This window comes from Sphingosinicella microcystinivorans (assembly GCF_027941835.1).
Classification (GTDB): domain Bacteria; phylum Pseudomonadota; class Alphaproteobacteria; order Sphingomonadales; family Sphingomonadaceae; genus Sphingosinicella.
The window spans coordinates 901,508-959,178 of sequence record NZ_CP116005.1; the positions used below are offsets into that span (position 1 = coordinate 901,508).

General features: G+C 65.5%; 48 protein-coding genes and 1 riboswitch (2 of these 49 running past the window's edge). Of the genes, 15 read left to right on the plus strand and 33 right to left on the minus strand.

Annotated elements, in window-relative coordinates:
- On the plus strand, nt 1–30 hold the end of the coding sequence (locus PE061_RS04345) for a TetR/AcrR family transcriptional regulator (RefSeq protein ID WP_271257941.1). 612 nt of this gene lie to the left of the window's left edge; 30 of the gene's 642 nt are visible here — the last part of the coding sequence; the start codon falls outside the window, past its left edge; its stop codon occupies nt 28–30.
- Here the strand turns inward: PE061_RS04345 and PE061_RS04350 are convergent.
- The 5 genes from PE061_RS04350 to PE061_RS04370 are packed head-to-tail and all read right to left on the minus strand — an operon-like array spanning nt 8 to nt 6,338.
- Nucleotides 8–1,135 carry a C45 family autoproteolytic acyltransferase/hydolase gene (locus tag PE061_RS04350; protein WP_271257942.1) on the minus strand — a complete coding sequence of 376 codons (1,128 nt, stop codon included), beginning with the start codon at nt 1,133–1,135 and terminating at the stop codon, nt 8–10. The two genes, PE061_RS04345 and PE061_RS04350, sit on opposite strands and share 23 nt — an antisense overlap.
- A complete protein-coding gene (locus tag PE061_RS04355) occupies nt 1,132–2,565 on the minus strand; it encodes an amidase (protein ID WP_271257943.1) in 1,434 nt (477 codons plus the stop codon). The genes PE061_RS04350 and PE061_RS04355 overlap by 4 nt, the downstream gene beginning before the upstream one ends.
- Nucleotides 2,562–4,007, minus strand: coding sequence for an MFS transporter (locus PE061_RS04360; protein WP_271257944.1), 1,446 nt, complete (start codon nt 4,005–4,007; stop codon nt 2,562–2,564). Before PE061_RS04360 ends, PE061_RS04355 begins: the two co-directional genes overlap by 4 nt.
- Complete coding sequence (locus PE061_RS04365; protein WP_271257945.1) at nt 3,991–5,283, minus strand: aspartate aminotransferase family protein; 1,293 nt, start codon at nt 5,281–5,283, stop codon at nt 3,991–3,993. Before PE061_RS04365 ends, PE061_RS04360 begins: the two co-directional genes overlap by 17 nt.
- On the minus strand, nt 5,280–6,338 hold the full coding sequence (locus tag PE061_RS04370; protein ID WP_271257946.1) for a phosphotransferase: 1,059 nt from the start codon (nt 6,336–6,338) through the stop codon (nt 5,280–5,282). Before PE061_RS04370 ends, PE061_RS04365 begins: the two co-directional genes overlap by 4 nt.
- 270 nt (nt 6,339–6,608) lie before the next feature.
- Here PE061_RS04370 and PE061_RS04375 point away from each other — a divergent pair, with 270 nt between their 5' ends.
- From PE061_RS04375 to PE061_RS04400, 6 genes are read left to right on the plus strand one after another with little or no spacing between them, the layout of a single operon-like run.
- Entirely contained in the window at nt 6,609–7,790 is a 1,182-nt protein-coding gene (locus PE061_RS04375; protein WP_271257947.1) for a lipid-transfer protein, read from the plus strand.
- A gap of 2 nt (nt 7,791–7,792) precedes the next feature.
- Nucleotides 7,793–8,239, plus strand: coding sequence for a MaoC family dehydratase N-terminal domain-containing protein (locus PE061_RS04380; protein ID WP_271257948.1), 447 nt, complete (start codon nt 7,793–7,795; stop codon nt 8,237–8,239).
- 29 nt (nt 8,240–8,268) lie between these two features.
- On the plus strand, nt 8,269–8,655 hold the full coding sequence (locus tag PE061_RS04385) for a MaoC/PaaZ C-terminal domain-containing protein (protein WP_271257949.1): 387 nt from the start codon (nt 8,269–8,271) through the stop codon (nt 8,653–8,655).
- Nucleotides 8,656–8,657: 2 nt separating this feature from the next.
- Nucleotides 8,658–9,482 (plus strand): SDR family NAD(P)-dependent oxidoreductase, encoded by an 825-nt coding sequence (locus PE061_RS04390; protein ID WP_271257950.1) that lies wholly within the window; start codon nt 8,658–8,660, stop codon nt 9,480–9,482.
- Nucleotides 9,482–10,270: an enoyl-CoA hydratase/isomerase family protein gene (locus PE061_RS04395; RefSeq protein WP_271257951.1), complete on the plus strand. Its 789-nt coding sequence runs from the start codon at nt 9,482–9,484 to the stop codon at nt 10,268–10,270. Before PE061_RS04390 ends, PE061_RS04395 begins: the two co-directional genes overlap by 1 nt.
- Complete coding sequence (locus PE061_RS04400) at nt 10,270–11,922, plus strand: AMP-binding protein (protein ID WP_271257952.1); 1,653 nt, start codon at nt 10,270–10,272, stop codon at nt 11,920–11,922. The genes PE061_RS04395 and PE061_RS04400 overlap by 1 nt, the downstream gene beginning before the upstream one ends.
- Here PE061_RS04400 and PE061_RS04405 read toward each other — a convergent pair.
- Nucleotides 11,899–12,666: a GntR family transcriptional regulator gene (locus PE061_RS04405; protein ID WP_271257953.1), complete on the minus strand. Its 768-nt coding sequence runs from the start codon at nt 12,664–12,666 to the stop codon at nt 11,899–11,901. The genes PE061_RS04400 and PE061_RS04405 overlap by 24 nt on opposite strands.
- A gap of 250 nt (nt 12,667–12,916) precedes the next feature.
- On the opposite strand from PE061_RS04405, the gene PE061_RS04410 reads away from it, so the two are divergent.
- A complete protein-coding gene (locus PE061_RS04410) occupies nt 12,917–13,219 on the plus strand; it encodes a hypothetical protein (RefSeq protein WP_271257954.1) in 303 nt (100 codons plus the stop codon).
- Here PE061_RS04410 and metE read toward each other — a convergent pair.
- From metE to PE061_RS04435, 5 genes are all read right to left on the minus strand, one after another.
- Complete coding sequence (gene metE, locus PE061_RS04415) at nt 13,173–15,506, minus strand: 5-methyltetrahydropteroyltriglutamate--homocysteine S-methyltransferase (protein WP_271257955.1); 2,334 nt, start codon at nt 15,504–15,506, stop codon at nt 13,173–13,175. The genes PE061_RS04410 and metE overlap by 47 nt on opposite strands.
- Nucleotides 15,507–15,745: 239 nt before the next feature.
- Nucleotides 15,746–15,966, minus strand: a riboswitch (cobalamin riboswitch).
- Nucleotides 15,967–16,017: 51 nt separating this feature from the next.
- A complete protein-coding gene (gene prpB, locus PE061_RS04420) occupies nt 16,018–16,923 on the minus strand; it encodes a methylisocitrate lyase (RefSeq protein WP_271257956.1) in 906 nt (301 codons plus the stop codon).
- 9 nt (nt 16,924–16,932) lie between these two features.
- Nucleotides 16,933–18,090 carry a bifunctional 2-methylcitrate synthase/citrate synthase gene (gene prpC, locus PE061_RS04425; RefSeq protein WP_271257957.1) on the minus strand — a complete coding sequence of 386 codons (1,158 nt, stop codon included), beginning with the start codon at nt 18,088–18,090 and terminating at the stop codon, nt 16,933–16,935.
- 13 nt (nt 18,091–18,103) lie between these two features.
- Nucleotides 18,104–19,603 carry an MmgE/PrpD family protein gene (locus PE061_RS04430; RefSeq protein ID WP_271257958.1) on the minus strand — a complete coding sequence of 500 codons (1,500 nt, stop codon included), beginning with the start codon at nt 19,601–19,603 and terminating at the stop codon, nt 18,104–18,106.
- A gap of 1 nt (nt 19,604) precedes the next feature.
- Entirely contained in the window at nt 19,605–19,886 is a 282-nt protein-coding gene (locus tag PE061_RS04435) for a hypothetical protein (RefSeq protein WP_271257959.1), read from the minus strand.
- Nucleotides 19,887–19,988: 102 nt separating this feature from the next.
- Between PE061_RS04435 and PE061_RS04440 the strand changes: the two genes are divergently transcribed.
- The 4 genes from PE061_RS04440 (at nt 19,989) to PE061_RS04455 (ending at nt 24,031) form a co-directional block, all read left to right on the plus strand.
- Nucleotides 19,989–21,395: a short-chain fatty acyl-CoA regulator family protein gene (locus tag PE061_RS04440; RefSeq protein WP_271257960.1), complete on the plus strand. Its 1,407-nt coding sequence runs from the start codon at nt 19,989–19,991 to the stop codon at nt 21,393–21,395.
- 222 nt (nt 21,396–21,617) lie between these two features.
- Nucleotides 21,618–23,063: a flavin monoamine oxidase family protein gene (locus PE061_RS04445; protein WP_271257961.1), complete on the plus strand. Its 1,446-nt coding sequence runs from the start codon at nt 21,618–21,620 to the stop codon at nt 23,061–23,063.
- 12 nt (nt 23,064–23,075) lie between these two features.
- The gene (locus PE061_RS04450) at nt 23,076–23,549 is read left to right on the plus strand and encodes a c-type cytochrome (protein WP_271257962.1); all 474 of its coding nucleotides are present in this window, start codon (nt 23,076–23,078) and stop codon (nt 23,547–23,549) included.
- A complete protein-coding gene (locus PE061_RS04455; protein ID WP_271257963.1) occupies nt 23,546–24,031 on the plus strand; it encodes a hypothetical protein in 486 nt (161 codons plus the stop codon). The genes PE061_RS04450 and PE061_RS04455 overlap by 4 nt, the downstream gene beginning before the upstream one ends.
- A 37-nt stretch (nt 24,032–24,068) precedes the next feature.
- Here PE061_RS04455 and PE061_RS04460 read toward each other — a convergent pair whose 3' ends face one another.
- From PE061_RS04460 to PE061_RS04490, 7 genes are all read right to left on the minus strand, one after another.
- Nucleotides 24,069–25,292 (minus strand): MFS transporter, encoded by a 1,224-nt coding sequence (locus tag PE061_RS04460; protein WP_271257964.1) that lies wholly within the window; start codon nt 25,290–25,292, stop codon nt 24,069–24,071.
- 149 nt (nt 25,293–25,441) lie between these two features.
- Complete coding sequence (locus PE061_RS04465; RefSeq protein ID WP_271257965.1) at nt 25,442–26,377, minus strand: helix-turn-helix transcriptional regulator; 936 nt, start codon at nt 26,375–26,377, stop codon at nt 25,442–25,444.
- Nucleotides 26,378–26,552: 175 nt separating this feature from the next.
- Complete coding sequence (gene purU / locus PE061_RS04470; protein WP_271257966.1) at nt 26,553–27,437, minus strand: formyltetrahydrofolate deformylase; 885 nt, start codon at nt 27,435–27,437, stop codon at nt 26,553–26,555.
- A 113-nt stretch (nt 27,438–27,550) separates the two neighbouring features.
- Nucleotides 27,551–30,004 carry a GcvT family protein gene (locus tag PE061_RS04475; protein ID WP_271257967.1) on the minus strand — a complete coding sequence of 818 codons (2,454 nt, stop codon included), beginning with the start codon at nt 30,002–30,004 and terminating at the stop codon, nt 27,551–27,553.
- A gap of 194 nt (nt 30,005–30,198) precedes the next feature.
- Entirely contained in the window at nt 30,199–31,659 is a 1,461-nt protein-coding gene (gabT, locus tag PE061_RS04480) for a 4-aminobutyrate--2-oxoglutarate transaminase (protein ID WP_336297017.1), read from the minus strand.
- The gene (locus PE061_RS04485) at nt 31,547–33,034 is read right to left on the minus strand and encodes an aldehyde dehydrogenase family protein (protein WP_271257968.1); all 1,488 of its coding nucleotides are present in this window, start codon (nt 33,032–33,034) and stop codon (nt 31,547–31,549) included. The genes gabT and PE061_RS04485 overlap by 113 nt, the downstream gene beginning before the upstream one ends.
- Before the next feature lie 127 nt (nt 33,035–33,161).
- Entirely contained in the window at nt 33,162–34,055 is an 894-nt protein-coding gene (locus tag PE061_RS04490) for a LysR substrate-binding domain-containing protein (RefSeq protein WP_271259125.1), read from the minus strand.
- Between the two features lie 130 nt (nt 34,056–34,185).
- Between PE061_RS04490 and PE061_RS04495 the strand changes: the two genes are divergently transcribed.
- A complete protein-coding gene (locus PE061_RS04495) occupies nt 34,186–35,370 on the plus strand; it encodes an acyl-CoA dehydrogenase (protein WP_271257969.1) in 1,185 nt (394 codons plus the stop codon).
- A 75-nt stretch (nt 35,371–35,445) separates the two neighbouring features.
- Here PE061_RS04495 and PE061_RS04500 read toward each other — a convergent pair whose 3' ends face one another.
- The 9 genes from PE061_RS04500 to PE061_RS04540 form a co-directional block, all read right to left on the minus strand.
- Nucleotides 35,446–37,761, minus strand: a complete 2,316-nt coding sequence (locus PE061_RS04500) for a TonB-dependent receptor (protein WP_271257970.1) — start codon at nt 37,759–37,761, stop codon at nt 35,446–35,448.
- 197 nt (nt 37,762–37,958) lie between these two features.
- Nucleotides 37,959–41,063 carry an efflux RND transporter permease subunit gene (locus PE061_RS04505; RefSeq protein ID WP_271257971.1) on the minus strand — a complete coding sequence of 1,035 codons (3,105 nt, stop codon included), beginning with the start codon at nt 41,061–41,063 and terminating at the stop codon, nt 37,959–37,961.
- A complete protein-coding gene (locus tag PE061_RS04510) occupies nt 41,060–42,529 on the minus strand; it encodes an efflux RND transporter periplasmic adaptor subunit (protein WP_271257972.1) in 1,470 nt (489 codons plus the stop codon). The genes PE061_RS04505 and PE061_RS04510 overlap by 4 nt, the downstream gene beginning before the upstream one ends.
- Entirely contained in the window at nt 42,526–43,755 is a 1,230-nt protein-coding gene (locus PE061_RS04515; protein ID WP_271257973.1) for a TolC family protein, read from the minus strand. The genes PE061_RS04510 and PE061_RS04515 overlap by 4 nt, the downstream gene beginning before the upstream one ends.
- A gap of 304 nt (nt 43,756–44,059) precedes the next feature.
- Nucleotides 44,060–44,431 (minus strand): hypothetical protein, encoded by a 372-nt coding sequence (locus PE061_RS04520; protein ID WP_271257974.1) that lies wholly within the window; start codon nt 44,429–44,431, stop codon nt 44,060–44,062.
- Nucleotides 44,432–44,690: 259 nt separating this feature from the next.
- Nucleotides 44,691–45,329 carry a hypothetical protein gene (locus PE061_RS04525; RefSeq protein WP_271257975.1) on the minus strand — a complete coding sequence of 213 codons (639 nt, stop codon included), beginning with the start codon at nt 45,327–45,329 and terminating at the stop codon, nt 44,691–44,693.
- Nucleotides 45,326–46,027, minus strand: a complete 702-nt coding sequence (locus PE061_RS04530) for a hypothetical protein (protein WP_271257976.1) — start codon at nt 46,025–46,027, stop codon at nt 45,326–45,328. The genes PE061_RS04525 and PE061_RS04530 overlap by 4 nt, the downstream gene beginning before the upstream one ends.
- Nucleotides 46,027–46,569 (minus strand): hypothetical protein, encoded by a 543-nt coding sequence (locus tag PE061_RS04535; protein WP_271257977.1) that lies wholly within the window; start codon nt 46,567–46,569, stop codon nt 46,027–46,029. Before PE061_RS04535 ends, PE061_RS04530 begins: the two co-directional genes overlap by 1 nt.
- Before the next feature lie 9 nt (nt 46,570–46,578).
- Nucleotides 46,579–48,819 (minus strand): TonB-dependent receptor, encoded by a 2,241-nt coding sequence (locus PE061_RS04540; protein WP_271257978.1) that lies wholly within the window; start codon nt 48,817–48,819, stop codon nt 46,579–46,581.
- Between the two features lie 176 nt (nt 48,820–48,995).
- Here PE061_RS04540 and PE061_RS04545 point away from each other — a divergent pair, with 176 nt between their 5' ends.
- On the plus strand, nt 48,996–50,309 hold the full coding sequence (locus tag PE061_RS04545; RefSeq protein WP_271257979.1) for a LuxR C-terminal-related transcriptional regulator: 1,314 nt from the start codon (nt 48,996–48,998) through the stop codon (nt 50,307–50,309).
- 491 nt (nt 50,310–50,800) lie between these two features.
- Here PE061_RS04545 and PE061_RS04550 read toward each other — a convergent pair whose 3' ends face one another.
- From PE061_RS04550 to PE061_RS04575, 6 genes are all read right to left on the minus strand, one after another.
- Nucleotides 50,801–53,107: a xanthine dehydrogenase family protein molybdopterin-binding subunit gene (locus PE061_RS04550; RefSeq protein WP_271257980.1), complete on the minus strand. Its 2,307-nt coding sequence runs from the start codon at nt 53,105–53,107 to the stop codon at nt 50,801–50,803.
- Nucleotides 53,104–53,577 (minus strand): (2Fe-2S)-binding protein, encoded by a 474-nt coding sequence (locus tag PE061_RS04555; RefSeq protein ID WP_271257981.1) that lies wholly within the window; start codon nt 53,575–53,577, stop codon nt 53,104–53,106. Before PE061_RS04555 ends, PE061_RS04550 begins: the two co-directional genes overlap by 4 nt.
- Nucleotides 53,574–53,924 carry a hypothetical protein gene (locus PE061_RS04560; protein WP_271257982.1) on the minus strand — a complete coding sequence of 117 codons (351 nt, stop codon included), beginning with the start codon at nt 53,922–53,924 and terminating at the stop codon, nt 53,574–53,576. The genes PE061_RS04555 and PE061_RS04560 overlap by 4 nt, the downstream gene beginning before the upstream one ends.
- A gap of 125 nt (nt 53,925–54,049) precedes the next feature.
- Nucleotides 54,050–54,991: an ornithine cyclodeaminase family protein gene (locus tag PE061_RS04565; RefSeq protein WP_271257983.1), complete on the minus strand. Its 942-nt coding sequence runs from the start codon at nt 54,989–54,991 to the stop codon at nt 54,050–54,052.
- Nucleotides 54,988–56,247 (minus strand): spinster family MFS transporter, encoded by a 1,260-nt coding sequence (locus PE061_RS04570; RefSeq protein ID WP_271257984.1) that lies wholly within the window; start codon nt 56,245–56,247, stop codon nt 54,988–54,990. Before PE061_RS04570 ends, PE061_RS04565 begins: the two co-directional genes overlap by 4 nt.
- Nucleotides 56,248–56,375: 128 nt before the next feature.
- Nucleotides 56,376–57,539: an acyl-CoA dehydrogenase family protein gene (locus PE061_RS04575; protein ID WP_420794364.1), complete on the minus strand. Its 1,164-nt coding sequence runs from the start codon at nt 57,537–57,539 to the stop codon at nt 56,376–56,378.
- On the opposite strand from PE061_RS04575, the gene PE061_RS04580 reads away from it, so the two are divergent.
- On the plus strand, nt 57,498–57,671 hold the 5' end (the start) of the coding sequence (locus PE061_RS04580; RefSeq protein WP_271257985.1) for an LLM class flavin-dependent oxidoreductase. It continues 1,155 nt past the right edge of the window; only the first 174 of its 1,329 coding nucleotides appear in the window; its start codon is at nt 57,498–57,500; its stop codon lies off the right edge, out of view. The two genes, PE061_RS04575 and PE061_RS04580, sit on opposite strands and share 42 nt — an antisense overlap.

The window sequence follows — 57,671 nt, forward strand, 5'->3', positions numbered from 1 at the left end:
ATCGGGCCTAACCGGCCCCGGGCCGACTGAATTCGAAAACGCGCATCTCCGTGCAATGCCCCGGCCCGCTGGCGAGGTGCCAGCGCGGCCGTTCACGATCCAGTTCGAAAACGCTGCAGGCCAGCGTGAAACCGATCGCCATGTCGTCCACGGTTTGTCCGCCGCCGCGCGACACCGGATAATCGGGATCGTCGCGCGCGCTGAGCACGGCCTTCAGGTCCTGCACGCCGAGCACGGCGGCATCCGCATCGTGCAGGCGCTGATGCAGCGAGGCATATCTCAGGTAGGAGCTGCGCGCGGGCCGCGGACGCGTGCCGGTGGCCGAATCATGCCCCGCCCAGTCCGAACAGGCGAGCGGATGGTTGGTGTGATAGACCGGCCGTCCGTCGGCGCCCGGGGTCTTCGCCGTTTCGAATCCCGAGCGCTCGATCATCATCACGCCGTCCGGGTCTCCCATCACCCAGTTGAGCCCGGTCGCGGGCGGAATGCGTTCGACCAGCGCCGCGGCCTCCGCCAGCGTCCGCGACTCGAGCAGCAGCCGATAGAGCGCGTAAACGGGCAGCCCCTCCGGATTCGGCCGCAGCTGGTTGACGGTGTTGTCGCACACCGCGAAACCGTGGCTGTTCATGCCGTTGAGCGAGATCATCCCGGGCACGGAAAGCGCGAGGATTTCGCCCGATCCGTCCCCGGTCGGGCAGCGCAACAGGATCTGAAGGCCGTCGAGATACTGGGCAAGGTCGAGGTTCTGCGCGATCAGCGCCGGGCGGCCCGCGGCGGGCGGCAGGATGATCGTGCTGCACGCCTCGGCCGCGAACGCAGGGCCCAGTTCGAACTCCTCGTTGATATGCTGCGCGGCGAGGAGGTCGGCGAAGCGCACGTTCGCGCCCTCGGCGATGCCGCGCACCTCGGCGATCACGCCGGGCGCGAGCCGCTCGGTGGTCGCGGCATAGCGCGTCGCGGCGTGGAAACGCTCGACGTAGCGCGCGCGGCCGACACCGTAGAGCGCGCCGAGCCCCTCACCCCAGCGGTCGAGCATCTCGGCGACACCGGCGCGGAGCGTCTCGCCATGGGCGCGGCCCCGTGCGTGCGGGTCGCCTCCCGGCAGGTCAATGATGCGGAGACGGTCGCTGTTCATGCCGCGAAGGGCTCCGGCGGCACGCGGTCGAACCAGGGCTGCGCCGCCTCGATCTGGCCGGCAAGCCGCAGCAGCACCGCCTCGCCGCCCACGGGCGCGGCAAATTGCACGCCCACCGGCAGCCCGTCGGCGCTCCAGTGGAGCGGCACGCTCATCGCCGGCATCCCCGCGACGTTGAACGGCTGCGTATTGGGAATGAAGCGGTAGAGCCGGTCGGCATAGTCGGTCAGGTCCTCGGCATCGGGGCAGGCGTAGCCCACCGGGATCGGCGGGCTGCCGTTGTTGGCGAGCAGCAGCACATCATATTTAGTCATTTCCGCCGCGAACCTGCGCAGGATCGTGTTGATCGCCTGCTGGGCCAGCACGAATTCGTAGGCGGGCTTATCGCGCATGTCCCGGTAGATATTCCAGGTCAACCGCTCGACCTCGTGCGCCTCGACCGGGCGGCCGCGCGCGGCGCCCTCCGCCTCCAACGTGGCGACGACCGAGGTGCAGACGATCGTGTTCGCCGCCACCGCCAGCCCGACGAAATCGACATCGAGCACGGCCTCTTCGACATGGTGGCCCAGCCTTTCGCAGAGCTTCGCGGCATTCATCACACCCGCCGCGCATTCGGGATGCAGTTCGCCGTGAACCAGCGCACGCGTGGTATAGCCGATACGCAGCCTGCCGGGATCGCGCCCTGCCTCCTCGACGAACGGCCGCTCGGGCGGAGGAACGTGGTAGAGGTCGCCGGGCCGCGCGCCGCTTGCGATGTCGAGCAGGAGCGCGCTGTCGCGCACCGAACGCGTAAGCGCGTGCTGGACGGCAAGACCGCCCCAGCCGTCGCCGTCCGGGGCCATGGAAACGCGCCCGCGCGAAGGCTTGAGCCCGAACAGCGCGCAGCACGACGCGGGCGTCCGGATCGAGCCGCCGCCGTCGCTACCGTGCGCGGCCGGGACGATTCCCGCCGCCACCGCCGCCGCTGCGCCGCCGGAGGAGCCGCCGCAGGTGTGGCCGAGCGACCAGGGGTTGCGGGTGATGCCGGTCGCGACCGGCTCGGTGACGGTGGCGAGGCCGAACTCGGGCGTGTTGGTCTTGGCGAACAGGGTCATGCCGGAACGGCGGTAGGAGCGGATCAGTTCGCTCTCTTCCGCATAAATCCGGCCGGCGAACAGGCGGGACCCCGCGCCGGTCGGCACGCCCTTCATCTTCACGGTGATGTCCTTGATCGGGAAGGGCACGCCGCTCAGCGGGCCATCGGGCAGCCCGGCCCGGATCGCGGCGCGCGCCTCCCCCTCCAGATCGACGGTGAGCGCATTGAGCTGCGGGTTCACCGCAGCGGCGCGGGCCAGCGCGGCATCGAGCAGTTCGTCGGGCGAAACTTGGCGGGTGCCCACCAGACCGGCAAGGCCGATGGCATCGTATTTGCGATACTCTTCGAAATTCATTGGGCGATCTCCTGAATTGGCGTTCCGGGAAGCGGGTCCGCTCCGCCGACATGGGGGCCGAACTCGGCAAGCAGCCGCCGCTGACGGCTGTCGAGCCGTTTGCGTATGATCGCGTGGCGGCGGGCATTGATCGGGAAGCGCAGCAGCAGGAGCGCGCCGATCAGGTAAAAGGGCAGCGGTCCGAAGCAGTATGTGTAGCGCAATCCCTGAAGGGCGCTTGCATCGTTGGTCCCCGCCGGATTGAAGCCCAGCCACTCGAGGAACGGCAAGGTCACGCCGATGGCGATGGCGGGGGCGATCTGCTGGGCGAAGGCCCAGACGCCGAAGAACACGCCGCCGCGCTGTTCCCCGTTCTTCATGGCGTCATAGTCGATGACATCGCCCATGATGCCGATGGGCAAGGTCAGAAAGGCGGCGCTTGCGGCACCCAGCACCACCATCAGCGCCAGGAACCAGTAGCCGTCGCCCGGCTGCAGCATGAACGTGAAGACGCCCGACGTGACCACGCCGATCAGCAGCGAATAGGCGACCGCCTTGTGCTTGCCGGTGCGGCGGCTGATGCGCACCCATACCGGCACGAACAGCAGGACCGAGAGGAAAGAGAGGCCGAGCACCGGCCCGACCAGCGTCGGCTGCTTGAGATAGTGGGTGATGAAGAACACCAGCACCGAATTGGTGACAGAAACGCCGATCGTCAGCACGATGAAGGCGATGCACAGCAGCCGGAACGGCCGGTTGCGGAGAACCTGGACCATCATGTCCCTGAGCGGCGGTTCGGCATGGCCCTCGACCGCCGGCTGCTTCGGCTCGGGCACCCAGCGCAGCGCCGCGAAGATCGCGGGCGGCGTCAGGATCAGCACCCCCCAGCCGACGAAGCTCATCGTGAAGCGGTCGATGCCGTGTCCCCAGATCGCGGTGATCGAAGGAATGCCCGCCGCCATCAGCGTGCCGACAAGGCTCGCAACCTCGCGGAAACCCGCCAGCCGCGCGCGGCCGTGGTAGGACTGCACCACCTCCGCGCCCCAGGCCGAATAGGCGAGGCCGAGCATCGAGGCGCCGAGGTAGATGGTCATGGTCGCCATCATCAGATACCAGCCGTCCACGTTGTCGGGCGGCAGGAAGATCAGCGCCGAGCCCAGCATCATGATGGGCGCGCCGGCGATCATCCACGGGCGGCGCCGGCCCCAACGCGACCGCGTCCTGTCCGAAAGCCGGCCGAGCAGCGGGTCGATCACGAAATCGAAGATGCGCGCGAAGAACAGGAACGACCCGATCGCCGTCAGGCTGAGCCCGAGCTGCTGCGAATAAAAGGACGGGATGAGGAGCGGCAGCGGCAGATAGAGAAAGGCCACCGGCAGGGCCGGCAGCGCATAGGCGAACATCTGCCGCGGCGACAGCTCGGCCTTTTCGGCATCCGCGGCCGGTTCAGTCGGCAAGGGCATCGTGCAGCGTCTCCAGCAGCAACGCGACATGTTCGCGCGAGAATATGAGCGGCGGGCGGATTTTCAGCGTGTGCCCGTGCGGTCCGGTGGCGCTGATGAGCACGCCGGCCTCGCGCATCCGGTTGACGACGCGCGCGGCCGCGGCGCCATCGGGACAACCGGCTTCGTCGACGATGTCCGCGGCGGCGAACAGCCCGACGCAGCGTACCGCGCCGATCGCCGGGAAGCGCACTGCGATCGCCCGCAATCCCTCGTCCAGCCGCTTGCCCATCGCCCGGGCATTGGCGAGCAGGCCTTCGCCTTCGATCACGTCGAGCACCGCGGCGGCGGCGGCGCAGGAGACCGGGTTCCCGCCGAACGTGTTGAAATAGCGCACCGACGCACCGAACGGCGCGATCACTTCCGGCCGGAAGACAACCGCGGCGACGGGATGGCCGTTGCCCATCGGCTTGCCCATGGTGACGATATCGGGCGACAGGCCGTGCCGCGTGAAGCCCCACAGCGCCTCGCCGGTACGGCCGAAACCGCCTTGCACCTCGTCGGCGATCAGCACGCCGCCCGCCACCTTCACCGCCGCCACGGCCTCGGGAATGCCGTCGACGCGCACGAGCAGCCCGTCGCTCGAAAACACCGTGTCGAACAGGATCGCGGCGAGGCCGTGCCCGCTCGCCTCGAGGTCGGCAATCGCCGCGCGGACATCGGACGCGAAACGCGCGCCCGCATCGGCGCCCTCGCCGGGCGGCGCAACGGCGCGGATGCGCGCGCCCGGCGCAACCGTGGGACCGAGCGAGGGCGAAAGCTCGGCGGTCGCCTCGGTCACGCCGTGATAGGCGTTGGCGGTGACGATCACGCCCCCGCGCCCGGTGACATGGCGCGCGACGCGCAGCGCGAGGTCGTTCGCCTCGCTGCCCGTGCAAGTATACATCACCTGCTCCAGGCCGGACGGCAGGGTCGCGAGCAGCCGCTGCGAATAATCGAGGATCGTCCGGTCGAGGTAGCGGGTGTGCGTGTTGAGCACGGCGGCCTGCCGGCAGATCGCCGCCACGACGTGCGGGTGGCAGTGACCCACCGAGACGACGTTGTTGTAGGCGTCGAGCAGGCGTCGGCCCCCGGCGTCGGTCAGCCATACGCCCTCGCCGCGCACCGGATGCACGGGCCGCTCGTAGAACAGGCGATAGGCGGGACCCAGCAGCTGCGCGCGCCTCGCGATCATCGCCGCCTCGGTTTCACCGAGCGCGCCGGCCGTGGAAGCATCGAAGGCGTTGACCATCGTCATGCCGCATCCTTTCCCGTGCAGGCAGCGCGAAAGTGCGCAGCGGCGGCATCGAACCCCGCCGCCTCGAGCGCCGCGAGCCCGCGCCGCGCCGCAGGGTTGTTCCTGAGGATATAGGCCGCGTTGCCGGGATCACGGCGCGCGCGCCATTCTGTTATAACGATGGTCATCGCCAGCCGACCGGCGATCAGCGCGGGCAGGATCGTCATTTCCTCGGGGCTGAGCGGCAACACGGCATGATAGCCTGACACACAGGCCGCCGCGCCGTCGAGCGCGCCGGGGCCGCAGCCCAGATGATAGGCCGCCGCGATTGCAAGGTCGCACACCAGCGGCGCGCGCGTCATGTCGCCGAAATCGAGAACGCCGGAAACCGCACCGTGCGCGATGAGCAGGTTGTAGGGATTGAGATCGTGGTGGGTGAAGCCGGCGCGCAAGTGCGGCAGCATCGGCGCGGCGACCTGCTCGAAGGCATCGAATGCGCGGCTCACCGCGGCTTCGGACGGATCCCCGCTCATCGCGCCGAGCAGCGGACGGACATGGGATAGGCGCGTGAGATCCCACAGCAGCAGTTGGCCGGCATCCTGGTGCGCGAAGCTCGCGAGCGCGGCGTCGAGCCGCGCCGCCACGCCGCCGATCGCGCGCAGGAGCCGCGCATCCGCGGCGATCTCGTGGAGCAGCGCGCCCGGCATGTAGGAGAACAGCCGGAAGAACCGGCGCGGCGGCCCGTGCATGTCCAGCTCTCCCATCAATGCGCCCGCCCGCGTGGGCACGACGCGGGGGACAGGCAGGGACGGGTCCGCCGCCGCGACGTGCGCCAGCGCGGCGGTCTGCAGCACCGTGACCGCGGGGTCCTCCGCAGGGTGCGAAAACTTGAAGACATAGCGCGCGCCGTCGGCGGCGGTGACGCGGAAATTCTGGTCACGCTCTGAACTCAGCGGCTCCAGCACGCCGTCGATGCCGTACAGGTCGAGCAGCAGGCGCGCCGCTTCCTCGTCGGTGACGGTATGTGGCCGAACCGCAAGCAACTCTCCGACCATCTTTTCCGCGTCTCCGTTCATTCGGACCTCCGGCAGCCCGAAGCTAACTGGCATACCAATTATCAATACTGACATAACAGACGGGTGACAATCCTGCCCGTGCACCGGCGTCACCCATGCTGGAAGGACAGGAAACATGCCGGATTCCGCCACTGCTCCCGGTCCGGACGTCGGATTTCCCGTGTTTCCGGAAACGTGTCCCCAATCGCCGTCCAAGGGCGGCTTGCCGAACTTTCGACCCATTGGTAAGTATGATTACCAAATAGTCGAATCATTGCGGAGCGCAGAACAGTGGCCGAACGCGTTTTCGTCGCAGGCGTGGGGATGACGCCATTTGTAAAACCCGGGGCGTCCGCGCCCTACACCCGGCTCGGCGCCGATGCCGTCCGCGACGCCCTTGCCGATGCCGGCATCGGGTATGCCGACGTGCAGCAGGCCTTCGTCGGCTATGTCTACGGGGACTCGACGAGCGGTCAGGCCGCGCTCTACGAGGTCGGGCTCAGCGGCATTCCGATCATCAACGTCAACAACAACTGCGCCACCGGCTCATCGGCGCTCTTCCTCGCCAACCAGGCGGTCGCATCCGGCATGGCCGATTGCGTGCTCGCGCTCGGCTTCGAGCAGATGGCGCCCGGCGCGATCCAGGAGGCGTATACGGATCGGCCGACCCCGCTCGCGCGTTTCCTCGAGGTCGTCGACGATTTGCCGGGGGCGGCGGGACTGCCGCTGGCGATCAAGCTTTTCGGGGGTGCGGGCATCGAATACCAGCAGCGCTACGGCGCCAACGACGAAACATTCGCCTGCATCACCGCCAAGGCGCGGCGCCACGCCCGGCACAACGCGCGCGCCATCTTCCGCAGCCCGCTGACGGTCGACGAGGTGCTGGCCTCGCCGCGCATGTTCGGCCCGATCACGAGGCTGCAATGCTGCCCGCCCACGTGCGGCGGCGCGGCGGCCGTGCTGGTCTCGGAGCGGTTTGCCCGGAGGCACGGCATCGACACGCCGGTCGCGATCCGCGCGCAGGCGATGACCACGGACTTCGCTTCGAGCTTCGAAGCGCACAGCCCGATCAAGGCGGTCGGATACGATCTCGCGCGCGCGGCGGCCGATCGGGTCTACGCCGCGGCCGGGGTCGGCCCTGCCGACCTCGACGTCGTCGAACTCCACGACTGCTTCACCGCCAATGAAATCCTCTCCTACGAGGCGCTGCGCCTGACAGGGGAGGGAGACGCCGCGCGGTTCATCGCCGACGGCGACAACACCTATGGCGGCCGTGTCGTCACCAATCCCTCGGGCGGACTGCTGTCGAAGGGGCACCCGCTCGGCGCCACCGGGCTTGCGCAATGCGCCGAGCTGAGCTGGCAGCTGCGCGGGCAGGCAGGGCCGCGCCAGGTGGAAGGTGCGCGGCTTGCGCTCCAGCACAATCTGGGGCTCGGCGGCGCCTGCGTCGTCACGCTTTACGAGCGCATCTGAACATGGCCGCGATTGATGACCGAAAGGGCCATGTCTTCGCGCCGACCACCGCCGTGGTCGAGGCGGGACGGCTGCGTTTCTTCCACAAGGCGATCGGCGAGACCAACCCCGCCATGACCGCGGCCGATGCCGGCGGCCGCGTGCCGGTGCCGCCGACCTACCTGTTCTGCCTCGAGATGCTCGATTCGGAAAACCCGTTCGCCTTCGTCGACGAGATCGGCGTCGCGATTACCGACATCCTGCACGGCAGCCAGGAGTTCACGTACCACGCCCCCGTCCACACCGGCGACATCCTGCGCTTCGAAGGGCGGCTCGCCGACGTGTTCCACAAGAAGGGCGGGCTGCTGACCTTCCTTGTCCAGCACGTGGCGGTGACCAATCAGGACGGCGTGCGAGTAGCGGATATCGCGCGCACCCTTGTCCTCCAGAACGAGGTCGTCGCGGCCTGATCCGCGGCATTGTGCAGGAAGGGGATGGGATGAGGCTCGCGCCTGTCCGCAAGGAGTTTCCACCGATCACGCGCACCGCGCTGGCGCTCTATGCCGGGGCGTCGGGCGACCACAATCCCGTGCATATCGACAGCGACGCCGCGCGGGCGGCAGGCTTTCCGGACGTGTTCGCGCAAGGGATGCTCGGCATGGCCTATCTCGGCCGGATCCTCACCGACACGGTCCCCGTCGATCGCATCCGCAGCTTCTCGGCGCGCTTCCTCGCAGTCACACGCCTCGGCGACGTGCTCACCGGCACGGGCACGGTCGAGTCCTGCTTCGCGGAGGGCGGCGAGGACCGCGCGCGACTGAAGCTCGAACTCGTGAATCAACACGGCGAGGTGAAGCTCGCCGGTCAGGCCGTGGTGGCGCTGTAACCATGAAACTTGCGGGAAAGGTGGCGCTCGTATCCGGATCGGGGCGCGGCATCGGGCGCGCGGTGGCGCTCAAGCTGGCGTCGGACGGCGCGCGCGTGGTGGTGAACGATCTCGATGCCGATGTCGGAGAGGCGGTCGCCGCCGAAATCCGCGGCGCGGGCGGCGAGGCGATCGCGGTCAACGGCAGCGTCACCGAGCCCGATTTCGCCCCGCGTTTCGTGGGGGCCGCGGTGGACCGCTTCGCCGGGCTCGACATCATCGTCAACAACGCCGGCTACACTTGGGATTCGACGATCCAGAACACCAGCGACGCCCAGTTCCAGGCGATGCTGGACGTCCATCTGGTCGCGCCCTTTCGCATCCTGCGCGCCGCCGCTGGGCCGCTTCGCGAATATGCCCGCGCCGAAAGCGCGGCCGGGGCGCGGACGCACCGCAAGGTGGTCAACATCTCCTCGATCGCCGGGCTGTTCGGCAATGCGGGGCAGGCGGGCTATGCTTCGGGCAAGGCGGCCATCACCGGGCTCACCCGCACGCTCGCCAAGGAATGGGGCCGCCACGCCGTGAACGTCAACGCCGTCGCCTTCGGGCTCATCAACACGCGCCTCACCCAGCCGATCGAGGAGAAACAGGCGACGATCGCCGTCGGCGACAACGAGGTGAAGGTCGGTATCCAGCCTGCGATGCTGGAGGCCTGGGCGGCGATGATCCCGCTCGGCCGGGCCGGAACGGTAGAGGAGGCCGCGGGCGCGGTTTACCTGCTGTGCACCCCCGAGGCGGACTATATCTCCGGCCAGGTGATCGTCTGCGGCGGAGGGCTGCTCGTCTGATGGCCGCCGATCTCTCCTGCGCCCTGCCCCCGGTTCTGGTGGACCGGGACGGCGCCATCGCCATCGTCACGCTCAACCGGCCCGAATCGCTGAACGCGATGGATCAGGCCATGGCCGAGGCGCTCGCGCGCATCGGTGATCAGCTCGCCGCCGACGCCTCGGTTTCGGTCGTCGTCATCCGCGGCGCCGGCCAGGGATTCTGCGCGGGCGGCGACATCGAGGTGTTCGCGCGCAACCTCGACGCGATTGATCCGGCGATCCGCGGCCTGCTGAACGCGCTGCACCATTTCCTGCTTCGGCTGCGCGAGATGCCCAAGCTGGTCCTGACGAGCATTCACGGCGCCGTCGCGGGGGCGGGGTTCTCGCTCGCCTTCATGGGCGACATGTGCATCGCCGCCGACAATGTCCGGCTGCGCCCGGCCTATGCGAAGCTCGGCGTCTCGCCCGACGGCGGCGGCACCATCGGGATCGTCGATGCCGTCGGCGCGCGCTGGGCCATGAAGATATTCCTCGCCGGGGACGAGCTGTCGTGCGAGGACGCGCTGGCGTTGGGGCTGGTCACGCGGGTCGTGCCCGCCGCCGATCTGGAACGCGAGACACTGGCGGCGGCGCGCCGCCTCGCGGAAATCAATGCGGCAGCGCTCGCCGCCACCAAGGCGCTCATCTATCGACGGGCGGGCGGTGATATAGCAGGGCAGCTCGATGCCGAAATGGAGAAGCTGATCGGTTGTATGGACAGTGCCTCGTTTCGTGAACGCGTCCGCGCGTTCGTCGGGAAGTCGTCCTGATGTCGCCCTTCGATCCCGACCGGCCGCTCCCCGCCCATCTCGTGCCCTACAAACGCTCCGGCGCATGGCGCGAGACCACGCTCGCGGCACTGGCGCGCGCGCACGCGGAGGCGGCGCCGGACAGCGAGGTGATCGCGGGCTGCGCGCCGGCGATGACGGCCGGACGCGCGTCGGGCGAGGCGGAGGCGCTGGCGGCGGCGTTGCAGGAGCTGGGGCTGCGCCCCGGCGACCGGATCGCCTTTCAGCTGCCCAACTGGGAGGAAACCGTCGTCATCGCGCTGGCGCTTGCGATGGGCGGCTTCGTCGCGGTGCCGATCGTGCCCATCTACCGCGACGCGGAGATGCTGCAGATGCTCGCCGACTGCGGATGCCGCGCGCTGTTCCTGACGCCACGCTTCCGCAGCTTCGACTATGCCGCGATGGCGGAACGCATCGCGCCGCGCCTGCCCGATCTGCGCCATGTCGTCTTCGTCCGCGGCGAGGGTCCGGGACACCGCTATGACGACCTGCTTGATGCCGGGCGGGGCCGCGTGCCTGCCGACCCCGGCACATCGCCGGATGCGGCCAAGCTGCTGCTCTACACCTCCGGCACCACGGGCCGGCCCAAGGGCGTTCTGCACAGCCAGAACACGCTGAACGCCGTGCTCGACATGTGCGTGCGCCACTGGGGCATCCGCGCGGGCGAGACGATATTGATGCCGTCGCCGGTGACGCATCTGACCGGCTACGGGTTTCTCGAGCTGCCCTTCCTCGTCGGCAGCCGAACGCTGCTGATGGAAAGCTGGAACGCGGCGGAGGCGGCCCGGTTGATCGACATGCACGGCGTGGTCGGAACCGTCTCCGCAACGCCGTTTCTCGTTGAACTGACCGAGGCGGCAGAGGCAGCGGGCACGCGGCTGCCTTCGCTGCGCTTCTTCGCTTGCGGCGGCGCCGCGGTGCCGCCGGGCGTGATCCGCCGCGCCAACGCCGCCTTCGCGCGCGCCCCGGCCTTCCGCATCTTCGGCTGCACCGAGGCGCCGCTGATCTCGATGGGATTCCTCGGCACGGGCACGCAGGAGCTGGCAGCCACCACCGACGGCCGCGTCGAGGACTACGAGGTGCGCGTGCTCGACGAGCAGGACCGGCCTCTCCCGCCCGGCCGGGAGGGAGAGATCGCCGCGCGCGGGCCAGCGATGCTGCTCGGCTATCTCGATGCCGATCAGACGGCGGCGGCGCTGACCGCGGACGGCTTCTACCGCACCGGAGACCTCGGGCTGGTCACCGACGAGAACGCCGTGGTCATCACCGGGCGCAGGAAGGACCTCATCATCCGGGGCGGCGAGAACATCAGCGCCAAGGAGATCGAGGACGTGCTCCACCGCCATCCGCAAATCCTCGAGGCGGCGGTGGTGGCGATGCCGCATCCGCGCCTCGGCGAAGGCGTGTGCGCCTTTGTCGTCCCCGCATCCGGCGCAGCCCTCGACACGCAGGCGCTGCTCGGCTTCGTCGCCGAGGCCGGGCTTGCGCGGCAGAAGATCCCGGAACGCGTGGAGTTCCGGGAGGCCTTGGTGAAGACGCCCACCGGCAAGGTCCGCAAGGACCTGCTGCGCGCCGAGATCAGGGACCTGCTCGCCGGAGCCGAAACCGCTTCAGCCGCTCGCGGTAAGGCGTGAGATACCGTTCAGTTCGGCGACGACATTGACCGACAGCCTCGAATCCCGGAGCAGCCCGGTCAGCATGTGGCTGCACGACACGCTCATGTCGCCGATGATCGCCTTGAGCGCGGCGCCCGGATCGCGCGCTTTCAGCGCTTCGATGAGCCGCGTGTGATTTTCGAAGCCGGAGATCAGCACCGCGCGCTCCCGCGAATATTCCTCGGCGAGATGGACATTGAGCGACGGGCCGATCAGCAGCCACAGCCGCTCGATGTCCTCGAGGAGATAGCGTGACCGCGCGGCCCGGTAGACCGCGAAGTGAAACCGCTGGTTCTCGCGCATCGCGTCGCGGTGGCGGCCGTCGAAGGCCTGCCGCATCAGCCCTTCGTTGATGCCGATGAGCTGGTCGATCTCGCTGTCGGATATGCGCTCCGCCGCGCGCGCCGCCGCATGGCCCTCCAGCAGCCGGCGCAGATCCAGCATCTCCAGATAGGCTTCGGCGGAAATGTGCGGAACCTCGATGAACCGCTTGGGATGCACGTGCAGCGCGCCCAGCGTCGCAAGCGTCGTCACGGCCTCCCGGATCGGGGTCACGCTCACGCCCAGCGCCTCCGCCAGGGTCCGGAAGGTCAGTTGCTGCCCCGGCTGGAACTCGCCCTGCATCAGGGCCTCGCACAGCCGGTCATAGGCCTGTTGATGAAGCCGGGCCTCTCCGGCGGCAGCCTTGCGAATCGGGCTCGCGGCAAGCGTTGCAGCTGTCATGACCTTGATATGACAGACGCGGATCAAGCCCACAACCTTTCTGTTCCCAGGCGCTGCGGTGACGGATTTCGAACGGAAACCCATCGAAACACAGGGTGCCCGCACGGCCTCGATACGCCATTGACAGCATCTGTTATGTCAATAGCATTTTTGCCATAACATAAGCGGACAGGGGGATTCGTGATGATCAATTCCTATGGCGCCTCCTATTGCGCCCGGCGCGACCTAGGCGGGTCGCAACCCCGTTCGCATGGCCCGCCCGCTGGGGCCGCGCCCGAGCGATCAGGCCGACGATGCGGGCGTCGCCCTCTCCAACCCGATCAACCGCATCGACGACAAACGGCTGGGCCTGACGGCGCAGGCCAACGTCGATCCCGGTTTCGCCACGTTCACGGCGATCGGCGGCCATGTCTCATACGACTATCGCCAGCGGTTCGACCATGACGGCCCGCAGCCCGCCCTCGCTCCCGTGACCAGCCCCCTTCGGCGAGCTGAAGGCGCCGGTTTCATCCGGTTCCTGCGCGTACCGCTTTCGCAGCCTCCACCATGTTGACGAGCGCCGGTCTCACCTCGTCCCAGCCGCGGGTCTTGAGGCCGCAATCCGGATTCACCCAGAGCTGGCGCACCAACAAGCGCTCGCCCGCCGCACGGAGGAGGTGCTGCATTTCCCCGGGCGTCGGAATGCGCGGGGAATGGATGTCATAGACGCCCGGTCCGATTTCGTTCGGATAAGCGGATGTCGCGAACGCATCCAGCAGCTCCATCTTCGAGCGCGCCGTCTCGATGGAGATCACGTCCGCGTCCATCGCGCCGATCGCGGCAATGATGTCGTTGAATTCCGAATAGCACATGTGCGTGTGGATCTGGGTTTCCGACCGCACGCCCGAGGACGCGAGGCGGAAGGCGTCGACCGCCCAATCGAGATACTTCTGCCAGTCGGTGCGGCACAGTGGCAGCCCCTCGCGCAGCGCGGCCTCGTCGATCTGCACGATCTTCGCGCCCGCGGCCTCGAGGTCCAGCACCTCGTCGCGGATGGCGAGCGCGATCTGGCGGCAGGTGTCGGCGCGCGGCTGGTCGTCGCGCACGAACGACCATTGCAGGATCGTCACCGGGCCCGTCAGCATCCCCTTCACCGGCTTCTCGGTGAGCGACTGCGCATAGCGCCACCAGTCCACCGTCATCGGCTGCGGCCGCGACACGTCGCCGTAGATGATCGGCGGCCGCACGCAGCGCGAGCCGTAGCTCTGCACCCAGCCCGCCTTCGTGAAGGCGAAGCCCGAAAGCTGCTCGCCGAAATACTGCACCATGTCGTTGCGCTCGAACTCGCCGTGCACGAGCACGTCGAGCCCGATCTCCTCCTGCCAGCGGATGGCGCGCTCCGTCTCCTCGCGCAGGAAGGCGTCGTAGCCCGCGTCGTCAAGGTCGCCCTTGCCGTGCGCGGCGCGCGCCTTGCGCACCGCCGCCGTCTGCGGGAAGGAGCCGATGGTGGTCGTCGGCAGCGGCGGCAGCGCGAGAATCGCCCGCTGCGCCGCGATGCGCTCGGCGAACGGCGCCGAGCGCACGGACCAGCCCGCGTCCACCTCCGCCAGCCGCGCGCGCACTGCGGGATCGCGGACCAGCGGCGAGGCGCGCCGCGCGGCGATCGAGGCCGCGTTCGCCGCGAGCGCTTCGCCCACGCTTTCGCGCCCGCCGTTCAGCGCCTTGCCGAGCAGCGCGAGTTCCTCCAGCTTCTGCACCCCGAACGCCAGCCAGTCCTTCACCGCGGGATCGAGCTTCGTTTCGAGGTCGAGATCGACGGGGACGTGCAGCAGCGAGCACGACGGCGCGATCAGCAGCTTGGTGCGCCGCGCGGCCACCGGCGCGATGCGATCGAGCACGGCGGCGAGGTCGGTCTTCCACACGTTGCGCCCGTCGACGACGCCGAGCGACAGCGTGAGGTTCGCGGGCGCCTTTCCCACGACCGCGTCGAGTTGCTCCGGCGCGCGCACCAGATCGACATGCAGCCCGGCGACCGGCAGGCCGACCGCCGTCTCCAGATTGTCGCCGAGCCCGCCGAAATACGTCGCCAGCATCAGCTTCAGTCCCGAAACGCGCTCGGCGAATTCGGCATAGGCGGTACGGAACGCCGCGCGCGCCGCGTCGTCCAGATCGAGCACCAGCGCGGGCTCGTCGATCTGCACCCAGTCCGCACCGGCATCGCGCAGCCGCGACAGCAGCTCGACGTAGACGGGCAGCAGGTCGCCGAGCAGCGACAGGGGTTCGAATCCCTCCTGCGCGGGCTTGGCGAGCAGCAGCCACGTCACCGGGCCGATGATGACAGGACGCGTGTGGATGCCGAGCGCCTTCGCCTCGCGGAATTCGTCCACCGGCTTCGTCGTGGTCAGCGCGAAGCGTTGCAGCGGACCGAGTTCGGGCACGAGATAGTGATAGTTTGTGTCGAACCACTTGGTCATTTCCTGCGCGGGCACGTCGGCGCCGCCATGACCGTGGCCGTGGCCGTGCGCGCAGCCGTTTTCGGCGTTCGCCGCCTGCGTGCCGCGCGCCATCGCGAAGTAGACGTCGAGCGACTCCGGCGCGCCGAGCGGCCGATAGAGCGCCGGGATCGCGCCGACCATCACGCTGGTGTCGAGCACCTGGTCGTAGAGCGAGAAATCGCCCGACGGCACGATGTCGAGGCCGAGCGCCTGCTGGCGCCGCCACGTCGCGGCGCGCAGGTCCTTCGCGGTGCCGAGCAGCGCCTCGCGCGTGGCCTTGCCGGACCAGAAGGATTCGAGCGCGGTCTTCAGTTCGCGCCGCGCGCCGATACGGGGAAAGCCGAGGTTGCTGACATAGACGGGCATGGGAAATCTCCTTCCGACGAGACGCGCGGCCTGCCGGTTGCTGGTGTTCGGAAATGGTGCTCGGGAAATGGCGCGCCGCGTCAGCCGGACGCGGCGCGCCTGCTCATTCGGACGGGGAACATGGGACGGGTCATCGGCTCGCACCTGCGGTTTGGGCGGACACACCGATGGCACGCGAACGCATGGGCCGGCGGGCCGTCTGCGGCATCTCGCGCGATCCACCGGGGCACCCCGCCCGAGGAAACGTATCGCGTCGAGGCAGGTCTCCTGGCTCGCGGGTCGCTGCGACGGCTCCGGCCTTCCCGGCGCGGATGGGCGCCAGTGGCATGGAAGGAACCGCCGCTCGCCGCTTACAGTTGCGGGGGCAGCGCCGGATTCCGTCCGCGTGCGGACGCCACCGGCTTCCCGTCTTAGCCCGGCGCGCTCGCGCCCGTCGGGAACCTCGACCCGTGCACTCTACCCCGCGCGTCATGGATGTCAACACGAATATAAAGAAATCTTTATATGATTTTCAGGACGGCAGCACCGTCCTCACGATCGAGGCATCCAGCGCTTCATAATCCTCGAGCCCGATAACTTCATAAAGTTCCGCCCGTGTCTGCATCTCGCCGACCATGTTGTGCGTTCCCCCATCTTTCGCGATGGCGGCGTAGAGCTTCGCCTGCGCCTTGTTGGCGACGCGCAGGGACGATACCGGCCAGATCACCATCCTGTAGCCCATCGCCTCGAATTCGGACGCGGTGAAGAACGGCGTCCTGCCGAACTCGGTCATGTTGGCGAGCAGCGGCACACCCGGCATCGCCTTCGCGAACGCCTCGAACATCTCGCGCGTTGCCAGCGCCTCCGGGAAGATCGCGTCGGCGCCCGCCTCGACATACAGCTTCGCGCGCGCCACCGCCGCGTCGAAGCCCTCGACACCCGCCGCATCGGTGCGCGCGACGATCACCATGTCCCGCGCGGCCCTTTTCGCCGCCGCCACCTTCGCCGCCATGTCATGCGCGTCGGCGAGTTTCTTGCCGTTCAGGTGCCCGCACTTCTTCGGCAGGATCTGGTCCTCCAGATGCACCGCGCCCGCGCCCGCCTCCTCGAACGTGCGCACCATGTGCATCACGTTCAGCGCCTCGCCGTAGCCGGTGTCGCCGTCCACCAGCAGCGGCAGGGCGGACGCGCGCGCGATCTGGCGGATGAAGAACGCCGCCTCGTCCACCGTGATGATGCCGAGATCGGGAAGCCCCATGCTCGCGGTCATCGCCGCGCCGGAAAGGTACAGCCCCTCGAACCCGGCCGCCTTCGCCTGCAAGGCGGCATGGCCGTTGTGCGCACCGGGAAGCCGGAGAATCTGCGGCCGCTCCAGAAGCGCGCGGAACCGCTTCCCGGCACTTTCCTTCGGCAATTCGTCTGCGATCAGATACGGCATTGTCGCTCCTTATGCGGCCGGGTTCTCGCCGCGCCGCGCGAGCGGAACGAAGGCGAGATTCTCGGGCCCGATATAGTTCGCCGACGGGCGGATGATCTTGTTGTCCTGCCGCTGCTCGATGACATGCGCCGCCCAGCCGGACGTGCGGGCGATCACGAACAGCGGCGTGAACATCGCCGTCGGCACGCCCATCAGGTGATAGGAGACGGCGCTGAACCAGTCGAGGTTCGGGAACATGCGCTTCGCATCCCACATCACCTGCTCGATGCGCTCGGCGACCATGAACTGCCGGTGCGCGCCCTGTTCGTCGGCGAGCGCCTGCGCGACGCGCTTGATGACGACGTTGCGCGGATCGGACACCGTGTAGACCGGATGGCCGAAACCGATGACGACCTCCTTCGCCTCCACCCGGCGGCGGATGTCGGCTTCCGCCGCGTCGGCGTTCGCGTAGCGCTTCTGGATTTCGAAGGCGACCTCGTTGGCGCCGCCGTGCTTCGGGCCCCTCAGCGCGCCGATGGCACCCGCGATGCACGAATACATGTCCGATCCCGTGCCCGCGATCACGCGCGCGGTGAAGGTGGAAGCGTTGAACTCGTGCTCGGCGTAGAGGATCAGCGAGGTGTGCATCGCCCGCACGAAGCTGGCAGAGGGCGGCCGCCCGTGCAGCAGGTGCAGGAAATGTCCGCCGATGCTGTCGTCGTCCGTCTCCACCGCGATCCGCCTGCCGTGATGCGCGAAGTGATACCAGTAGAGCAGGATCGAGCCGAGCGAGGCCATCAGCCGGTCCGCGATGTCGCGCGTGCCGGGGAGGTTATGGTCGTGCGTCTCGGGCAGCACGCAGCCGAGCGCGGAGACGCCGGAGCGCATCACGTCCATCGGATGCGCAGCCGCGGGGATCGCTTCCAGCGCCTCCTTCACCGATTGCGGCAGACCGCGTAGCCCCTTCAGCTTCGCCTTGTAGGCGGAAAGCTGCGAAGACGCCGGCAATTCCCCGTGAACGAGCAGGTGCGCGATCTCCTCGAACGCGCTCGTCTCTGCAAGATCGAGGATGTCGTAGCCGCGATAGTGCAGGTCGTTCCCGGTGCGGCCCACCGTGCAGAGCGCGGTGTTGCCCGCGGTGACGCCCGAAAGCGCCACCGACTTCTTGGGCTTGAACTGGGCTCCCATGATTCCCTCCGGTTCAGAAGATGCCGGCCGGCGCGGCCGGCCCCAGCCGTTCGGCCGGAACGATGAAATTGAGCGCAGCCACCTCAGCCGCACTCAGCAGCGGCAGGCGTTCCACGAGGCCGATGAAGCGGTCCTGCTCGGCACGCTCGACGATCCCGTCCGCGAGCGTTCGGAATTTCTCGATATACTGGGGCCGGGCGAAGGGCCGGGCGCCCGCGGGATGCGCGTCGGCGAGGGCGAGCTCGTCGACGATGGAGCGGCCGTCCTTCATCCTGATGACGACCTTGCCGCCGAACGCCTTGTCGCTGCCCCTTGCGTGATAGCGCGCGGTCCATGCCGGGTCTTCCTCGGTGGAGATCTTGTGCCAAAGCTCCACCGTATCCGGCCGCTGCGCGCGTTCGGGCGCATAGCTTTTCACGTGGTGCCAGCCGCCGTCCTGAAGCGCGACCGCGAAGATGTACATGATCGAGTGGTCGAGCGTTTCGCGGCTCGCCTTCGGGTCCATCTTCTGCGGATCGTTCGCACCGGTGCCGATCACGTAGTGCGTGTGATGGCTGGTCTTGATGAGGATGCTCTCGACTGCGCCGAAATCCCCCACCTTCGGTCCCATGCGTTTCGCAAGGTCGATCAGCGCCTGGCTCTGGTACTCGGCCGAATACTCCTTGGTGTAGGTGTCGAGGATCGCGCGCTTCGGCTCGCCCGCCTCGGGCAGCGGCACCTGATAGACGTGGCCGGAGCCGGACAGCAGCCACGCGATGAACCCGTCCTCGCCTTCGTAAGCCGGCGACGGCGCACCCTCGCCGCGCATCGCGCGGTCCACCGCCTCGATCGCCATCTTGCCCGCGAACGCCGGGGCATAGGCCTTCCACGTCGAGATCTCGCCCTTGCGCGACTGGCGCGTCGTCGTCGTCACGTGCAGCGCCTGCTGGATCGCCTGATACGTCACTTCGGTCGAAAGCCCGAGCAGCGCGCCGATGCCGCCCGCCGCGCTCGGCCCCAGATGCGCGATGTGGTCGATCTTGTGCTCGTGAAGGCAGATGCCCTTCACCAGATCGACCTGGATTTCATAACCGGCAGCGATGCCGCGCACGAGCGCTGCGCCGTCCAGCCTCTTCGCCTGCGCGACGGCGAGGACCGGCGGGATGTTGTCGCCGGGGTGGCTGTAGTCGGCGGCGAGGAACGTGTCGTGGAAATCCAGCTCGCGCACCGCGACGCCGTTCGCCCATGCCGCCCACTCGGGGCTGACCTTCACGTCCGCGGCAAGCCCGAACACGGACGCCCCCCTGTCGGACCTGTGCCCGAGCGCCTGCGCCCGTGCCGAGCGGATGGGTCCGCGCGCCACCGAGGCCGCGGCGACGGCGGCGTTGTCGATGATGCGGTTGCCGATCATCTCGATCACCTCGGGCTCGACCGCCACCGGATCGGTGGCCACCGCCGCCAGCTTCCACGCGAGATGGTCCTCGCGCGCCAGCGGTTCGGCGGATTTACAGGTGCGGACGTCGTGCAGCTTCATGTCAGTCTTTCTGCTCAGTGGGTCTGGAAAAGGTGAAGCGGCCCTGTGCCGCCATGCGCTCGCCGCCGTTGCCGCGCGTGCCCGCGAAAACGGCGACGGTGACGTACCGGCCATCGTCCCGCACGGGCCGCGCCTCGATCTCGATGGCTTCGCCGCCTTCGCTCGTCCTGATCTCGATTGCATCGCAGCGCACCAGCGCGGGCGGCGGCACCAGCCCGAGCGTTCCGCTCGCGACTTCAGCCATGCGCATCAGGAGAGTCGTGTCGCGGCTTGCCAGCATCATGGATTTCACATTATTTGCTATTTGGCGAGTCTATGAACAGCTGAATTTGGGGAATTTTGCGAAGACCATGCTGCGAATTTGCGAACTTTGCGAATACAGGCGATGAGCAAGGCCTACATGGGCGTCCGGCTGCGACGGCTGCGCGAGGAACGCGGCATCACGCAGGCCGCGCTCGCCGGGTCGCTCGGGATTTCGACGAGCTATCTCAGCCAGATCGAGCAGAACCAGCGGCCGCTGACCGTGCCCGTGCTCCTGCGTCTCAACGCGGCGTTCGGGATCGACGTACAACTCTTCTCGGAGGACGAGGAGGGACGGCTCATCACCGATCTTCGCGAGGCCCTGCGCGAGAATCCTGCCGCCGGCGGCACCGCGAACGCCGAGCTTCGGGAGCTTGCACAGGGTATGCCCGCAGTCGCGCGGGCAATCGTTTCGCTGCACCGCCAGCACCGCGAGGTTCTGGACCGGGCCGAGGCGATGGCGGCGCGGCTGGGCGACGACTGGACCGGAGAAGCGCCCGCGCGGATGCCGTTCGAGCAGGTCCGGGACTTCTTCTATGCCCGCCGCAACCATGTTCCCGAGCTGGATACGGCCGCCGAGCGTATTTACGCCGATGCCGGGCTCGCGCCGCACACAGTCCATGCCGGCCTCGTGCGCCGGCTGGAGCAGCGGCACAGCGTCCGCGTCGTTCAGGACGACACCGACGCATGGCAGCGGCGCTTCGATTCCCGCACCGGAACGCTCCATCTCGCCGCGCATCTGCGGCAAGGTCAGCAGGCTTTCCAGATGGCCACGCAACTCGCCTTCCTCGAACTCGGCGAAGCGATCGACACGCTTGCGTCCGACCCCGCGCTCGGCACCGAGGAAACGCGAAGCCTCTGCCGCATCGGGCTCGCCAACTATTTCGCCGGCGCGCTCCTCCTCCCCTACGCCGCCTTCCTTCGCACCGCCGAGGACGCGTGCTACGATATCGAGCGGCTCAGCCGCCACTTCGGCGTCGGCTTCGAAACCGTCTGCCACCGCCTCTCCACCCTCCAGCGTCCCGAAGCGCGCGGCGTGCCGTTCTTCCTCATCCGAGTCGACCGTGCTGGCAACATCTCCAAGCGCCAGTCCGCCACCGGTTTCCACTTCTCGCGCGTCGGCGGTTCCTGCCCGTTGTGGAACGTCTACGAAGCCTTCGCGCAGCCCGGCCGCATCCTCACCCAGATCGCGCAGATGCCCGATGGCCGCACCTACCTCTGGATCGCACGCACCGTAGGACGCGGCGGCGCAGGCTACGGCGCGCCGGGCAAGACGTTCGCCATCGGCCTCGGCTGCGATATCCGCCACGCCGGGCGGCTCGTCTATTCGAAAGGGCTCGATCTGACGGACCCCGCCTCGGCAACGCCGATCGGCGCCGGATGCAAGGTCTGCGAACGCCCGTCCTGCCCGCAGCGGGCCTTCCCGCCGATCGGACGGCCTCTGGCTTCCGACCTCAACAGAAGCGGGCCGATGCCATATCCTTTCAAGTGATAGCGGAAGTACGCCACAATAATGCGGCCTCGCGCTCGCGCTGAGCGACCTGTCCGCGATCCTCGGCAGACGGGGCGAACCCATACCATGCAAGGGGTATTGTGCCCCCGTTGCAGAACCCCGCACTATTCGTACTTATGATGACGGCAGGTCTTTGATCGCGGTCGACGGGCGATCCTTTCAAGATCACTGACGCCGGGAACTCGGGTTTGGGGAAGCGAAATGCTTGGGGAAAAGACGGATTTGGTTACACGCGGTGCTGGCGAGAAAGATACCGTCTCTCGGCGGACTTTTCTGGTCAAGGCCACAGCGACGACTGTCGCGGCCTCGACGATCACAGGTTGCTCGCTCGGCAATGTCGGCGGCGGCCCCGACTACGACGTGATCGTCATAGGCGGCGGCATGGCGGGCGTGAGCGCGGCGCGCGAGACCGCCAAGGCCGGCCTCAGGACTGTCCTTCTTGAAGCCCGCAACCGGCTGGGCGGGCGCACCTACTTTGCGCCATTCGGCGATCACAAGGTCGAACTCGGCGCCAATTATCTCTATTGGCTCCAGCCCCATATCTGGGCCGAGGTCAATCGCTACCAGCTGGACATCGTGGATACGCCGGCGGCGGTCGCTCCGGACCGCTGGATATATTTGAAGAACGGCAAGCCCGTCGAAGCGGATATCGCCACGTTGTGGCCGAAGGTCGACAAGGCGTTGACCGACTATTGCGGCATGTCGCGCGACGTGTTCCCGCGTCCCTACGACACGTTCTTCTCCGATACGTGGAAGCAATATCAGAATCTGACGATTCAGGACCGCATCGACCAACTCAACCTCGAAGAAGACGTTCGCATCAACGTCAACGCGATCTGGTCGATCATGTCGCATGCGGCCTGCAAGGAGGGAGGCTTCCTGGAAATGTTGCGCTGGTGGGCGAACCTCGGCAGCAACTCGATCGACTTCAACAATGCCTGCTCGCGTTACAAGCTCAAGGACGGCACGATTTCCCTGATCGAAGCGATGATCAACGACGGGAATACCGAGGTCCGCACCAGTATGCCGGTCAAACGCATCGAGCAGAAGAGCGACGGCGTGCAAGTCACGGCCGAGAACGGCCAGACGCTGACCGCCCGCAAGGTCATCATCGCCGCCCCGCTCAACACCTGGACCGACTTCGAGTTCGAACCCGCGCTGTCCGCGGTCAAGCTCAGGACCTCGAAGGAGCGTCATGTCGGCAACGGCAACAAGCTCCACGTCAAGACGAAGACAAATCTCGGCAACATCTTCCTGACTGCCGATGACAGCTTCGGACCGCTGCAGTACGGCTATACTGAGAGCAGCGGCCCCGAGGGTACGACGCTGCTGTCTTATGGCCTCGACGGCAGCTTCGACGTCAACAATCTTGACACCGTGCAGGAGATGCTGCGGACCTTCATCCCGGATCTCGAGCTGGAAGCGACCTTCGGGTATCAATGGTCCTTCGACCCCTTCTCCAAGGGAACATGGTGCACGCTGCGACCGCATCAGTTCGCCCTCATTCCCGAACTGCAGAAGCCCGAAGGGAATATCCACTTCGCGAGCGCCGACATTGCGACGATGTGGCGCGGCTGGATGGACGGCGGCATCGAGATGGGTGTCAGCACCGGGCAACTGATCGCCAAGGAATTGGTGAAGGCCTGACGGAGAGACCCGATGGACCTGACCAAACGCCCGGGCCTGGCTTTTCTCGCCGGCATCGGCCTTGCTTCGCTCGCCGGTTGCGGCCAACCCTCGTCGCCTTCGGATGACGCTGGCGCCAGCCGGGAAACAGTCGCGGTGCCGGCACCGCAACAGGTCACACTGGATGCGTCGTGCGACCGCCAGCTTGCCGAAAAGATGATGGTGCAATGCAAGGTTTGCCACACCACGCAGGAAAATCAGCCCAACACGACGGGCCCCAATCTGTGGGGCATTTACGGCAAGGCCGCTGGCTCTGCCGCAAATTTCGCCTACTCGCCCGCCCTCAAGGAAAAGGGCGTACATTGGGATGACGCGACGCTGGACGCCTTCCTGGAAAGCCCCCAGCAATATGTCAGCGGGACGCGGATGGCGTTTGGCGGGATCAAGAATCCGGAGGCCCGTGCCGCCGCCATCTGTTACCTGAGGGCCCTGACCCGGAAATCATGAAATATTCGAAAGCCATACTTGCGGCTGCAATCGGATTGGCCTGTCTTGCAGGCACGGTTGCCGCAGAGGAGACTGGGGAATCCGGTTCACTCGCTCGGGATGCCCGGAACTGGTATAAAAAAACCTACGCTGCCGACTTTGTGAGCGGTAGTGCGGACTTCTACGGCCACTACCCCGAGCAGGTGCAGTTCATCCGGGGCCGGACAGCCCGCATTCTCAGCCGCGCGGAATTTGAAGCTGCGCTCAATGAACATTATGTCGTTCCCTGGACCAGGGCCGGCTGGAGGAATACCAGACTGGTATCGGTCGAAGCCTCTCCGCTCGGTCCGGGCACGGCATTGTTGGCGGCACGTTGGCAGATGACCGACGGGAACGGCAATTCCGTTACCGGCTGCGCGCTTCCGGGCTGGACCTATGTGGCGCTTCGATCGGAAAGCACCTGGAAAATTATCACTGAAATCGAAGGTGACTGCCAGCCCTAGTCCACACCCGGGCCATCCCAGATCGGCTCGCCATATCCTAGGTTGTCAGGGCCCTGCTCTTTTCGATTCCTGCGCGGCCTGAAGCCGACACATAGGTGAAAAGCACCATCAGAAGCGTAAGCGCTATTTCCACACCGCCCATTACGCCGTACCCGCCCAGGTCGAGCACATATCCGCCGATAAAAGGCGCGATCGTAACGCCGGCGATAAAGGCTCCGCCAAGCGCCGACGCCAGTCTTCCCGTGCGATCGACGAGAGCAGCAAATGCATAGAGTTGGGCATAGGCCATAAAGTAGATCGTCGCCCAGAGGACGATACCTACGCTGAAACGGGCGACGTTGCCGTCGGCCAGGGTAAACATCCACAGGAATCCGCCTGCGACCGCGATTGATAGAGCCAGAAGTCGCCGTGCAGACATCCTTCGGGCAAGGAATATCTGAAGCACGGGCCCGAGGGCGCTGACGGCATACATCACCGACAGAAGTCCCCCGATTTGCTGAACACTCATCCCGGCCTCGGTTCCGATCTGCTCCGTAACAAGCCAGGGGAGCGTATCCCGCAGCCCGAACAGCAAGGCCACGAGCATCAGCATCACGCCGGCAAGGCTCCACAGGGGGCCTTTCCTGCTCCCCGACTGCTCCGCTTCCACGGTCAGGGCCGCATCGGGCCTTTGCGGAACGAAGGGTATGGTTGTCGATGCAAGGAGCACGGCGCCTGCCAAACCGAGGAAGACTCCGCGATAGCCATAGTTTTCGCTCACGTAAGCGATCGCCGGCATGAGCAGGACCATAAACATGACGAGGAGCAGCATGACATGGCCGGAAAGCTTCTCCGGATCCCGGCCGTTGGCGATCGACGCATTGCCGATCGTCAGCGCAATCCCGCTTCCGAGCCCGGCGATGAAGCGCAGCACCGTAAGGCTTGTCATTTCGAGAGGCAGAAGGCCGCAGGCCGCGTTCACCGAAATCACGATCACGACGCTCAGCACCGCCGCTTTTCGACGGAAACCCCTGTCTATATGGGGGGCCAGCATCAGCGAGCTCAGGAAAAGACCTGAGAACTCGATTGTTCCGACAAGGCCCACCTCGGTCGCGCTGAGATCGAGGCCCGTCATCAGCGCTCCCGCGAACAGGGGAAGCGTCCAGTACGTGATAAGCCCGATCGCCTGCGAGAAGGCAAAGCAGGCAAACGTCAATCCCCAGTCGTCGGGAAGGATCGTACGGCTACGTGCCCTCGTATCGCCCCGGAACGCATCAATCATCGGCACTCCCTTCCCCCCGAACCGGGCTCGTCCGCATCCGTGCGTGCCAATAAGGCAGCGCCGCCCTGTTCGCGGAATGTATCAGTCCCGTGACTGCGTTCCCCATACCCCTGACATGGTAGCAGCGCCATCGTCACGGGCGCGACGGCTCATCGCCTGCGCATATACTGGTCCAGCGGATCACAGTTGGGCTCGTAAAACGTCGAGGAAACGACATCGAGGAAAAGCGAGAAAACCTCTGCCTGCGACTTGATATTCAGTTTCTGATAAATGTGCTTGCGGTGAACCTTTACCGTTTCGACCGAAATATTCATTTTCTTCGAGATTAGCTCGACGGAATTGCCGAGCATGATGAGTTGAATCACGCCGAATTCCCGCCGCGTAAGCAAAGATCGCCCGAAATTGAGGCGGGCGTTTTCGAGATGACGATGCAATTCGGATGTGATCTTTACGATTTCCGTGTCCGAGGTCAGATGCGCACGCAGATCCTGCCAGGATGAACCGAGAACATTGAGCAACAGCGGGGCGATGATCCGTACTGCGGCAATCTCGGCAGCCGCAAAGGGCTGATGCCCCTGGGCACGACTCAGCGACAACAGAACATGGCCGCTTTGCCTGTCGTCACAGGAAAAACAAAGCTCGTCGATCAGCCCCGCAGCCTTGTAGTGGACCCTGTAATACTCGCTCTGGCTGAAATTTTCCTCGATCACTTCCCGAAGCGACAAAACATACCTGTCACGACAGTCGTTCAGCCTGAGGTAAAAGGGATCAAGAACATAGTTCCCGCCGAAATAGTCATCAAGGCTGTTGGATCGCCGCTTGCTGTCTATCTTGCTGAAAATGAGGCGAGGGCCTTCATCCTTCGGAAAATGGAGGACGAGCGCGCTATCTATCTTGAGATTTTCGTAAAGGGCATCAATGAAGGCGAGAGCCACGCCTGCCTTGGCCTGTGCAGAAAAGATATGGGTGAGTTCGTCATACCACTCGCGCGTTCCAAGAAGCTCTCTCGAGAAAACCTTGCGGGCCGGGCTCAAGGCCATACCCTTCGGGTAACGAAGGGCGCCGCACCTCTCTGCGGCAGACATCGAACGCCCCCGCGGGCACACGGCCGCGCCTGCACAATCGCCATTCCTTGCTGCACCCCCTGCCGCCTCCCACGGCCCGACGCGGAGACCATCGTGGCCTCATTACCGGTTTCCTAGGGAAACATAGGCACCTGCCCGCGCAGCGGCAAGGCAGAAGCAGCTAGGCCCTTATGGATCAGCCGACGCGATTGGACGCATAGCTTCCGGGGCTCGGGGGAAAGACAATGGTGCGGCTGCCGTTGAGGAAAACGCGGCGATGAATATACGCATGCAATGCGCGCGCCAGCGTCTGGCTTTCAACGTCCCGACCGATCGAGACGTAGTCGGCTTCGGTCTGCGCGTGGGTGATCCTGATCGTATCCTGCTCGATGATCGGCCCTTCATCCAGATCCGCAGTCACGAAATGCGCGGTCGCGCCGATCAGCTTGACGCCCCTGCTATGTGCCTGGCGATAGGGGTGTGCGCCTTTGAAGCTCGGCAGGAACGAATGGTGGATGTTGATGATGCGACCGGCCATCTTCCGACAGAACGCGTCCGACAGAACCTGCATGTATCGGGCAAGCACGACGAGTTCCGCCCCTGACCGGCGGACAATCTCAAGCAGCAGCGCCTCGGCTTCGTCCTTCGTCTCTCCGGTCACCGGAATATGGTGGAACGGGATGTCGTGGTTCACCACGAGCTTCTGAAAATCCAGATGATTGGATACGACGCCGACAATATCCACCGGCAGAGCCCCGATTTTCCAGCGGTACAGCAGGTCATTCAGGCAATGTCCGAAACGGGACACCATGATCAGCACCTTCATCCGCTCGCTCGCATCATGGAAGTGCGCATCCATTCCAAACTCGTTCTCGACCTGCCCAAACTCGCGGATGATGGCCGGCAGTTCCACACCTTCCTCGGACACGAAGCTGATCCGCATGAAGAAGGTTTCGGTCTCTATATCGTCATACTGAACGGAATCGGTGATCGCACAGCCAAGCCGGGCAAGGCAGCCGGCAATGGCAGCGACGATACCGCGTCGCGACCTGCAGGATACAGTCAGAATATAGCTCGTCATCAAAACCCCTTTGCGGCACCTTCAGATGCTGAAGGTGGCGCGGTGGAAACCATGTGTGCGACAGCACTGCAGGCGGAGCTCTTCCCGAAAGAGGGCATACGGCGGGAACATGACTACGCCCTGATGCGCAGGCCAGCCGGATCGTACCAGGGCTTGAACTGCGCCTCGACCGGATAGCGCTTCCAGGCGATCTCGACCTCCAGGTCACGGGCATCAAGATAGGCCTGATCCACGCCTTCGGGGCATTCCACGTAGCCCATGCCGAGGGACGCTCCCACACGGAAACCGTAGGCGCCCGAAGTGACGGAGCCGACGATCCTGTCGCCGGCCCACACGGGCTCGTTATGATAGATGAACGGCGCGGCCGGGTCCTTCAGCTTGAACTGAACGAGCCGGCGGCGGAGCTTGCCTTGTGCCTTCTGGCGCAGCAGCGCATCGCGCCCGATGAAACCGCCCGGCTTGTCGAACGCGACGGCGAAGCCGACGCCGCCTTCGAGCGGCGTGTCTTCCTCGCCGATATCGTGACTCCAGTGGCGATAGCCTTTTTCCATGCGGAGCGAATTGATGGCGAAATAGCCGCCGTGCCCAAGACCGAACGGCCCTCCGGCCGCGACGAGCTGGTCGAACACATGGGTCGCGAACTCGGCGGGCACGTAGATTTCCCAGCCGAGCTCGCCCACGAAGGTGACACGGCTGGCACGGACCCGGGCATAGCCGAGATCGATTTCCCGGCTGGTGCCGAAGGAAAATGCCTCGTTCGAAAAGTCGGCCGGGGAAACGGCCTGCAGCAACGCACGGGACTTCGGCCCCATGAGCGCCAGCATCGACATGCCGGACGTGATATCCGTCACGAAGGCATGGGCATCGTCCGGAATATGACGGCGCAGCCAGGCCATGTCGCGGCGCTGGGAGATTGCGATCGTCACGATCAGGAAAGAGGTTTCGGACAACCGTGTGACGGTAAGATCGGCCTCTATGCCGCCGCGCTCATTGAGCCACTGCGTGTAAACGAGTTTGCCGATCGGCACGTCAACGTCATTGGCGCAGACGCGGTTCAGCACGCGCAGCGCATCCCGCCCTTCGAACAGATATTTGACGAAGCAACTGTGATCGAACAACGTGACGTTTTCCGCCGTATTGATACATTCCCGGCGGGAATTCCCGAACCAGCTCGGTCGACCGTAGGAATAGCGGATATCATGGGGAACGCCGGGCTCGCCGAAGAAACCGGGACGCTCATAACCCGCCGCCTCGGTCATCCACGCCCCCTTGGCGAGAAGACGGTCATGGAAAGGGCTCCTGCGGATGTCGCGCGCCGTCTCGAACTGCCGGCCGGGCCAATGCATGTCCATCAGAAGGCCGAGCGTCTCCGTGGTCCGATCGTAGAGATATTTCCTGTTCGTCTGGAACACCATCATGCGGCGAACATCGACATCGGTCAATTCGACGGGAGGCAGGTCATCGCGGATCCAGTCGGCTAGAACCTTGCCGACCCCTCCGGATGACAGGATACCGACGGAGTTGAAGCCGCACGCCGTGAACAATCCCTTCACCTCGGGCGTTTCGCCCAGAAGATAGCGATCATCCGGCGTGAAACTCTCCGGACCATTGAAGAACAGTTTTATGCCGGCATCGGCGAGCAGCGGCACACGATTGACGGCCATCTCCAGAATGGGCTCGAAATGCTCGAAATCCTCGGGCAGCGTGTCGAAGCAAAAGTCGGGGTTGATGCCGCCGTGTCCCCACGGCTTGGCCTTGGGCTCGAAGCAGCCCAGCAGGATCTTGCCTGCATCTTCCTTGTAATAGGCATGTTCGTCGGAGACGAAGAGCACCGGCAAGCGCTTGGGCAGGTCCGGGATATGCTCGGTCACGATGTAGAAGTGTTCGGCGGCGTGCAGCGGAAGGCTGACGCCAACCCCGGCAGCGAGATCGCGCGACCACATGCCTCCGGTTATCACGACCTTGCGCGCGCGGATTTCTCCCCTGTCGGTCATGACACCGATCACCCGGCCGTTTTCGACGAGGATATTCGTCACGGGCGTGTTCTCGAATATCCTCGCGCCGCCCATGCGGGCACCCTTGACATAGGCCATGGTCACATCAGTCGGGTTCACCTGACCGTCCTGCGGGAACCAGAAGCCGCCGACCAAGCCGTCGGTATTGATCGGACCCCAACGCTCCTTGATCTCGCCGGTACTGAGGGCTTCCACGGGTAGGCCGAAATTGCGACCCATGGAAGCGCCGCGCGCCAGCTCTTCGTAGCGTGCCTCGGTCTTCGCCACGCGGAGCGAGCCGTTCTGAACGAAACCCGTCGCAAGACCGGTCTCCTCCTCGAGCTGGCCGAACAGCTGACCGGTGTAATAGGCAAGTTCCGTCATGCGCCGATTTGCGCGCAACTGCGTCACCAGACCCGCCGCGTGCCAGGTCGTGCCGCAAGTCAACTGCCTGCGTTCGCACAGCACCACGTCGGATATCCCGATCTTCGTGAGATGATACGCGATCGAGCAACCGGCAATGCCGCCGCCGATGACAACGACGTCGGCCTGCCCGGGGAGTTCTGAAGCCATAGAATATCCCGAAAAATGCTACATGATTCTGGTGTCCTGCCCTGAAACCTATTCCATCTCAGAACGGCGATGGGATACCCCAACGTGAGTAGATGCCATTCGATCTGCGACGAGATCGGCCGGGATCGAAAGCGTGGGAGCGCCGTCCCACGCGTGCCGCAAACAGCCGGGTTTCACGAAGGGCCGGAACCCGCTCAGGCAGCTTTCAGGATCACCGTCCCCAGCGATGCCTCGATAATGTCGAGCGCTTCGTCGAGCACTGCATCCGGAATCGTCAGCGGCGGAAGCAGCCGAATTACGTTGAACCTCATGCCGCAGGACAACAGGATCAGACCCCGCCGTTCGGCCTCCGCGACCAACGCAGCCGTAAGCGCTGCATCGGCCGCCCGGGTCTCACGATCCGATACGAGTTCGAATGCGACCATTGCACCCGGGCCGCGAATATCGCCGATCGGCTCCATCCCCTGCCTCGCGGCAAGCGCACGCAGGCGGCGGGTGATCTTCTCGCCGATATTCGCGGCCCTTTCGCAAAGCCGCTCTTCCTCGATCACGTCGAGCACTGCATTTGCCGCTGCAACCGCTAGGGGATTGCCGGCGTAAGTCCCGCCGAGGCCGCCCGGCTGCGCGGCATCCATGAGCTCGGCGCGGCCGACGACCGCGGACAGAGGCAGGCCTCCGGCGAGGCCCTTCGCCATCGTCACCAGATCGGCCTTCACGCCCGAATGGTCGAGCCCGAACATCTTGCCGGTTCGCGCCATACCCGCCTGAACCTCATCGACGATGAGCAGGATGCCGTGGCGGTCGGCAAGATCGCGCAGGCCGTGCAGGAACGGATCGGGCGCCGGAACAAAGCCACCCTCGCCCTGCACCGGCTCGATGATGAAGGCCGCCACCCGCGTTGGATCGACATCTGTGGCGAACAGGGATTCGACATCGGCAAGCGCCACCTCGACCGAAATGCCGAGATAGGCATTCGGGAAAACGGCATGATAGATGTCGGAAGGGAACGGGCCGAACCCCTTCTTGTAAGGGACAACCTTGCCGGTGAGCGCCATGCCCATCAGTGTCCGGCCGTGAAAAGCCCCGGAAAAGGCTATGACGGCGGGCCGGCCGGTCGCCGCGCGCGCGATCTTGACCGCATTCTCGACCGCTTCCGCACCGGTCGTAACCAGCATCGTCTTTGCGGGCCCATTCAGCGGCGCAATCCTGTTGAGCCGCTCGGCAAGACGGATATAGCCCTCGAACGGCCCGACATGGAAACACGTATGGGTGAAACGGCTCGCCTGCTCGGCAACGGCGGCCATGACTTTCGGATGGCAGTGCCCCGTATTGTTGACGGCGATGCCGGCAGCCATATCAATGAACCGGCGCCCGTCGACGTCCCAGAGTTCCGCATTGAGGGCCCGCTCCACATAGACGGTCTTTGTGCCCACGCCCCTGGTGACGGCCGCGGCATGACGCGCCTTCAGTTCCCCGGAACGTGTCATTGCCTGCTCCCCTGAAGACCGACCGGTTTCGATGCTGCGAGCGCGCCCCGGACGATCACCACCCCCCTGCCACCCGGCGGTCGGCGCGGGGACCGCCAAGGTCGAAGGAAATGAGCTTCTTTTCGGTGAAGGAATCCAGAAACCATTGAGAAAGCTCGCGGCCGACACCGCTTTTTCCCGCGCCACCGAAAGGCGCGAGCTGGTCCCAGTAGTTTGAGGTCTCATTAACATTGACCGTGCCGTGCGGAAGCGCTTCGGCAACCCGCCACGCCTTCGCCAGATCCTTGCTCCAAAGCGAAGCGACCAGCCCCAGTTCGGATTGATTGGCGATCGTGATCGCTTCCTCGGCCGAGGCGACCTTGATAACCGTCGCGATCGGGGCAAAGGACTCCTCCCTGCAAACCAGCATCTCGGACGAAGCATTCGTGATGATCGTCGGCGGGAAATAGAGCGCATGCTCCTCGCCGAACTGCTCGACGGTAGCCCCTTTCGCACGGGCATCTCCCACGTGCGCGCGGGCGCGTTCGCGTGTGGCCTCGTTGCACAGGGGACCGATGTCCGTATCCTCGAGGAACGGATCCCCCATCCGGAGGGCGGCCGTCGCTTTCCGGAATTTTTCCATGAACTCGTCGTAGACCGCCTCGTGGATCAAAAGCCGCTCCGACGACGTGCAGACCTGGCCGGAATAATAGAAGGCGCCCACGACCGCACCCTCGACGGCGGCATCGACATCCGCATCCTCCAGCACAATCTGGGGACCGTCGCCGCCGAGTTCGAGCAGCATCGGCCGCAGCGGGTTCGCGCGCGCGATGCGCTCCCCGGTCGCGGTCGAACCCGTGAAGAAGATGCCTTTGACATCGCTGTCGTCAACGATCGCCGCACCGACGTCGCCATAGCCCTGAACCATGTTCATCACACCGTCGGGGAAACCGGCCTCAGCGAACATCTCGGCCACCATGGCGCAGGCGACGGGCGCATATTCGGTCGGCTTCCAGACGGTCGTGTTGCCTGCGACGGCAGCATGGGCGAGAGCGATCGACGAGATATCGGTCGGGAAGTTGTACGGTGTAATGACGCCGATCACGCCCAACGGGCGGTGGCCTAGCACCAGCCGCTTGTTGTTTGACTTTTCCTGGGTCGAAGGCAGCAGCATTCCGCGGTAGCGCAGGATCTCTTCCGCCGCTTTCCCCCAGGACGGCGATGAATATTCGAATGTCTCTTCCCGCGCGGCCAGGATCGGTTTGGCGACTTCGGCGGTCACCATGCGGGCGATCGTCTCCGCCCGCTCGACGAACAGCCTGTGCATGTTGCGCATGATCTGCGCGCGCTCGACAACCGACAGTGCAGACCATGCCGGGAAGGCGGCCTTGGCGGCCTGCACGGCGCGGCGGGCATCATCCGGGCCGGAGCGCCCCACCTCGTGCAATATGTCTCCGCTATGCGGCGATCTGACGGCGAACGTCCCCGCCGAACCCGACTGCCACCGGCCGTCGATCAGCGAGCCGCTGAGAAGCTTCTTATCGAATGCCGGGTTCGCAAGCATTTATAAACTCTCCGAATTGTTGGGCCTGCCTCGCAACCGTCGTCGCAGGGGCACGCGTATACCGGCTATCATTCTTGAACGACCGGGAGATACCTTGACAATACCCACGGAGAGGTAGGCCTCCGGCTCATGGCTGACACGCCCGTGCGGTGGCAACAAAGGCCCTTACGCTCGGAGAGCTTTCGGTGCGCAGCCAGGCAAGCGAAAGGGAGACGGAATCCGCATAGTCTTCGACCTTTCGGAAGGTGACGCCCCTTATCCCGAGCCGCTCGAACGATCCGGGCACCAGCGCGACGCCGTAATCGCCCGCGGCCATGCTGATCGCGGTAATGAAGTCTCCGACCGAATGGGCCGCATGGACATGGAAGCCGCCTGCCCTGCCCAGCCGCGCAAGATTTTCCGTGAACCCTTCGGTTTCGGCGAACTGGGGCACGATGAAGCATTCCGAGGCCAGATCGCGGGCCCGGATGACAGGATGATGAAGCAGCGGGCTGTTCACGTTGATTGCGAGAAGAAGCTGGTCGTGGTGCACGACCTGCGCGGCGATCCCCTCCGGATAGGCAGCGCGCGAACGCACCAGACCCACGTCCACGAGGCCATCGGAAATCGCCCGGAGCTGGCTGGGCGTATCCATCGTGGTCAGACGCATCAGGACCGAAGGATGGGCTCTCCTGAAGGTCCCGAGCATTTCCGAAAGCACGCCGCTCATCGCGGCCGAGACCACGTAGGCCAGTTCGACCTGTCCGATCTCGCCGCGGCCCGCCAGCCGACCGATCCGGTCGGCCCGCTCGATCTGCCGGAGCGCGGCCTGAGCCTCGACGAGGAACATCCGGCCCGCGTCGGTCAGCGATACGGCCGATCGCTTCCGGCGGTTGAACAGCCTGACCCCCAGATCCTCCTCGAGCCTCTTGATCTGGCTGCTCACCGCGGACTGGGCGATCGAAAGCGCCTCGGCGGCGCGGCCGAAATGCATGTGCTGCGCGAGCACTGCGAAATAGCGGAGCTGCCTGCTGTCTATCATACGTTCTTTTAATCTGATTATCGGATTAAATTGACAGAAAATCCTATTGGAAGTCAAACCCTGCGCTGTGCTCCCCTGTCATCGCCGGTCGCGGAACATGCCCGGCCAGACAAGGCGGAAGGAACATCTCATGGGCAAACCGGTACGCTTCGACTGGGAAGACGCTTTCTTCCTCGATGAACAGCTTACCGACGACGAACGCATGATCCGGGACACGGCGGCCGCCTACGCTCAGGAGAAGCTTCAGCCGCGCGCCGCCGAGGCTTTCGAGAGAGAGCACACGGACCCGTCCATATTCCGCGAGATGGGCGAGATGGGCTTGCTGGGCTGCACCCTTCCCGAGCGCTACGGCGGTGTCGACGCGTCCTACGTCACCTACGGCCTCATCGCCCGGGAGATCGAGCGTGTCGATTCGGGCTACCGGTCCATGATGTCGGTGCAGTCGAGCCTCGTGATGTACCCCATCCACGCCTATGGCTCCGAAGCGCAGAAGGAAGCCTATCTCCGTCGCCTCGCCAGCGGCGAATGGATCGGCTGCTTCGGCCTCACCGAACCCGACGCAGGGTCCGACCCGGGCGGTATGCGGACCCGTGCCCGGAAGATCGACGGCGGCTATCGCATCAGCGGCTCGAAAACATGGATCTCCAACGCGCCGATCGCCGACGTCTTCGTGATCTGGGCGAAATCGGACGCCCACGGCGGCGCGATCCGCGGCTTTGTCCTCGAAAAGGGTATGAAGGGCCTCAGCGCACCGAAAATCGAAGGCAAGCTGTCCCTTCGCGCGTCGATCACGGGCATGGTGGTCATGGAGGATGTCGAAGTCGGCGAGGACGCATTGCTTCCCGATGTCGAAGGCCTGAAAGGGCCGTTCGGCTGCCTGAATCGTGCCCGTTACGGCATCAGCTGGGGCGCGCTCGGCGCTGCCGAATTCTGTTATCATGCGGCCCGGCAATACGGTCTTGATCGCAAGCAGTTCGGCCGGCCGCTGGCCGCCACCCAGCTCTATCAGAAAAAGCTCGCCGACATGGCGACCGCCATCAGCTTCGGGTTGCAGGCCTCGCTGCGTGTCGGACGCCTGATGGGCGACGGCCGCTTCGCCCCCGAGATGATATCAATGATCAAGCGCGAGAACGTCGGCAATGCACTCGATATTGCACGCACGGCACGCGACATGCACGGCGGCAACGGGATTTCGGGCGAGTATCATGTGCTGCGGCACGCGATCAATCTTGAGACGGTAAACACATACGAAGGCGCGCACGATGTGCACGCACTGATCCTGGGGCGAGCCATTACCGGCATTGCCGCCTTCTGACGCAGGAAACCGGCAGCGGGCGCCGAACCGACTTGCGTCAACGGATTTCCGCAAAGCCGCAACCTGCGCCGACGTTCAGAAATTCACGCGCACCGCCCCGCCGATGATGCGCGGCGGTCCATAAACCTGAATCGTGTTGCCGAAATAGGCCGACAGATCGAATGCGTAGGTGAGGTTCTTCTTGTTCGCGAGATTCCTCACGAACAAGGACACTTCCGTATCGGTGTCACCGACGGAGAATCGGTAGCCGACCCGGGCGTTCATCAACACGTAACCCTTTCCGCTGACCAGCGGCCCGTTGATCGTATTGTAGTATTGACGCCCGGTGTAGGAACCGTCGTACTGCAATGAAACAGCGCCGTCGCCGAGATCCGCTTCGTACTGCAGCATCCAGTTCGCCGCCAGATCGGGCGCCAGGATCATGTTCTGCTTGGAAAAGACGCCGGGCGCCACTTCCACGTCCTTCACGCGCGCCGACATCGCGGACAGCCCGAACCGGGCTTGCAGGCCTGTCACCGGCCGCGTCGTCAGTTCCACCTCTCCACCGTAGATCGTTGCCGGAAAGTTCGTCACGATCGACGATATGCCGTTGAACACGAACCCCTGGTAATTCTTGTAGTCGTAGTAGAAGCCGCTCATGTTCAGGCGCATGAGCCCGTTCATGAAATCGGCCTTCATGCCACCTTCGAACGAATCGAGCGTTTCCGGCTTGAACGTCAGTTGAGAGGGTGCAAGCAGGCCGTCCAGCGGCGCAGTGAAACTGCCGGCCTTCACACCCCGGTTGTAGCCCACATAGAACATGAGATCGCGCATCGGCTTGTATTCGACTTGCGCTTTCCACGTGAAAAAACTGTCGTTCAGATCAAGCTGCGTATCGCTCGTCTCCGCCAGCAGCGAGCCCGCCGGGATCACGTCCGCGCAGGTAAACAGACCCACGGGAATATCGACGCAGGTCGCCCGGATATTGAAATCCTTCCTGTCGTTGGTCCAACGCAGGCCGAGTATCAACTTCAGGTGATCGGTGAAATCGAACTCGCCCTGCGCGAATGCGGCAAATGCCTTCGTGCTCAATCCGTAGTCGAGATCAATGCCATAGCCATACCCCGGAATCGTCGTTCCCGGCTCGACATCGGGTGCCCCCGTTTCACCCGGAAACTGGAAGGTGCCGAAGTAGTCGCCGTCGATCTCCAGATAGTAGAGACCGGCCGTCCACGTCAGCCGATCCGTTTTGCCGTTCGCGCGAAGCTCGGCGCTGAAGGTGCTGGCATCCTGGTCCGTACCGAACAGTGCGATATTGTAAGGACCGCCGTCGTCGTCCTCCAGGTAGGACTTCCTGTTCTCGGAATAGTTGACGATACCCGTGAGGCCCCAGCCGTCTCCGGTATAGTTCAGATCTCCGGTATAGGAGACGGATTTCTTGTCGACAAAGCCGCGGATATTGGGCGCTTCGGAGTTGATCCGGGGATCGAAGGGGGAGCCGAAGAAATCGGTTGCCGTGAAATCAATGACTCCCTCGGGCGTCGGCACGGTATCGTAGGCATTGCCGACGTTGTTCACGACACCGTAGTTGAGAGTGAAGCCTGCGACCAGATCGCCGGTAACGTCCCAGTCGACCTGCGCCCGGATATTCTGGTTGTCCGCGCCGCGGAACTTGTCGGCCTTGGTTGCCTTGGCTTTTTCCGGAAAGCCCCCGTAGACCTGCCCCGTGATCGCGGCGAAGCCGGCGCCGGAATGCCGGAAGTAGCCGTCAGAATTATTGGAAGCGAAGGACAGACGAGCGCGCACCTTGTCGGAAAGCGGCCCGGAAAGCCCCCCTTCGAAACGCAACTGGTTGTATTCGGCGACCGTGATTTCGGTGTAGCCTTCGAATTCGTACGTCGGGGACCTGTTCGTAATGTGAACCAGGCCTCCGGTCGCATTTCGACCGAACAGGGTCCCCTGGGGGCCGCGAAGAACCTCGACGCGCTCGACATCGAACATTTCCGACGTCGCCGACCCGGTAAGCGCCATATAGACACCGTCGACGTAGACCGCGCTCGGCGCCTCCTGGTGGTCGGCGAAGTCGTTCTGGGAAATCCCGCGAATGGAGAAGAGGCCGGTGGAACTGCCGCCCGAAAAGGACGTGGCGACAAGTCCGGGCGTCTGGGCGGCGATATTCTCGGTATTAGCCCATCCCATCCGGGCAATATCCTTGTTGGTAAACGCGGATATTGAAATACCGACATCCTGAATGGACTGGCTTCGCTTTTGGGCCGTGACGATGATCTCTTCGATGGCCTCGGGATTGGTGCTCGGGACAGCAGCGCCCTCGGCCTGAACGAACGCGGCTGCGTGGTCGCTCAGCACCAGCGACGCGGCTGCAACACCCAAGTATAGACGCGCCTTACCCATCTGCCTTCCCCCTTCAACCCCGACATGTATCTCCCCGTCGTCTATCCAACTCTTCCGGGAGAATATGCCTAGCGTCGTCGATTCAGGATCGGGTCGACAATACCTTCAGGAGGGTACTTCCTCTTCGGAGCCGGGCCTGCCGATGCACTGGCACGGCTTTCACAAGCGCTTCATCAGGCCCCTTTGTCAAAGGCACGTCATCGCCGAAGCAGCAGATAGGCGGCGGGGATGACGAACATCGAGAGCAGCGGTGCGGTGAGCATCCCGCCGATCATGGGGGCGGCGATCCGGCTCATCACCTCGGAGCCGGCACCCTGCCCGAACAGGATCGGCAGCAGGCCGGCCAGGATCACCGCCACGGTCATCGCCTTGGGCCGCACGCGCAGCAGCGCACCTTCGCGCACCGCTGCTTCGACCTCGGCAGCGTCCGGATCGGTCCCGCGCTCGTCCAGGGCATTTTTCAGATAGATCAGCATCACCACGCCGAACTCGGCCGAGACGCCGGCCAGCGCGATGAACCCGACTCCGGTCGCGACCGACTGGTTGAAGCCGAGCAGATAGAGTATCCAGATACCGCCGGTCAGCGCGAACGGCAGCGTGCCCATGATGAGCGCCGCATCGCCGAACCGGCCGAAGATCAGATAGAGCAGCATGAAGATGATCAGCAGCGTCGCCGGCACGACCAGCTTGAGCCTGGCGATGGCGCGTTCGAGATATTCGAACTGGCCCGAATAGGCGATGCTGACGCCGGGCGAGAGCTTCACCTGCCTCGCGACGGCCTGCTGCAGGTCGCCGACCACGGATGCCAGATCGCGCCCGCGCACGTCGATATAGACCCACGTCGAGGGCCGGGCATTCTCGGTCTTGAGCATCGGCGGCCCGTCGGCGATCGCGATCCGCGCGACCGTACCCAGCGTGATCTGCTGGCCCGCGGGCGTAAGGACCGGGAGCTGTCGCAACCCTTCGAGACTGTCGCGCAGCTCACGGGGGTAGCGCACGCTGATGGGATAGCGGGCGAGACCCTCGACCGTCTCGCCGATCGTCTCGCCGCCGACCGCGCCCGAGACGATCGCCTGCACGTCGGCGATGTTGAGCCCGTGTCGTGCGGCGAGCGCACGATCAATGTCGACGTCGACATAGCGTCCGCCGGTCAGGCGCTCGGCGAGCGCCGAGCTGACGCCCGGCACGGTCCTGGCAACCGTCTCGATATCGTGGGCGATGCGGTCGAGCCGGGCGAGATCCGCACCCGACACCTTGACGCCGATCGGGCTCTTGATGCCGGTCGCCAGCATGTCGAGCCGGTTGCGGATCGGCGGCACCCAGACATTGGCAAGACCGGGCAGCGTCACCGTCCGGTCCAGTTCGTCGATCAGCTTCTCCGGCGTCATGCCCGGCCGCCACTGGTCGCGGGGCTTGAATTGAATGGTGGTCTCGAACATCTCCATCGGCGCCGGGTCGGTCGCGCTCTCCGCGCGGCCGGCCTTGCCGAACACGGTCGCCACCTCGGGCACGGTCTTGATCAGCCGGTCGGTCTGCTGGAGCAATTCGGACGCCTTCGCCGCCGAAAGGCCCGGCAGGGCCGAGGGCATGTAGAGCAGATCGCCCTCGTCCATGTTCGGCATGAACTCGCCGCCGAGCCGCGTCAGCGGCCAGGCCGTCGTCGCGAACACCAGCGCCGCGATCAGCAGCACCGTCTTCGGACGCCGGAGCGTCCAGTCGAGCGCCGGGCGATAGAGGATCGTGAGCCAGCGATTGACCGGGTTGGCCCGCTCGGCCGGGATGCGCCCCCGGATCAGCCAGCCCATCAGGACAGGCACCAGCGTCACCGACAGGATCGCGGCGCCGGCCATCGCATAGGTCTTGGTGAAGGCGAGCGGCGAGAACAGCCGGCCTTCCTGTCCTTCGAGCGCGAACACCGGCACGAACGACAGCGTGATGATCAGCAGGCTGAAGAACAGGGCCGGGCCGACCTCGGCGGCGGCTTCGGTGATCACCGACCAGCGCGCTCCGCCCGCCAGCGTCTCGCCGGGATGCTCCTCCCAGCACTCGATCTTCTTGTGCGCGTTCTCGATCATGACGATGGCCGCATCGACCATCGCGCCGATCGCGATGGCGATCCCGCCCAGCGACATGATGTTGGCGTTCACCCCCTGGAACTGCATGACGATGAAGGCGGCCAGCACCCCCAGGGGAAGTGTCAGGATCGCGACCAGCGCCGAGCGGACGTGCCAGAGGAACAGCGCGCACACGAGCGCGACGACGATGAATTCCTCGATCAGCTTGCGGGTGAGGTTCTCCACCGCGCGATCTATCAGCTGCGAGCGGTCGTAGGTGGGGACGATCTCGACGCCCGGCGGCAGGCCGGCCTCGAGCGCGGCAAGCCTCTGCTTGACCGCCGCGATCACCGCGCGCGCGTTCTTGCCGGAGCGCAGGATGACGACGCCGCCCGCCACCTCGCCCTCGCCGTCAAGCTCGGCGATGCCGCGCCGCATCTCGGGCCCGATCTGGATCGTGGCGACATTGCCGAGCGTGACCGGCACGCCGCCGGCGGCGGTTCGGAGGGGGACGGCGCGGAAATCGTCGAGCGTCTTCAGATAGCCCGAGGCGCGGACCATGTATTCGGCCTCCGCCATCTCCAGCACAGAGCCGCCGGCCTCCTGGTTGGCCTGTTGTATGGCTTGAACGGCCTGGGCGTGGGTGATTCCGAAGGTGGCGAGTCTCACCGGATCGAGCAGGACCTGATATTGCTTGACCATGCCGCCGATGCTGGCGACCTCGGCGACGCCGGGGACGGTCCTGAGCTCATAGCGCAGGAACCAGTCCTGCAAGGACCGCAGCTGCGACAGGTCGTGCCGGCCGCTGTGATCGACCAGGGCGTATTCATAGACCCAGCCGACGCCGGTCGCGTCCGGCCCGAGCGCGCTGCGCGCGGTCGAGGGCAGCCGGCCCTGCACCTGATCGAGATATTCGAGCACGCGGCTGCGCGCCCAATAGAGGTCGGTGCTGTCCTCGAAGATCACGTAGACGAAGCTGTCGCCGAAGAGGCTGTAGCCCCGGACCGTCTTCGCTCCCGGCACCGACAGCATGGTCGTGGTGAGCGGATAGGTGACCTGGTTCTCGACGATCTGCGGCGCCTGCCCCGGATAGGAGGTGCGGATGATGACCTGGGTGTCGGACAGGTCCGGCAGCGCGTCGATCGCGGTCGAGCGCACTGCCCATATCCCCACCGCCGCCAGCGCCAGCGTGGCGAGCAGGACGAAGACGCGGTTCCTGACCGACCAGCGGATGAGGCGGGCGATCATTGGACCGCCACCTTCGTCATGCGGCGCACGGTCGGCCCGGCGGGCGGCTGGTCGAAGCCGAAGCGCACGCGATCTCCGGCCTTCAATCCGTGCGCGATTGCGTGATCGGGCAGCGCGAAGGTCATGGTCATCGCCGGCCAGCCGATCGCGGGCACCGGATCGTGACTGAGCGTGACCGCATCGGCGGTGAGCTTCTCGATCCTGCCGGTCGCCTCATGGAGTGCGGCCGACGCCGCGACCGGACGCGCGCGGACGCCGGACAGGCTCGCCTCGGAATCGATCAGGAACTGGCCCGAAGCGACGATCTTCTCGCCTTCGGACAGGCCGGCGAGGATTTCGGTGTCGCCGTCCGCTTCGCGGCCGGCCTGCACCTCGGCCGGCTCGTAGCGCCCGTCGGCGCGCGCGAGCATGACGAGCGTGCGCTTGCCGGTCCGGATCAGCGCCTCCGACGGGACCAGCAGCGCGGGGTCCGCGCTGCCGCCGAACGAGACGGCGGCGAACATGCCCGGCCGCAGCCGCCCGCCGCGATTGGCAAGCTCGATCCGGACCGTGAGCGTCCGGCTGTCGGCCTGCACATCGGGCAGGATGGCCGCGACCCTTCCGGTGAAGGTCTCGCCCGGATAGGCGGCGAGCGTAGCGGCGGCCGGCTGTCCCGGCCGCAAGTGTCCGGCAGCCGCTTCGGGAACGGCGGCGTTGAGCCAGACCGTGCCGAGGCCGTTGACCTCGGCGAGCGTCTGCCCCGCCGCGACGGCCATGCCCGCGCGCACGCCGAGCGTCCTGATGACCCCGCCCGCGGGTGCGGACACGGTGACGACGTCATGCGGACGGCCGCTGCGTTCGACCGCGGCGATCGTGCCGGCCGGCATCCCGAGCAGCGCCAGCCGCTGCCGCGCCGCAAGGGCAAGGGCTGCATTCCCGGTCTGCCGAACGGCAAGATACTCGGCCTGGGCGCCCGCCCAGTCGGGAACGAGCAGGTCGGCCAGCGGAGCCCCGGCACCGATCACGTCGCCGGGCGCGCGCGCATAGACGTGCTGCACGAAGCCCGCCGCGCGCGCCTGCACGACCGCGACGTCGCGCTGGTTGAAGTCGATCGTCCCGGCCGCCGTGAGATTGCGCTCCAGCGCACCGCGCCGCACTGCGACGGTGCGCAGCCCCAGGCTCTGCGACGCCGCCGGATCAATCCGGACGCCGGGCGTCTCGCGGTCGCCTTCGTCGGCATATCTGGGGATGAGCTGCATATCCATGAACGGCGATTTGCCCGGCTTGTCGAAGTGCTGGCCCGGGACCATCGGATCATACCAGTAGAGCGGTGTGCGCCCGCCGGAGTCGGCCTCCCGGGCGGCGGGCGGCGCACCAGCCGGATGACCGGCGAAATGGGAGATGCCGTAGCCGCTCGCCCCGGCAACCAGTGCGATGAGGGCGCCGCCCGCCGCGAGGCGCGTCCGTGAGGCGTTGACTTCGGTCATTGGTCGGTCCTCCGGTAGGTCAGCGAAAGCCGGGCGCCATCGGCGGCGACCGCGGCCTCGCGTTCAAGGGTGGCGAGGGTCGCCTCGGCGAGCGCGGCATAGGCGTCGGCGATGTCGACGAGGCCGGCGCGTCCGGCCGCGTAGCTCGCCGTCTCAAGCCGAACGCGCTCCTCGGCCAGGGGCCGGAGCGTATCGCGTGCCCGCATCCACTGGTCGCGGTGCATCACATGATCGGCAAGGTCGGCATCGAGATCGGCAGCGAGCGCGCGTCGCGCGGCCTCGCGCTCGGCTGCCACCCGTCCGGCCTGTGCCTGGGCCGCGCCGATCCCGGCGCCCTGGCGGCGCCGGGTGAAAATCGGCAGGCTGATGGTGACGCCGGCCGAGACATAATCGCCGAACCGCGGGTCGCGGCGTTGATAGGCGAGGTTCACCCCGAAATCGGGCCGCCGCCCGGCCTCCGCCACGCGCACATCGGCATCGGCCTGCGCGCCCTGCGCATCGATCATCCGGATCGAGGGATGGGCGTCGAGACCGGCCTTCAGCAGCACCGGGTCGACGGCGAAATCCGGCAGCGGACCTGCGGTCTCCGGATCGGGCTCGCTTGTCCAGCGCGTGAGCGCCGCCCTGGCCCGCGCCGCCTGCGACACCAGCGCGGCGCGCCGGTCCTGCAGCGCGGCGACCGCCTGTCGGCCGGCGAGTGTCTGCGCCGGCCGCGCATTGCCCGAGGAGACCGCGCCGGAGGTCACGCCGACGACACGGTCGAGCCGGGCAAGCAGGTCATCGAGCGCCGCCAGCCGACGTTCTGCATAAGCGAGGTTGATCCACGCCAGCGCCGCGCCGACCTCGACGGTGCGCGCTTCCACCGCCCTGTCGGCCTCCGCCGCGGCGATGTCGGTGTCGGCGCGGGCCTGCTGCGCGTGGCGCTTGGCGAGGTTGGGGAACTCCTGGGCGATGCCGACCCGCGTCATGGTGAAATCGTCGCGACCGGGCTCGAATGCGAGCGGTCCCGAGATCGGGAAGCCGTCGACACCCACCGCGAGCGTCGGATCGGGCAGCGCACCGGCCGCTCCGCGCGCCGAGCGCGCGGCATCGGCGCCGAGCGCCCGCGCCCTGAGCGAGGGTGCCGTGGTCTGCGCCTGATACAGCGCCGCCTCGAAGGTCAGCGGCCCGGCTGTTGCCGCGCCGGGAAGCGCCGCAAGCAGCGGCGCGAAAAGCAAGAGTCGCATGGGATGCTCCTGATCGGACGATCAGGCCGCTCTAGTGTTCACGCGGCAGCTGCCGGCAATGCCGGTGAAGCAAGCACATCGCTCCACCCGCACCACAAGGCCCGGCTGCCGTTCGGCGCCAGACCGGCCAGGTCGTCGCTAGCCGGCCGAGACTGCGGACGAAGGCGAGGCCACACCGGCGAACGGGAGCGCGGCAGCCACGGCCGCGGCGAAACGAAAAATCTTCATGGAATATCTCCGGATCCGAATGGATGCGGACCGGGCACGGCGCGCGCGGCGCGAGTGGCCCGGCCGACAGTTCAGATCAGGCGATAGGCGGTTGTATGTCGGGCGCCAGCGAGCGGCCATGCAGCGGGCTCGCGAGCCCTGGGCGATGTGCCGTGCTATGGTCGTAGGCGACGAGCGCAGGTATAATGGCATCGGGAACGGCAACGGCGATGCCGGCGCAGGCGATCATGTCGCCGAGGCAGTCCGCCGGGGTGCCGCCCCGATGTTTGCCGGGTGTGTCGGCATCGGCAGGTGCGGCCTGCTCCATCATCTTCATGCAGTCCGCCATCGGCATCGTCATGTGGGCCAACTGCATCGGGTCCGGCCCGCGCGCGGCATAAGCCACGCCCTGCCCGGTCACGCCCAGCAGGGCGACCGCGAACAGCAGGGAGATGAGTCGGCGGACCATGCGCGCAGCGTGCCTTCGCTTGCCTGCTGAAGTCAAGATCGTGGTCAGTGCGCAAAGGTCGCAGGTCCGGGTCTCGGCGCCGAAGCCACGCAAACCTCCTCGATCAGCAGACGGCAGATAGGATCGCGCGCGCGGCGATCCACAGGGCAGCGAACAGACGAATGGATCGTCGGCAAGCCGGGCAGGAAAAGTCAGCTCATTCCGACACTGGAAACGAACGAGTAAAGCATACTTAACTTCCACATACCGTCACATGATGTCACTTCCTGACGAACAACCGGAGTTCCACCGTTCCCGTCAGTACGCCATCGACGGAATAGTTCGTTAGCCGATCAACCTCGACGAAGCTGCCCGCGATGCCTGCGAACTCGCCGCTTCCGCCGACGATCCGGCCCCGGCCATCCGGCAGCGGGCCGACTGTGGTCGTGACGGTCCAGTCTCCGGACCAGGGCTTTCCGGTTGCCATGGTCGGCCCGATGATATCGGTGACGAGGCGGCCGGAGCGCTCGATCTGGTGCAGGTAGATCATGCCGCGGCCCGGTATGGCGAGGGTCCAGGCTGTCGGCCAACGTGTGTCGGTGGCGGACGGATCGGCAGAAAATATCTCGAGTTCCGAGGCGAACCCGACGACCTTGCCCTCGGCGTCCGCGAGCTTGCAGAGCAGCGCCAGCGTATTGTCGAGCGCCGGCTCTGCGAGCGCCGCGATACCGTCCGGCCCACGCCGCATTTTCACGGCCCCGCCCGTCGTCAGCGCGACGCCGTGATCCGGCAGTCGCACGTAGAACGACAGAACCGTCTCGCCTGGCCGCGGCGCGGCCGGGTCAGCGCGCGCGATCTGCGAGGCCCCCATAAGGAGCGTAACCACGAGAAGCGAAGATTTAAGCCGACTGATCATCATTTCACCTCTGTGTGATTGCGCGCAACCAGCAGGTCCATGACCCCTTCGAACACCGTATCCGCCTGAAAGGCGCGCAGCTCGGCGACCTCCACGAAGCGCCCCTTGCGCCCGGCGAAGGCGCCCGTTCCGGCGATGACCTCGCCGTAGCCCTGCGGCGACGGCCCGAGCGTGTTGAGGTGGAGCCAGCGCCCATGCCAGGGCCGCCCTTTCAGCAGGCCCGGCAGAAGATAGCGGGTGACGAGCGTCCAGTTGTCCTCGGTCTGGTAGAGGAACAGCACGCCGCGGCCAGGCAGCACCACGGTCCACGTGGTGTGCGTCATCAACCGGCCGCGCAGGAAACTGCTGTCCTCATGCGCCGCCTCAAGCTCGGTGGCGAAGCCGACGACGCGGTTGTCGGCGTCCCGGATGCGAGTGATGAGCGCAAGGCCCATACGGACGTTGGGCTCGATGAGCGGCGGTGTTCCGGCCGGGCGATTGGGGAAGACCGCGGGCGTCGGCGATGTCGCCACCGACACGAAATCGTCGGAAAGCAGCAACCGGTATGTCTCGTGATCGGGCGCATGGGCCACAAAAGCGGGGAGCGCATGCTGGGTCCGCGCGGTGTGGTGGAACGGAAAGACATACAGGGCAGCGAGCACCATCACCGTACCCGCGGTCATGCCCGCCAGCGCCGCCAGCGCCTTTTGCAGCCCGGCCATCACTGCTCTCCCGCACCTGTCAACGTCAGCGCGTACCCGGCGCCGCGCGCGGTTTCCTGAAGGCGCCCGCTGAAGGCCGCGAACGTGCCCGTTCCCCCCAGCACCGTGCCGCAGGGTGTCGCTGCATCCGCCGGACAGTTGGTGGCAAGCGTTCCGCGCCGGGTGATCACGAGCGTCCACAGCCGGTCGGAACGATCGGGATGGTCCGTCGTCAGCGTGTAGCGGCTGGCGATCCCGATCACCACGCCGCGCGCGTTGCGCAGCTTCGCCGTCAGCACCGAACTGCCGGCCGCCGGCCCGCCGACGGGCGCGATTCCCTCCGGAAAGGCCTGGACCCCGAGGCTGCCGTCGCTGGTGCGCGCGATGATGTCGGCGGGCCGGATCTCGAACCGCTCGACGAGATGTCCATCGGCCGTGCGCGCACGGATCGGCGCCGCGCCCGGCGGATCGACCGGCGGAATGGCGAGCACGGCCACCATCGCCAATGCGCCCGCCGCAGCCCCGCCTATGCCGTACCGGAGACCTGTCGCTGCACGGCCCATGCGCGCGTCCTAGAAACGCGCGCGGGCGGTGAGCGACCACTCGCGCGGGCGGCCATATTGCGCGCTGGCGAAGCCGAGGCTGTCGAGCGTGCTGACAGCGGTCGATTTGTAGCGCTTGTCGGCGACGTTGGTCATCGCAAGCGTCAGCGCATAGCGCCCGTCACCGGGTTCGAGCGTCGCCTGCAGATTGAGCAGGCCATAGCCGTTCTGCGTCACAGCCGGCAGGTTGTTGACCTCGTAATAAATACGGCTGCGATAGCTGTAGTCGCCGCGCAGGGTCAGCGTGCCCCAGTCTCCCAGCGGCACGCCGTATTCGGCGGAGACCGACGAGGAGAACTTCGGGGTGGAGGCGAAATGCGACGCCGTGGTGATCGCGGCGCCCGCCGCGACGTCCGTGAACTCCGCATCGATGAGGCCGGCCGAGGCGGACAGCAGCAACCGCGGCGCGGGCGCCGCCGTCACCTCCAGTTCGGCGCCCATCACGCGCGCCTTCGCCGCGTTCTGGACGACGACGACCTGCACCCCGTCTTCGTCGGCGGTGCTCAGCATGAACTGGATATCGCGGTAGTCGTTGTAGAACCCCGCGAGATTGACGCGCAGCCGGTTGTCGAGCCAGTCGGATTTGAGGCCGAGTTCGTAGCTCCAGAGCTTCTCCGGCGCATAGGGTTGCACCTCGTTGGCGGTGGAGGAGCGGCCGTTGAACCCACCGCTCTTGAAGCCGCTCGCCGCCGAGGCATAGATCATCACTTCGGGATTCAGCCGGTAGTCGAGGCCGAAGCGCGGCGATACCGAATTCCAGTCCTGCGAGCGGCGTGTCGGATCGATCAGATAGACATCGGAAATCGGCAGATAGAGCGAGGTGTCGTAACGCTTCTTCTCGTGCGTGTAGCGCAGGCCGAGCGTGGCGTTGAGACCGTCGGCGAGCGCGTAGCTGGCCTGTCCGTAAAGCGATGCGCTGCGCGTGACCTGCTTCGCTTCGATCCGGCGCGAAATATCGAGACCGATGACCGGCAGAAGCTCGGGATAGATCTGGACGTCGATCGTGCCTTGCGCGTTCTCATGCAGATAATAGGCGCCCACCACCCATTTCAGACGGTCGTCGAAGGACGTGCCCGACAGTTGCAGCTCCTGCGTGAACTGGCGCTGGCGGTTGTCGTCCCGCTCATCGACGATCGTGAGCGACGAACCGTCCGGATCGGTCTCAAACTGCGATTTCAGGTGGCGATAGGCGGTGATCGATTTCAGCGTCGTGTCGCCGAAGCTCCATTCGAGCGTGCCGTTGACGCCCCAGACATCGAGGTCGTTCCGGTTGCCGCCCGTGGCATAGCTTTCATAGGGATTTCCGGTGATGTAGCGCGCGTCGTAGGGCGCGACGAACATGTTGTAGAGCCCGACGAGCAGCGCGTCCGAAATCTCTTCCAGATGCACCTGCGAGAAGGTCTCACGCACGCGCGTCTTGTCGAAGGAGAGCATCACCTCGACATCGTCGTGGGCCTTCCAGCGCAGCGACGCCTGAACCGCCGCGCTGTTCTCGCTTCCCTGCTCCTCGCCGGTCAGCAGGCGCGTCCCGAAGCCCTCGGCATCGCGCGTGCTCAGCGCCACTTTCGCGGCCAGCCTGTCCTCGATCAGCGGCACTTCGGCCTTGGCTTTCACGTCGAGGCGGCTGAACCGGCCGACGCGCCCTTCCACCATGCCCGATGCCTCGGTGAGGCTGGGCTTCGTTGAAACGATGTTGATCGCGCCGCCGATCGTGTTCTTGCCGTAGAGCGTGCCCTGCGGGCCGCGCAGCACCTCGATGCGCTCGATATCCACGAGATCGAAAATGCTGCCCATGGAACGGGCGAGATAGACGCCGTCGACATAGACGCCGATGCCGGGATCGGTGGTCAGCAGATAGTCGGACTGGCCGACGCCGCGAATGAAGGCCTGACCGGAATTGCGACCACCGACGCCGCTCGCATGGAACTGGACATTGGGCGCATGCTGGCCGACATCCGCGAGGCTGACGATCTGGCGCCGCGCGAGGTCCTCGCCGGAGAGGGCAACGATCGAAACCGGCGTATCCTGCAGTTTCTCCTCGCGCTTGCGGGCCGTGACCGTGATTTCCTCGATGCCGTACCGTTCATCGTTCTCCGCATCCGGCGCGGCGGCCTCGGCCGGTTCCGCCAGCAGTGCCGAAAGCCCTGCGGCAAGTGCCAGCAACGAAACGCGGTGCTGCCGCACGACAAAACGCTGCGCGTGATCCTTCATGGTATCTCTCCCCCCCCCGATCCTGGATCTTGTTGTTGGGGATTGAGTAGAACCGCGCCGGACCACGCCACAAGCAGCCAGATAAGATCAATTCCGTGGCAAGAATTGATCAGTTTGAGCGGCCCCGGAATCGCTGCTATCCTTCCACCGTGCGCGGCGGCCCCGGGGAGGATGGCGTGGTGACAGCATTGCAAACGGCCGAATACCGGCAGATCCTGAGCATCGGCGCCGACGTTCTCGAATGTACCGGCACCGATGCGCTGGTCGAAACGATGATGCCGCGGCTCGGCAGCCTGCTCGCTTGCAAATCGATGTTCATCGCGCTCACTCACTCCCGGCAGTGGCGTTGGCGGAACCTGCACAGCGTCGGCCTCGATCAGGAGTTTCCGCTTCTCATGGAGCGGCTCAACCGGCAGGATCCCGGGCGCACGGCGTTGATGCGCAGCCAGAGCCGCCGCCGTACCGGAATCCTGAATTCCGACACGATCTGGCCGATCGCGCGCGAACCGCGGGATGCGTATTACACCGCACTCTACAAGCCCCGGGACATCCGGCATGCGCTCGCGCTCTCCATCCCCACGGACGATGATCTGTTCGCCACCATCGTCATGCACCGCTCGCATCGGGACGGGCATTTCAACGCACGGGACGAGCAGGTGGCGCTCGCGCTGCTGCCGTTCCTGAAGGGCGGCATAGAGCGCATCTGCTACCGGGAGCGGGAGGCGCAGGGCGCGTGGCTGCTCGAACAGTTGCGCAGGGACTATCGCGAGTGCGATCTGTTGATCCTCGACGATCAGCTTCATCCGGTCGCCCGGTGGCCGCAGCAATCGCCGCTGCTGCAACAGCTCATCGCAGACATCCGGCGCAGTTCCCGCCAGCCGCCGGTGTTCGCGCCCGATCTTGCAGCGCTCTGTCGCCAGAGTCTCGCAGGTGCGGGCGATGACAGGCAGCACCACAGGCTGGGCAGCGACGGTCATGAGCTGGTCGTCGTTCTCAGCCGGTATCGTCAGGGGCAACGAACGCTTCTGGTCATCAGCGCGCCTTCAAATGCCGCGCAGGGCTCAGTCCGCGACGCGATCGCCTTCTCGCGCCTCAGCCCGCGCGAAACCGTCGTCGCCCGGCAGGCTGCGCGCGGCGCGCGCAACGACGACATCGCCCGCGATCTCGGCATTGCATCGTCGACCGTCGCGCACCACCTCTCCGCCGTACGGCGCAAGACGGGTCAGCGGGTGCGCTGGCAGCTGGGTATCACGCCGGCGCTGCTCGATCGCGTTTCCGTGCTGCCGCTGGGACGACGCCAGAAGCAGATTCTTCATGCGCGGCTGCTGGGCAAGACCGTCGCGACGATCGCCGACGATCTGAAGATCAGCGATACGACTGTCCGCAATCACCTGTGCATGACCTATCGCCGCCTCGGCGTTTCCGGGTTGCGTGGCGTGTTGGCATACCTTTCCTCACAACTCCCGGTGTCTGAGCACCAATACGACTGAGTGGTTCTGCAGACACTGTCAGTTTGGGGGCCGATTGCGGACTGACCGCTTTCTGGCGAAAGAAGCGGAGAGGCTGTCATTGGAGAGTGGCGTTATCGTGAAACCACCCATGGCGACAAGTGTCGCCTCCGAACAACGGCAGTGAACTTGCCGATCTGCTTTCAAGGCTACGCCTCGATCAAATCGTACTCGGACACTCCAGACGATTTTGATGACAGCCTGCACACCTGATCATGAGCGCTTGCCCGGTCCGATCGACTATGAGCCGGGTATTATCGCAGGACGCAAAGCGATCGGTTCCCCGTGAATCAGACAAATCCCCTCAGAGGAATCCGTTCCGGTTTCACGTCGTAATCCGTCCACAAAGCCCAGATCGCTGTCTCCTCACAGCTTCTCCGCGTCGAATCTCCACCGTCGTCGCCGTCGTCCACCCCTTCGCCTGCCGTAAGCAGCCACCGCGTCATAGATGACCCAGGATGTGTTTCTCGCATTTATAGCACGGCCAATACGCGTTCGGCGGTCAGCGGCAGGGTCAACAACGGCATGGCCGGGCCTATCGCGTTCTGAACCGCATTTGCGATGGCGGCAGGCACGGCGATCGTCCCGCTTTCGCCGACACCCTTGGCGCCGATGGGAGAAAAAGGTGTCGGTGTCTCGAAGTGTACGAGTTCGACATGCGGCACGTCCGAAGCGAGCGGCAACAGGTAATCCTGCAAGGAGAGCGTGAGTGGCCGGGCCTCCGCATCATAGCGCATTTCCTCGAACAACGTCGCGCCGAGCGCCTGTGCGAGCCCGCCGATCACCTGCCCCTCGACAATGGCCGGATTGATCTGGACGCCGCAGTCGTGGCCGAAAATAACGCGTTCCACGGTCACCTTGCCGGTATCGAGGTCGACAGCGACTTCCGCCACGACGCAACCATAGGCGATGGCGAGCGAAGGCGGATCGTAGGCCGCCCTGTCTTCAAGGCCGGGTTCGAGTTCCTCGGGCGTTGAAAAGGCCTTGTATGCCGCAGCGGCGATCTCCGCGACGCCGATGCGGCGCGTCGGCATGTCCGTGACTTCGACACCGCCTTGTACGAACCGCACATTTTCCTGCGGCGCATCAAGAAGGTGCGCGCCCCAGCGCAGGATGCGCGCCTGCAGCCGCCGCGCGGCAAGTGCCGTCGAACCGCCCGCGACGCCAGCACCGCGGCTGCCGCCGCTCGCATAGGCCGTATAGGCTGAGGAGACGGTGTCGCCGTGGACGATGGAAATGTCTTCGACTGGAAGCCCGAGTTCATCAGCCGCAACCTGTGCCAACGCCGTTTCGACGCCCTGCCCCATCGGTGTCTGGCCGACGAAGACCCGCACGTGGCCGCTCGGCTCCATGCGGATCGACGTGACATCGAAACCGCCGCTGTCGACACCGATCAGCTTGCAAAGCGGCGACGGACCGAAGTTGGTGGTTTCAGCGTAGCAGGCGATGCCGACGCCGGTGCGATGCCGTGACGACGGCTGGGCCTGCCGCGCCTCGTCGTAGCCGAACCTTTCAAGCGTCGCATCGAGGAGGTCGGCGTAACGCCCGCTGTCTAGAACGATGCCGGTCGGCGTGGGATACGGCATCTCGGACGGCGCAACGAGGTTGCGGCGGCGAAGGTCCGCAGGGTCAAGACCGAGGCGCGGCGCCGCCATGTCGAGCGCGCGTTCGAGCGCGAAGTTCGCCTCAGGCTGCCCGAAGCCGCGGTAGGCGCCGGTCGGCGTCTTGTTGGTGACGACGGCGAGCGCCTCGATGTCGATCGTATCGATCCTGTACGGTCCAGTCATCACCGCGCCGGTGATCCAGGCCGTGCCCATCGAGGTCGCGTAGGGGTCGGCGACCTTGTCGAGCACGATCGTGGAGCGGAGCCCCCGGATGCGGCCGTCCGCATCGAAGGCAACGGCAAGGTCGACGCGCTCGTCGCGGCCGTGCGTTGACGCGACGAAGGCTTCGGCGCGGGTCTCGATCCAGCGTAGCGGGCGGCCGATGCACTGCGCGAGGAAGGCGAGCACCACCTCCTCACCATAGATGCACGCCTTCATTCCGAACGATCCGCCTACGTCCGGCGCGATAACGCGGATGCGGTGCTCGGGAAGGCCGAGACATTCGGAGATGCCGGCGCGCACCTGATGGATGGACTGGGTGGACAGCCAGACCGTGATGCTCTCGCCGTCGAGCCCGGGCTCCACCACGACGCCGCGCGGTTCGAGCGAGCAGGGATGGACGCGCTGCGTCGTGAAGCGGTCGCTGACGACGAGCGCGGCGCCGTCGAATGCGTCCGCGATGTCGCCCGCCTGCCAGCACGGCCGGCTGACGACATTATCCGGCCAGTGATCGTAAAGGCGCGGCGCATCGCTGCAGAGCGCGGCGTCCATGTCCGCGACGACGGGCAACGCCCGGTACGTGGGAACGATCGTGCGTGTCGCTGCCTCCGCTGTGCGGCGATCGACGGCGACCACGGCAGCAAACGCCTGGCCGACATAGCGCAGCCGGTCGGTCGCCAGCGCCTTCAGACCTGAATGGTTCTGGCCGGGCAGGTTCCACAGCGACGGCTGCGGCGCAAAGCCCGCAACATCCTCACCCGTGATGACAGCGAGAACGCCGGGCATGGCCCGCGCGGCCGTCACATCGACACCGAGGAGTTCGGCATGAGCGACGGGACTGCGCGCGAACGCGACCGTCGCCATGCCCGGCAGATCGATGTCGCCCACGTAGCGCCCACGGCCCGCAGCGAAACGACCGAGCGCCGTACGGCGCACCGATTGTCCGACCGCGCTCATTGCTCGGCCGCCGCCGCGCGGACGGCAGCCACGACCGCCTGATAGCCTGTGCAGCGGCACACGACCGCATTGAGGCGCGAACGGATCTCCACCTCGTCGCGGTGATCGGCGACCGTGCTATCCGCCAGGAATTCGCGCGCCACCGCCATCATGCCGGCGGTGCAGAAACCGCACTGGGCCGCGAAATTCTCCGCGAACGCCTTGCGGAGCCTGTCGCCCGCCGGGTCATCGAAACCTTCGACGGTGGTGATGTCGGCGCCGTCCATCTGTGCGGCGAGCGTCAGGCAGGCGCGGAGCGTCTCGCCGTCCGCCAGCACGGTGCAGCTTCCGCAAACGCCCTCCTCGCAGCCGATGTGTGTGCCCTTGAGACCCTGGTCGCCGCGCAGGAAATCCGCGAGCGTCAGGTCCGGCACGACATGCGCCTCGACGGCTGTGCCATTGATGCGGAAGCTGATGGGAATGCCGTTCACGCCCGTTCCCTCGCGCGAAGGGCGAGCACATGAAGAACGCGCCGCCGATAGGCCGAGCTGCTCGCATCGGCGAGCATCGGGAACTGGGCCAGAAGATCATCGAGCCACGGACCGGGATCATCCGCAATCGGCTTGCTGCGGACCGGACGATCCACCAGACCGGAAACCGTGTAGCGCATGGCGTCTCCCACACGTTCGCAGGCGACTGCGACCACCGCGCGGCCGGTCGAGTTCCGCACCAGCAATTCTTCGAAGGCAAGCTGCCGACCGGTTTCGAACGTCGCGGCCACGACCACCTCGCCGGGTTCGAGCGCAGTACGGGAGGGGCCCGTGATGAAGCTTTCCATTGCGATCTCGCGCCAGTCCGAGCCAGCCGTTAAGCAGAAAGTCGAGATCCTGGCGGACGATCAGGGGGTGAGCCATCTTTTTATCCTGAAACGATAGGGATGAATTAGGTGTTTGGTACCGGCTTTTAATAAGGCGGATTTCGTCCAGCGCTCTTGGCAGCTGCAAGTACCGCCGCGCCAAGCGCGACTTCGGTCCCCGCGAGCCCAACCGAAACGAACAGCGTCGATGATTCAGAAGGTCGCCCTTTATCCTTCAATTCATCGATGAGCCTAGTGAGATCGGAGACACGGCGATTGGCAGGTATTCCTTCGAGAAAGAACGTCATCTGGCGGATCTGATCAATCGAATCGGTCCCGATCCTCCACATGACATCGGCGAGCGCGGGATCGAGCTCATAAGCATCCCTAGCTTTGGGGCCCAACATGTTGATGTGGACGCCCGGTTTCAGCCACGCAGCATCAAGAACTGGAGTGGTACTGGTCGTCGCCGTGATAACAATATCGGCGTCAGTGACTGCACCGCGTGCGGATACGGCCGGAATGGTGGCAATGGAATGAGCGGACTCGACTGCCCGGGCAAAATCTGTTCGCCGCACGCCGTCGCGGCTGTAAACGCGAATCGAATCGATCGGCCGGACCGCAAGCGCCGCCTCGATCTGCGCGTGGGCCTGCGGACCTGTCCCTATCACGGCGAGGGTCTTGGCGTCGGCGCGTGCCAGATGTTTGATCGCCGTGCCGCCGATCGCGCCAGTCCGGCGAAGCCCCAGTCGGCTACCCAGAACAATCCCGCTCAGACCGTCCTCCCAAATCGCGGTGAACTGGTCGCGCGAGCCGGGAAACAGATCGTAGACGCGAAACCCAAGTGGCCCCATTCCGTCTGTCACCCCGCCTACCGTAAAGACAAGATCTCCCAAACCGGGAAACGCCACATGGTGCCGAGGGGGGGTAACGCATCTACCTTCGGCGCGTGCTGCCAACATCCGCTCTACCTGCTCGATCGCCACACTCATCGGAAGCAGCGCCTCAACATCCTCGTCGCGGACGATTATAGGCGATGCGCGCATCATGCCTCCACATGCTGCAGGGTTTGGGACATCGCGAAGTGCATTCCGGCTGCGAGCAGGAAAAGCGGTGACAGTGCCAACATAGCCAATCCGAGCGATTTGTCGCCATAGACGGGGGCGAGGCCATCACTGACGAGACCCACAAACAAGGGGCCTCCACCAAGCCCAACGATGTTGATTACAAACAGCAACAACGCCGATGATGTGCTGCGTCGGTTTGGCGGCACGGTATTCTGTATCACCGCCAGCGAGGGCGCGAGATAGGTGATGTACATCGCAAAGGGGACCGAGAAGAATGCCAGCCCCACCTGCCACGTCTCAGCGTTCACGCCCGCGATATAAAAGGGCAGGCTGACGAACAAGGCCGCCGCTGGCACTAGCCCGTAGATGTGCGGGCTGCGTCTTCCGAACCTATCAACAAGATAGCCGCTGAGCAGAATACCCACGGCGGAGGCGATACCTGAGACGATGCTGTAGTACATCGCCACCTCAGTAAGCGTCATACTCTTCGTCCGCATCAGAAATGCCGGCGTCCAGGCAAGCATTGCATAACCCACGAACCCCGAAATACTCGCGGAGATTGCAGCCAGCGAAAGCGTTCGAGAAGCGAAGAACGTACGAATCGCCTGCCAGAATGGCGGCCGGTCTGTCGTCGGCGTCTCGAACCGCCCGCGCCGTGGCTCGCGAACCAGCAGAACCAGCAGAAGTGCGACCAACACGCCCGGCAGTCCTATCGCGATGAAGGCCGTCCGCCAGCCGTGAACGGCGGCGATCCAGCCGCCCAGTGCCGCCCCGGCCGTCGTGCCCAGCGGAACGCCGAGCGAATAGAGCGCCAGCGCGAACCCGCGGCGCTCCGGCGGAAAATAATCGGCGATGATCGAATAGGAAGGAGGCGATCCCCCTGCTTCTCCCACACCTACACCAATCCGGGCGAGTGCAAGCTGCGTGAAATTCTGCGCCAGCCCGCAGGCGGCGGAAAACAAGCTCCAAAGCGCACAGGCGGCCGCGACAACACGTACACGGTTAACCCGGTCCGCCATCCAGGCCACCGGCACACCGAAAGCAGTGTAGAAAAGGGCGAACATGAAGCCCGTCAGAAGGCCCAGTTGCGTATCCGTCAGCATCAACTCTCCGCGGATCGGCTCCGCCAGGATCGACAGCAGCTGCCGGTCGAGAAAGTTCAGCATATAGACCAGCGAAAGCATCGCGACGACGAAATAACGATAGCGTAGGCTTTCGTGCGCCTCGATCGCCACCATAATTGCGCCACTCCCCCCCTTAATCCAGGCTCAACTCCCGATTGAGAGTTTCGGGTCCGACATCCCGCCGATGCCGTCAAACGTCAAATCGACTTTCCGCTGTCAATTTACATTTGTGATCGGCGGCTTCAAAGCGCTTTCCCCAGCAAGTGGTCAGAGATGATCCGCAGCTGTATCTCGGAAGTGCCCTCGAATATCTTGGTGAGCCGGGCGTCGCGCCAATGCCTTTCCACGGCATGAAGCTTGGTGTAACCCGCCCCGCCAAATATCTGAAGTGCTTCACTGGTCACCCGCTCGGCCATTTCGGTCGCCACATATTTAACCATCGCCGCTTCCTTGTCGCAGCGGTGGCCTCGGTCGATGGCATCGCAGACATGGTACATCAGCTGGCGCGAGGCCTCGATCTCCGAGGCCATTTTTGCGAGCTTGAACCTTATCGCCTGAAAATCGCCGATCGGGCGTCCAAACTGACGCCGCTCCTGTGCATAGGCAAGCGAGTCTTCCAACGCGCCCCGCGCCAAGCCGATCGCCCGGGCCGCCGTTTGAGCGCGCGCCCGTTCCAATCCATGCGAGATCATATAGAAGGCCCTGCCTTGCTCGCCCAGGAGCGTGCTGGCGGGTACGCGCACGTTGTCGAACGCAAGTTCCCAGGTCTTCCAGCCGAAATAGCCGATCTTTGGTATTGGGGCGCCTTGAACCCCGGCAGGCAGCTCTCCACGCGGCTTTTCCAGCATGAACGCGCTCAGTCCGAGATGACGCCGCTGTGGATCGGGCATGCCCGTGCGCGCAATCACCGTTACATAGTCCGCCTCATCGGCAAATGTGCACCAGTATTTGTTACCGCTTAGGATATAATCTTCACCCTCCCGCACCGCGCGGCAGCGGACCGCCGCAACATCCGACCCAGCATCTGGCTCCGACATTGCGAAAGCACCGAGCATCTCGCCGCGCACTACACGAGGCAGCATCTCGGCCTGCCAATCCTCGCTCATCGCCTCCATGCCGATCATGCCGTTACCGCGCGCAATCACGCTCCCAACACTCATCCAGGCGCGCGCAAGTTCTTCGGACACGAGGCAATATTCGAAGCAGCCGAGACCAAGGCCGCCGTGCCGCTCGGGTATCGTGATGCCGAAATATCCCTGCGCTGCCATCTTGTCGATCAGCGCGCGCGGCATGTCACCCTGCACGGGGTCAAGTTCATTTGCCACGGGCAGCACCTCGTTCATGGCGAAATCACGCGCGCTCTGTTGGATCATAAGCCGCTCTTCGGTCATATACGTCACGCACATCTTCCTTCTGACATCACCCGCTTTACCGAGCAGCCGTTGCGCCGCGCATCGAAATTGGCAAGCGACGAACTCGCAAATCACATCCGTAAAATGGGCCTTTGTTGCATAATGCGGGACATCGCCATTGTGGCC

What these genes read in the sequence shown, in the direction of transcription:
- PE061_RS04450 (WP_271257962.1), top strand. Translation starts at nt 23,076, where the DNA reads ATGGACCTGACCAAACGCCCGGGCCTGGCTTTTCTCGCCGGCATCGGC.
- PE061_RS04370 (WP_271257946.1), bottom strand. Translation starts at nt 6,338, where the DNA reads ATGAACGGAGACGCGGAAAAGATGGTCGGAGAGTTGCTTGCGGTTCGG.
- PE061_RS04550 (WP_271257980.1), bottom strand. Translation starts at nt 53,107, where the DNA reads ATGAGCGCGGTCGGACAATCGGTGCGCCGTACGGCGCTCGGTCGTTTC.
- PE061_RS04410 (WP_271257954.1), top strand. Translation starts at nt 12,917, where the DNA reads ATGGCCCGCCCGCTGGGGCCGCGCCCGAGCGATCAGGCCGACGATGCG.
- PE061_RS04505 (WP_271257971.1), bottom strand. Translation starts at nt 41,063, where the DNA reads ATGATCGCCCGCCTCATCCGCTGGTCGGTCAGGAACCGCGTCTTCGTC.
- prpC (WP_271257957.1), bottom strand. Translation starts at nt 18,090, where the DNA reads ATGGGAGCCCAGTTCAAGCCCAAGAAGTCGGTGGCGCTTTCGGGCGTC.
- PE061_RS04455 (WP_271257963.1), top strand. Translation starts at nt 23,546, where the DNA reads ATGAAATATTCGAAAGCCATACTTGCGGCTGCAATCGGATTGGCCTGT.
- PE061_RS04465 (WP_271257965.1), bottom strand. Translation starts at nt 26,377, where the DNA reads ATGTCTGCCGCAGAGAGGTGCGGCGCCCTTCGTTACCCGAAGGGTATG.
- PE061_RS04570 (WP_271257984.1), bottom strand. Translation starts at nt 56,247, where the DNA reads ATGGTGGCGATCGAGGCGCACGAAAGCCTACGCTATCGTTATTTCGTC.
- PE061_RS04355 (WP_271257943.1), bottom strand. Translation starts at nt 2,565, where the DNA reads ATGAATTTCGAAGAGTATCGCAAATACGATGCCATCGGCCTTGCCGGT.
- PE061_RS04565 (WP_271257983.1), bottom strand. Translation starts at nt 54,991, where the DNA reads ATGATGCGCGCATCGCCTATAATCGTCCGCGACGAGGATGTTGAGGCG.
- PE061_RS04510 (WP_271257972.1), bottom strand. Translation starts at nt 42,529, where the DNA reads ATGACCGAAGTCAACGCCTCACGGACGCGCCTCGCGGCGGGCGGCGCC.
- PE061_RS04385 (WP_271257949.1), top strand. Translation starts at nt 8,269, where the DNA reads ATGAGGCTCGCGCCTGTCCGCAAGGAGTTTCCACCGATCACGCGCACC.
- PE061_RS04520 (WP_271257974.1), bottom strand. Translation starts at nt 44,431, where the DNA reads ATGGTCCGCCGACTCATCTCCCTGCTGTTCGCGGTCGCCCTGCTGGGC.
- PE061_RS04395 (WP_271257951.1), top strand. Translation starts at nt 9,482, where the DNA reads ATGGCCGCCGATCTCTCCTGCGCCCTGCCCCCGGTTCTGGTGGACCGG.
- PE061_RS04525 (WP_271257975.1), bottom strand. Translation starts at nt 45,329, where the DNA reads ATGATGATCAGTCGGCTTAAATCTTCGCTTCTCGTGGTTACGCTCCTT.
- PE061_RS04440 (WP_271257960.1), top strand. Translation starts at nt 19,989, where the DNA reads ATGAGCAAGGCCTACATGGGCGTCCGGCTGCGACGGCTGCGCGAGGAA.
- PE061_RS04560 (WP_271257982.1), bottom strand. Translation starts at nt 53,924, where the DNA reads ATGGAAAGCTTCATCACGGGCCCCTCCCGTACTGCGCTCGAACCCGGC.
- PE061_RS04435 (WP_271257959.1), bottom strand. Translation starts at nt 19,886, where the DNA reads ATGATGCTGGCAAGCCGCGACACGACTCTCCTGATGCGCATGGCTGAA.
- metE (WP_271257955.1), bottom strand. Translation starts at nt 15,506, where the DNA reads ATGCCCGTCTATGTCAGCAACCTCGGCTTTCCCCGTATCGGCGCGCGG.
- PE061_RS04495 (WP_271257969.1), top strand. Translation starts at nt 34,186, where the DNA reads ATGGGCAAACCGGTACGCTTCGACTGGGAAGACGCTTTCTTCCTCGAT.
- PE061_RS04530 (WP_271257976.1), bottom strand. Translation starts at nt 46,027, where the DNA reads ATGGCCGGGCTGCAAAAGGCGCTGGCGGCGCTGGCGGGCATGACCGCG.
- PE061_RS04365 (WP_271257945.1), bottom strand. Translation starts at nt 5,283, where the DNA reads ATGACGATGGTCAACGCCTTCGATGCTTCCACGGCCGGCGCGCTCGGT.
- PE061_RS04535 (WP_271257977.1), bottom strand. Translation starts at nt 46,569, where the DNA reads ATGGGCCGTGCAGCGACAGGTCTCCGGTACGGCATAGGCGGGGCTGCG.
- PE061_RS04430 (WP_271257958.1), bottom strand. Translation starts at nt 19,603, where the DNA reads ATGAAGCTGCACGACGTCCGCACCTGTAAATCCGCCGAACCGCTGGCG.
- purU (WP_271257966.1), bottom strand. Translation starts at nt 27,437, where the DNA reads ATGACGAGCTATATTCTGACTGTATCCTGCAGGTCGCGACGCGGTATC.
- PE061_RS04500 (WP_271257970.1), bottom strand. Translation starts at nt 37,761, where the DNA reads ATGGGTAAGGCGCGTCTATACTTGGGTGTTGCAGCCGCGTCGCTGGTG.
- PE061_RS04380 (WP_271257948.1), top strand. Translation starts at nt 7,793, where the DNA reads ATGGCCGCGATTGATGACCGAAAGGGCCATGTCTTCGCGCCGACCACC.
- PE061_RS04360 (WP_271257944.1), bottom strand. Translation starts at nt 4,007, where the DNA reads ATGCCCTTGCCGACTGAACCGGCCGCGGATGCCGAAAAGGCCGAGCTG.
- PE061_RS04540 (WP_271257978.1), bottom strand. Translation starts at nt 48,819, where the DNA reads ATGAAGGATCACGCGCAGCGTTTTGTCGTGCGGCAGCACCGCGTTTCG.
- PE061_RS04390 (WP_271257950.1), top strand. Translation starts at nt 8,658, where the DNA reads ATGAAACTTGCGGGAAAGGTGGCGCTCGTATCCGGATCGGGGCGCGGC.
- PE061_RS04475 (WP_271257967.1), bottom strand. Translation starts at nt 30,004, where the DNA reads ATGGCTTCAGAACTCCCCGGGCAGGCCGACGTCGTTGTCATCGGCGGC.
- PE061_RS04445 (WP_271257961.1), top strand. Translation starts at nt 21,618, where the DNA reads ATGCTTGGGGAAAAGACGGATTTGGTTACACGCGGTGCTGGCGAGAAA.
- PE061_RS04490 (WP_271259125.1), bottom strand. Translation starts at nt 34,055, where the DNA reads ATGATAGACAGCAGGCAGCTCCGCTATTTCGCAGTGCTCGCGCAGCAC.
- PE061_RS04350 (WP_271257942.1), bottom strand. Translation starts at nt 1,135, where the DNA reads ATGAACAGCGACCGTCTCCGCATCATTGACCTGCCGGGAGGCGACCCG.
- PE061_RS04400 (WP_271257952.1), top strand. Translation starts at nt 10,270, where the DNA reads ATGTCGCCCTTCGATCCCGACCGGCCGCTCCCCGCCCATCTCGTGCCC.
- PE061_RS04485 (WP_271257968.1), bottom strand. Translation starts at nt 33,034, where the DNA reads ATGCTTGCGAACCCGGCATTCGATAAGAAGCTTCTCAGCGGCTCGCTG.
- PE061_RS04460 (WP_271257964.1), bottom strand. Translation starts at nt 25,292, where the DNA reads ATGATTGATGCGTTCCGGGGCGATACGAGGGCACGTAGCCGTACGATC.
- PE061_RS04575 (WP_420794364.1), bottom strand. Translation starts at nt 57,539, where the DNA reads ATGTGCGTGACGTATATGACCGAAGAGCGGCTTATGATCCAACAGAGC.
- PE061_RS04405 (WP_271257953.1), bottom strand. Translation starts at nt 12,666, where the DNA reads ATGACAGCTGCAACGCTTGCCGCGAGCCCGATTCGCAAGGCTGCCGCC.
- prpB (WP_271257956.1), bottom strand. Translation starts at nt 16,923, where the DNA reads ATGCCGTATCTGATCGCAGACGAATTGCCGAAGGAAAGTGCCGGGAAG.
- PE061_RS04515 (WP_271257973.1), bottom strand. Translation starts at nt 43,755, where the DNA reads ATGCGACTCTTGCTTTTCGCGCCGCTGCTTGCGGCGCTTCCCGGCGCG.